Annotated in this window: 52 protein-coding genes, 4 tRNA genes and 2 pseudogenes (2 of these 58 cut by a window edge); 41 read left to right on the plus strand and 17 right to left on the minus strand. The window is 70.5% G+C overall.

Annotated elements, in window-relative coordinates:
* The 3 genes from ACLQ2N_RS24130 to ACLQ2N_RS24140 form a co-directional block, all read left to right on the plus strand.
* Nucleotides 1-596, plus strand: the 3' portion of a protein-coding gene (locus ACLQ2N_RS24130) for a sigma-70 family RNA polymerase sigma factor (protein ID WP_425816217.1). 256 nt of this gene lie to the left of the window's left edge; 596 of the gene's 852 nt are visible here — the last part of the coding sequence; the start codon falls outside the window, past its left edge; its stop codon occupies nt 594-596.
* Between the two features lie 78 nt (nt 597-674).
* Nucleotides 675-1304, plus strand: a complete 630-nt coding sequence (locus ACLQ2N_RS24135; protein WP_425816218.1) for a hypothetical protein — start codon at nt 675-677, stop codon at nt 1302-1304.
* A gap of 242 nt (nt 1305-1546) precedes the next feature.
* On the plus strand, nt 1547-2116 hold the full coding sequence (locus tag ACLQ2N_RS24140) for a hypothetical protein (protein WP_425816219.1): 570 nt from the start codon (nt 1547-1549) through the stop codon (nt 2114-2116).
* Between the two features lie 68 nt (nt 2117-2184).
* Here ACLQ2N_RS24140 and ACLQ2N_RS24145 read toward each other — a convergent pair whose 3' ends face one another.
* Complete coding sequence (locus tag ACLQ2N_RS24145) at nt 2185-2580, minus strand: hypothetical protein (RefSeq protein ID WP_425816220.1); 396 nt, start codon at nt 2578-2580, stop codon at nt 2185-2187.
* Nucleotides 2581-2811: 231 nt separating this feature from the next.
* On the opposite strand from ACLQ2N_RS24145, the gene ACLQ2N_RS24150 reads away from it, so the two are divergent.
* Nucleotides 2812-6825 (plus strand): SGNH/GDSL hydrolase family protein, encoded by a 4014-nt coding sequence (locus ACLQ2N_RS24150; protein ID WP_425816221.1) that lies wholly within the window; start codon nt 2812-2814, stop codon nt 6823-6825.
* Between the two features lie 127 nt (nt 6826-6952).
* Here ACLQ2N_RS24150 and ACLQ2N_RS24155 read toward each other — a convergent pair whose 3' ends face one another.
* From ACLQ2N_RS24155 to ACLQ2N_RS24190, 8 genes are all read right to left on the minus strand, one after another.
* Nucleotides 6953-7411, minus strand: a complete 459-nt coding sequence (locus ACLQ2N_RS24155; RefSeq protein ID WP_164404723.1) for a VOC family protein — start codon at nt 7409-7411, stop codon at nt 6953-6955.
* Nucleotides 7399-8403 (minus strand): EamA family transporter RarD, encoded by a 1005-nt coding sequence (gene rarD, locus ACLQ2N_RS24160; RefSeq protein ID WP_425816222.1) that lies wholly within the window; start codon nt 8401-8403, stop codon nt 7399-7401. The genes ACLQ2N_RS24155 and rarD overlap by 13 nt, the downstream gene beginning before the upstream one ends.
* A gap of 116 nt (nt 8404-8519) precedes the next feature.
* Nucleotides 8520-9380, minus strand: coding sequence for an SDR family oxidoreductase (locus ACLQ2N_RS24165; protein ID WP_425816223.1), 861 nt, complete (start codon nt 9378-9380; stop codon nt 8520-8522).
* A gap of 153 nt (nt 9381-9533) precedes the next feature.
* Nucleotides 9534-10592 (minus strand): 2-oxoacid:ferredoxin oxidoreductase subunit beta, encoded by a 1059-nt coding sequence (locus tag ACLQ2N_RS24170; RefSeq protein WP_425816224.1) that lies wholly within the window; start codon nt 10590-10592, stop codon nt 9534-9536.
* Complete coding sequence (locus tag ACLQ2N_RS24175; RefSeq protein ID WP_425816225.1) at nt 10585-12540, minus strand: 2-oxoacid:acceptor oxidoreductase subunit alpha; 1956 nt, start codon at nt 12538-12540, stop codon at nt 10585-10587. The genes ACLQ2N_RS24170 and ACLQ2N_RS24175 overlap by 8 nt, the downstream gene beginning before the upstream one ends.
* Before the next feature lie 288 nt (nt 12541-12828).
* Nucleotides 12829-13488: a response regulator transcription factor gene (locus ACLQ2N_RS24180; protein ID WP_306061034.1), complete on the minus strand. Its 660-nt coding sequence runs from the start codon at nt 13486-13488 to the stop codon at nt 12829-12831.
* Nucleotides 13489-13626: 138 nt separating this feature from the next.
* A complete protein-coding gene (locus ACLQ2N_RS24185; protein WP_425816226.1) occupies nt 13627-14982 on the minus strand; it encodes a sensor histidine kinase in 1356 nt (451 codons plus the stop codon).
* Between the two features lie 121 nt (nt 14983-15103).
* Nucleotides 15104-16300: a sensor histidine kinase gene (locus ACLQ2N_RS24190; RefSeq protein WP_425816227.1), complete on the minus strand. Its 1197-nt coding sequence runs from the start codon at nt 16298-16300 to the stop codon at nt 15104-15106.
* A gap of 225 nt (nt 16301-16525) precedes the next feature.
* On the opposite strand from ACLQ2N_RS24190, the gene ACLQ2N_RS24195 reads away from it, so the two are divergent.
* From ACLQ2N_RS24195 to ACLQ2N_RS24265, 15 genes are all read left to right on the plus strand, one after another.
* Nucleotides 16526-16948, plus strand: coding sequence for an NADH-quinone oxidoreductase subunit A (locus tag ACLQ2N_RS24195; protein ID WP_376455720.1), 423 nt, complete (start codon nt 16526-16528; stop codon nt 16946-16948).
* Nucleotides 16939-17559: an NADH-quinone oxidoreductase subunit B gene (locus tag ACLQ2N_RS24200; protein WP_425816228.1), complete on the plus strand. Its 621-nt coding sequence runs from the start codon at nt 16939-16941 to the stop codon at nt 17557-17559. Before ACLQ2N_RS24195 ends, ACLQ2N_RS24200 begins: the two co-directional genes overlap by 10 nt.
* Nucleotides 17556-18380, plus strand: coding sequence for an NADH-quinone oxidoreductase subunit C (locus ACLQ2N_RS24205; RefSeq protein WP_425816229.1), 825 nt, complete (start codon nt 17556-17558; stop codon nt 18378-18380). Before ACLQ2N_RS24200 ends, ACLQ2N_RS24205 begins: the two co-directional genes overlap by 4 nt.
* Entirely contained in the window at nt 18377-19345 is a 969-nt protein-coding gene (locus ACLQ2N_RS24210) for a complex I subunit 1/NuoH family protein (protein ID WP_425816230.1), read from the plus strand. The genes ACLQ2N_RS24205 and ACLQ2N_RS24210 overlap by 4 nt, the downstream gene beginning before the upstream one ends.
* Nucleotides 19345-19926, plus strand: coding sequence for a NuoI/complex I 23 kDa subunit family protein (locus tag ACLQ2N_RS24215; RefSeq protein ID WP_425816231.1), 582 nt, complete (start codon nt 19345-19347; stop codon nt 19924-19926). The genes ACLQ2N_RS24210 and ACLQ2N_RS24215 overlap by 1 nt, the downstream gene beginning before the upstream one ends.
* On the plus strand, nt 19923-20519 hold the full coding sequence (locus ACLQ2N_RS24220; RefSeq protein WP_425816232.1) for an NADH-quinone oxidoreductase subunit J family protein: 597 nt from the start codon (nt 19923-19925) through the stop codon (nt 20517-20519). Before ACLQ2N_RS24215 ends, ACLQ2N_RS24220 begins: the two co-directional genes overlap by 4 nt.
* Nucleotides 20519-20950, plus strand: coding sequence for an NADH-quinone oxidoreductase subunit NuoK (nuoK, locus tag ACLQ2N_RS24225; protein WP_425816233.1), 432 nt, complete (start codon nt 20519-20521; stop codon nt 20948-20950). Before ACLQ2N_RS24220 ends, nuoK begins: the two co-directional genes overlap by 1 nt.
* On the plus strand, nt 20947-22947 hold the full coding sequence (locus tag ACLQ2N_RS24230) for an NADH-quinone oxidoreductase subunit L (RefSeq protein WP_425816234.1): 2001 nt from the start codon (nt 20947-20949) through the stop codon (nt 22945-22947). Before nuoK ends, ACLQ2N_RS24230 begins: the two co-directional genes overlap by 4 nt.
* Nucleotides 22948-22974: 27 nt before the next feature.
* The gene (locus tag ACLQ2N_RS24235; RefSeq protein WP_425816288.1) at nt 22975-24525 is read left to right on the plus strand and encodes a complex I subunit 4 family protein; all 1551 of its coding nucleotides are present in this window, start codon (nt 22975-22977) and stop codon (nt 24523-24525) included.
* Nucleotides 24522-26039, plus strand: a complete 1518-nt coding sequence (locus tag ACLQ2N_RS24240; protein ID WP_425816235.1) for an NADH-quinone oxidoreductase subunit N — start codon at nt 24522-24524, stop codon at nt 26037-26039. Before ACLQ2N_RS24235 ends, ACLQ2N_RS24240 begins: the two co-directional genes overlap by 4 nt.
* Nucleotides 26040-26155: 116 nt before the next feature.
* Nucleotides 26156-26620 carry an MscL family protein gene (locus ACLQ2N_RS24245; RefSeq protein ID WP_425816236.1) on the plus strand — a complete coding sequence of 155 codons (465 nt, stop codon included), beginning with the start codon at nt 26156-26158 and terminating at the stop codon, nt 26618-26620.
* A 196-nt stretch (nt 26621-26816) separates the two neighbouring features.
* On the plus strand, nt 26817-27680 hold the full coding sequence (gene htpX, locus ACLQ2N_RS24250; RefSeq protein WP_425816237.1) for a zinc metalloprotease HtpX: 864 nt from the start codon (nt 26817-26819) through the stop codon (nt 27678-27680).
* Nucleotides 27677-28069 carry a YccF domain-containing protein gene (locus ACLQ2N_RS24255; protein ID WP_425816238.1) on the plus strand — a complete coding sequence of 131 codons (393 nt, stop codon included), beginning with the start codon at nt 27677-27679 and terminating at the stop codon, nt 28067-28069. The genes htpX and ACLQ2N_RS24255 overlap by 4 nt, the downstream gene beginning before the upstream one ends.
* Before the next feature lie 98 nt (nt 28070-28167).
* On the plus strand, nt 28168-28440 hold the full coding sequence (locus ACLQ2N_RS24260) for a GlsB/YeaQ/YmgE family stress response membrane protein (protein ID WP_425816239.1): 273 nt from the start codon (nt 28168-28170) through the stop codon (nt 28438-28440).
* A 236-nt stretch (nt 28441-28676) separates the two neighbouring features.
* On the plus strand, nt 28677-29921 hold the full coding sequence (locus ACLQ2N_RS24265) for a sensor domain-containing protein (RefSeq protein WP_425816240.1): 1245 nt from the start codon (nt 28677-28679) through the stop codon (nt 29919-29921).
* 572 nt (nt 29922-30493) lie between these two features.
* Here the strand turns inward: ACLQ2N_RS24265 and ACLQ2N_RS24270 are convergent.
* Nucleotides 30494-31141 carry a response regulator gene (locus ACLQ2N_RS24270; RefSeq protein ID WP_425816241.1) on the minus strand — a complete coding sequence of 216 codons (648 nt, stop codon included), beginning with the start codon at nt 31139-31141 and terminating at the stop codon, nt 30494-30496.
* Between the two features lie 341 nt (nt 31142-31482).
* Between ACLQ2N_RS24270 and ACLQ2N_RS24275 the strand changes: the two are divergent.
* Nucleotides 31483-31728: pseudogene (locus ACLQ2N_RS24275) on the plus strand (pyridoxal-phosphate dependent enzyme); the annotation flags it as partial.
* A gap of 135 nt (nt 31729-31863) precedes the next feature.
* A pseudogene (locus tag ACLQ2N_RS24280) lies at nt 31864-33329 on the plus strand (GH3 family domain-containing protein); the annotation flags it as partial.
* Between the two features lie 150 nt (nt 33330-33479).
* Here ACLQ2N_RS24280 and ACLQ2N_RS24285 read toward each other — a convergent pair.
* On the minus strand, nt 33480-33986 hold the full coding sequence (locus ACLQ2N_RS24285) for a methylated-DNA--[protein]-cysteine S-methyltransferase (RefSeq protein WP_425816289.1): 507 nt from the start codon (nt 33984-33986) through the stop codon (nt 33480-33482).
* Nucleotides 33987-34132: 146 nt separating this feature from the next.
* Complete coding sequence (locus tag ACLQ2N_RS24290; protein WP_018519335.1) at nt 34133-34621, minus strand: YajQ family cyclic di-GMP-binding protein; 489 nt, start codon at nt 34619-34621, stop codon at nt 34133-34135.
* 355 nt (nt 34622-34976) lie between these two features.
* Between ACLQ2N_RS24290 and ACLQ2N_RS24295 the strand changes: the two genes are divergently transcribed.
* Nucleotides 34977-35058 (plus strand) — tRNA-Tyr (locus ACLQ2N_RS24295).
* 48 nt (nt 35059-35106) lie between these two features.
* Here the strand turns inward: ACLQ2N_RS24295 and ACLQ2N_RS24300 are convergent.
* Entirely contained in the window at nt 35107-35763 is a 657-nt protein-coding gene (locus ACLQ2N_RS24300; protein WP_425816242.1) for an SDR family oxidoreductase, read from the minus strand.
* Between the two features lie 34 nt (nt 35764-35797).
* The gene (locus ACLQ2N_RS24305; RefSeq protein ID WP_425816243.1) at nt 35798-37054 is read right to left on the minus strand and encodes an amidohydrolase family protein; all 1257 of its coding nucleotides are present in this window, start codon (nt 37052-37054) and stop codon (nt 35798-35800) included.
* Between the two features lie 214 nt (nt 37055-37268).
* Here ACLQ2N_RS24305 and ACLQ2N_RS24310 point away from each other — a divergent pair.
* The 8 genes from ACLQ2N_RS24310 (at nt 37269) to ACLQ2N_RS24345 (ending at nt 42066) form a co-directional block, all read left to right on the plus strand.
* Nucleotides 37269-37341, plus strand: a tRNA-Thr gene (locus tag ACLQ2N_RS24310).
* Nucleotides 37342-37385: 44 nt separating this feature from the next.
* Nucleotides 37386-37458, plus strand: a tRNA-Met gene (locus ACLQ2N_RS24315).
* A gap of 88 nt (nt 37459-37546) precedes the next feature.
* Complete coding sequence (rpmG, locus tag ACLQ2N_RS24320; RefSeq protein ID WP_003956487.1) at nt 37547-37711, plus strand: 50S ribosomal protein L33; 165 nt, start codon at nt 37547-37549, stop codon at nt 37709-37711.
* Between the two features lie 133 nt (nt 37712-37844).
* A complete protein-coding gene (locus ACLQ2N_RS24325) occupies nt 37845-38297 on the plus strand; it encodes an FAS1-like dehydratase domain-containing protein (RefSeq protein ID WP_383297943.1) in 453 nt (150 codons plus the stop codon).
* A complete protein-coding gene (locus ACLQ2N_RS24330) occupies nt 38297-38725 on the plus strand; it encodes a MaoC family dehydratase (RefSeq protein ID WP_425816244.1) in 429 nt (142 codons plus the stop codon). The genes ACLQ2N_RS24325 and ACLQ2N_RS24330 overlap by 1 nt, the downstream gene beginning before the upstream one ends.
* 132 nt (nt 38726-38857) lie before the next feature.
* Complete coding sequence (locus ACLQ2N_RS24335; protein ID WP_425816245.1) at nt 38858-39406, plus strand: TetR/AcrR family transcriptional regulator; 549 nt, start codon at nt 38858-38860, stop codon at nt 39404-39406.
* Nucleotides 39407-39483: 77 nt separating this feature from the next.
* Complete coding sequence (locus ACLQ2N_RS24340) at nt 39484-40938, plus strand: MFS transporter (RefSeq protein ID WP_425816246.1); 1455 nt, start codon at nt 39484-39486, stop codon at nt 40936-40938.
* A 72-nt stretch (nt 40939-41010) separates the two neighbouring features.
* Entirely contained in the window at nt 41011-42066 is a 1056-nt protein-coding gene (locus ACLQ2N_RS24345; protein WP_425816247.1) for a UDP-N-acetylmuramate dehydrogenase, read from the plus strand.
* A gap of 45 nt (nt 42067-42111) precedes the next feature.
* On the opposite strand, the gene ACLQ2N_RS24350 is transcribed toward ACLQ2N_RS24345, so the two are convergent.
* Nucleotides 42112-42747 carry an NAD(P)-dependent oxidoreductase gene (locus ACLQ2N_RS24350; protein ID WP_425816248.1) on the minus strand — a complete coding sequence of 212 codons (636 nt, stop codon included), beginning with the start codon at nt 42745-42747 and terminating at the stop codon, nt 42112-42114.
* 87 nt (nt 42748-42834) lie between these two features.
* On the opposite strand from ACLQ2N_RS24350, the gene ACLQ2N_RS24355 reads away from it, so the two are divergent.
* Complete coding sequence (locus ACLQ2N_RS24355) at nt 42835-43434, plus strand: TetR/AcrR family transcriptional regulator (RefSeq protein ID WP_425816249.1); 600 nt, start codon at nt 42835-42837, stop codon at nt 43432-43434.
* Between the two features lie 3 nt (nt 43435-43437).
* Here the strand turns inward: ACLQ2N_RS24355 and ACLQ2N_RS24360 are convergent, their stop codons facing one another.
* Nucleotides 43438-44460, minus strand: a complete 1023-nt coding sequence (locus tag ACLQ2N_RS24360) for an adenosine deaminase (RefSeq protein ID WP_425816250.1) — start codon at nt 44458-44460, stop codon at nt 43438-43440.
* A 126-nt stretch (nt 44461-44586) separates the two neighbouring features.
* On the minus strand, nt 44587-45813 hold the full coding sequence (locus ACLQ2N_RS24365) for a pyridoxal phosphate-dependent aminotransferase (protein ID WP_425816251.1): 1227 nt from the start codon (nt 45811-45813) through the stop codon (nt 44587-44589).
* A gap of 225 nt (nt 45814-46038) precedes the next feature.
* Here ACLQ2N_RS24365 and ACLQ2N_RS24370 point away from each other — a divergent pair.
* The 10 genes from ACLQ2N_RS24370 to ACLQ2N_RS24415 all read left to right on the plus strand — a co-directional run.
* Nucleotides 46039-46111 (plus strand) — tRNA-Trp (locus tag ACLQ2N_RS24370).
* 106 nt (nt 46112-46217) lie between these two features.
* Entirely contained in the window at nt 46218-46502 is a 285-nt protein-coding gene (gene secE, locus ACLQ2N_RS24375) for a preprotein translocase subunit SecE (protein ID WP_164398884.1), read from the plus strand.
* Between the two features lie 71 nt (nt 46503-46573).
* On the plus strand, nt 46574-47413 hold the full coding sequence (nusG, locus tag ACLQ2N_RS24380) for a transcription termination/antitermination protein NusG (RefSeq protein WP_425816252.1): 840 nt from the start codon (nt 46574-46576) through the stop codon (nt 47411-47413).
* A 175-nt stretch (nt 47414-47588) separates the two neighbouring features.
* Nucleotides 47589-48023: a 50S ribosomal protein L11 gene (rplK, locus tag ACLQ2N_RS24385; protein ID WP_018101261.1), complete on the plus strand. Its 435-nt coding sequence runs from the start codon at nt 47589-47591 to the stop codon at nt 48021-48023.
* A gap of 79 nt (nt 48024-48102) precedes the next feature.
* On the plus strand, nt 48103-48825 hold the full coding sequence (gene rplA, locus ACLQ2N_RS24390; protein ID WP_425816253.1) for a 50S ribosomal protein L1: 723 nt from the start codon (nt 48103-48105) through the stop codon (nt 48823-48825).
* Nucleotides 48826-48983: 158 nt separating this feature from the next.
* Complete coding sequence (locus ACLQ2N_RS24395; protein WP_425816254.1) at nt 48984-49898, plus strand: hypothetical protein; 915 nt, start codon at nt 48984-48986, stop codon at nt 49896-49898.
* A 291-nt stretch (nt 49899-50189) separates the two neighbouring features.
* Entirely contained in the window at nt 50190-50747 is a 558-nt protein-coding gene (gene rplJ / locus ACLQ2N_RS24400) for a 50S ribosomal protein L10 (protein ID WP_018101258.1), read from the plus strand.
* 84 nt (nt 50748-50831) lie between these two features.
* Nucleotides 50832-51215 (plus strand): 50S ribosomal protein L7/L12, encoded by a 384-nt coding sequence (rplL, locus tag ACLQ2N_RS24405; protein WP_073964461.1) that lies wholly within the window; start codon nt 50832-50834, stop codon nt 51213-51215.
* Nucleotides 51216-51798: 583 nt separating this feature from the next.
* On the plus strand, nt 51799-55284 hold the full coding sequence (rpoB, locus tag ACLQ2N_RS24410) for a DNA-directed RNA polymerase subunit beta (protein WP_425816255.1): 3486 nt from the start codon (nt 51799-51801) through the stop codon (nt 55282-55284).
* A 130-nt stretch (nt 55285-55414) separates the two neighbouring features.
* Nucleotides 55415-56647, plus strand: partial view of a DNA-directed RNA polymerase subunit beta' gene (locus ACLQ2N_RS24415; protein WP_164398880.1) — the beginning only. 2667 nt of this gene lie beyond the right edge of the window; only the first 1233 of its 3900 coding nucleotides appear in the window; it begins with the start codon at nt 55415-55417; its stop codon lies off the right edge, out of view.

Consider the following 56647-nt stretch of genomic DNA (forward strand, 5'->3'; position numbering starts at 1 on the left):
CACTGGACGACGCCCCCGCGCCGGAGGACCTGGCCGCGATGGGCGACTCCGTGGGCCTCGCGCTGCTCACGGTGCTGGACTCGCTGCGGCCGGACGAACGCCTCGCCTTCGTGCTGCACGACGTGTTCGCGGTGCCGTTCGCGGAGGTCGGCCCGATCCTGGGCAAGTCGGCCGACGCGACGAAGATGCTGGCGAGCCGGGCGCGGCGGAAGGTCCAGGGGGCCGAGCAGCCGGCGAGGCCGGGCCGGAGGGAGCGCGAGGTGGTCCAGGCGTTCCTGGCGGCGGCCCGGGACGGCCACTTCGAGCGGCTGCTGGAGGTCCTGCACCCCGAGGTGAAGCTCACCGCGCACACCCCGGACGGCACGTTCATCACCCTCGGCGCCACGGAGGTGGCCACCCGGGCCCGCGTGGGCGCCGCCGCAGCCCACGGCCACCCGGCAATCGCCAACGGCCTCCCCGCGATCCTCGCCCGGACCCCGGATGGCGCCCCCCTCTCCCTCCTCGTCTTCACGGTCACCGACGACCGCATCACGGAGATCACGGCGCGGGTGGACCCGGCGGAGCTGGCGCGGATGAACCTGCCGGAGCGGGTGTGACAGGCCACCGAGGCGCCACTGTGTGTGAACGCCGTTCCCGGGTAGGCGAGTTGGGTGACGTCTGGGACGGGGGCGGGGATGGCTGCCGAGGTGGTTGAGCGGGTGCGGGGGGCGTTCAGGGCACCTCGGTGGCCCCGGGGGGTGGGGGCGCTGCTCGGGCTGGGGGCGGGGGTCGCGGCGGCGGGGTCCGGGGTCGCGTACGAGGTGGCGCACAGCGCGCCCGCGTACTACCAGCTCGGCTGCCTGGTGGTCAGCATCGGCGCCGTGGTGGGCCTGGCTGCGCTCGGCCTCCACTCGATGGCGCGCTTCATGGCGTTGCTCGTGCTCGGGGCCCTCCTGGCCATCGGGGTCCCGTACGCGTTCCGGAGCGCGGTTCTGGACGCGCGGGGCGAGTGGGTGACGGCCACGGTCATCGAGGTGCGCCATCCGCATGCCACGTACACCAGCTCCGACAACCACAACTGCGAGCTCGAAGCGCGGGGGGACACCTTCTGGGTCCAGAACCTCGGGGGGTGCGGCCCGGCCACCCGCCCCGGCGACCGCTTCGAGGTCCTGCGCGACCCCGAGGACCTGGTCGGCGTGGCCGGCGGGCACGCGCCGATCACGTTTCCGGTCCTCATCCCGAGCGTAGGCGTCGTGCTGCTCCTGCTCACCGCCCTCGGCGCCCGGGGCATGCGCCTGCGCGTGGCCCGACACCGGGCGGCCTGAGCCCTCCGGTGCCCCGCCGCCGCTCCGTCCGCCGTAGCCCCGGCCGGACCGAGGGCACCTGCTCCGCCGCGCTGCCCACCACCCACTGACCCGGCCATTTTCCGACCCGATTTCTCCGCCCGGCTGATATCGCCGGGAATTCCGGCATGCCCTTCTCTTGTGTGCGGCCTTGCACCGGGGGTAAATTCTCGCTCGCGAGATCGGCTTTCGGTCCGTGAATCCAGGAAGAGGGGCGGGGAATCATGTCCAGAATCAGGTCAACCGTTGTGACATCGCTGGCGGGGGCGCTGCTCGCTGTCACCGGACTGGCGGCATCGCCCGCTTCGGCAACCGTGAGCGAGGGATATATCGCGGGCACGGGGACGATCCGCAACGACTGGAACGACGAGGGGAAGCTGTCCCTCACCAACCATGCGCGCAGCAAGGCGGTGGGGCTGTGGCAGTGGGTTCTCTGGGCCGAGCATGCCATGATCTACGGCAACATGGGGTCGGCCAGGGAATTCAAGCTCTCGGACATCGACTGCGTTTTCGGTGAGAATACGAAATGGGCGACCGAGTACGTTCAGATGGATGGCGGAATGTCGAGCCTGGAAACTGATGGGGTCGTGGGTCCGGCCACCTTCGATTATTTCGCTTCCCACTTGAGGGACGGTGGGAGTTACAACGACAGATATCAGCTGATCAATTACATGGGGGACGGGCGCACGGTCCGATTCCTCCGGAGCAAGACGTCGGGGGCGTACATGTTCCAGGCGATCAATGGCTACAACGGCCTTTGGACCACCGCTTCCTACACCGGGACCGGGTGCTGACCCGTTGCCCCGTGGACACGGGCCCCGGTTCCCGCGAGGGAGCCGGGGCCTCGGCGCGTACGGGAGCGTCAGCAGGTCGAGGACGAACTGATCCGGATGCCGGTGGCGCGGGCGTCGGTGCTGCCGAACGAGGTGCCGGGGGGCATGCACCTCACCTTGGTCTGGCCGTTGAAGACGTAGCGGACGTAAGCCACGTCGTCGTTGCGGGTGTTGACCACCGTCAGGTAGCCGCTCCTGGCGGGCACGCTCTGGTAGGTGCTCGTGACGTCCTGGTACCGCTGAAAGTACGTCCCGTAGTAGTCCAGCGAGTTGTAGAAGCAGACGTACGGGTACGGGCAGGTGCTGCCCTGGGTGTCCGCGGCGGCGGGCTGGGCGCCGGTCATGGAGAGCACGGCGGCCGCGGCCACTCCGAGCGGGGCGAGGCGGGTCTTCCAGCGGGGCCGGGTGTTCTCGGGCGATGCCATCTCTTACCTCACAGGGGCGCACGGGACTGACGGGCCGGGATGCGGACCGCCGTCGCAATGTAGCGGCGGCGGCCGGGCGGCCGGTGGGCGCGAAGTGGCAGCTTCCTGCACTCCGTTGGCAGCAGGTCCACCCTCGTACCCCTTGAGGGGCCCATGCGGCTGCTGGACGGTCTTGAGGACCGTTCCACCGCCGTCCGGGCCCGCACGGGCCCCGTTGCCGAGGAAGTGACCTTGCGTTACAGACACAGAAGGCGTGCACGCTTCGCGACCGCGGCCGGTGTCGCCCTTGCCGTGGCCGGTGCCCTCCTGCCGGCGGCGCAGGTGTCCGCCGCGCCGGTGGCGCCCGCCCCCGAGCAGGCCCCCGCCGACACCGCCCCCGCCGGCGACACCGCCCCGACCGCCGTCCCCGCCGCCCAGCGGGCCGGCACCCTCGGCACGGAGTACCGGGCGTCCGACGACCGGGCGGTGACCACGTCCGGCGACGCCGACGGGTTCCACGTGCTGGTCGCCGACAAGAAGGAGGGGTACGCCTGGAAGACGGCCGCCACCCTCTTCGAGGCCGGGTTCGAGGCGGACGCCTGGATCGGCAACCTCTGCACGACGGAGTCCGGGCGGTACGCGGCCGTGGCCTACGCGCCGCGCACCTTCACCAACAAGCCGGAACTCATGAGCCGGGGGGCGTTCACCGCCGTCGTCGACCTGGAGCGCGGCACGGTCCGCAAGCTGCCGGTGCAGGCGACGCTCGGCTACTTCTCGCCCGGCTGCGGGAACGGGGACCGGGCGGTCTTCTCCCAGTTCACCGACGAGGTGACCAGCGAGCGTTCGGAGACCCGGCTCATCACGGCTGACGCGCCCACCGGCAAGCTGGCCAAGAACACGGTCGCCGGCCAGGTCACCTCCGCCGTACCGGTGGACGGCGGCGTCGTCGCCGCGCGCGGCCACCAGCTCGTACGGATCACCGGCTCCCGGGTGCGGACCCTGGCCCGCACCCACGCGGTGCCGTTCCAGCTGAAGGCGGACAAGAGCGGCGGCGTCACCTTCATCGACCGGCTGCCGGGCGGTGCGAAGAAGTCGTCCGGGGACGACCGCGCGGGCGTATTCCGGGTCGCCGACGCCACCACGGCGAGCGCGAGGCCGGCGGACCTCCTCGCCGAAGGCGCGCTCACCGGCTTCGACCTCGCCCGCTCCGCCGAGGGCGAGGTCTTCGTCACGGGGCACGCCGCCACGAAGCGCGGTGTGCGGCTGCCGACCGCCGTCCGGAACCCGGGAGGCATCGAGAAGGACGCGGCGGTCTCCACCGGCGGCGAGGCGGTGATCGCCACGGCGAAGTCCGCCGAGGACGTGCGGGCCGCTGCGGCGGACGAGGGCCGGAAACGGCAGGCGAGCGTGGACCTCACGGTGCTCGGCACCGGCAGGACGGTGGCCATGAACGCGATCTCGGAACGCCGGGTCGGGGCCCCCGACGCAGCCGCCCGAGCCGCGGTCACGCCCAGCCCGGCCCTCGCCACCGCCCGGCCCGCCGGGGCCGCGGCCCGTACCGCCACCCTGGCGAGCTCGTCGACCCCGGTGGAGGAGGACCGCGCCTGCTCCGTACCCCGCAACGACCCGAAGAAGCAGGCGTTCCAGCCGACGCCGCGCCAGATCGAGTGGGCGGTGAGCCAGGTCATCGTCAACGGCCTGAACGCCCTCGCGAGCCGGCCCGCCGACTGGAAGCACATGGGCATGCCCGCGTACGCACCGCAGACGCTCTTCCCGCTGAGCCCGCTCGCCGGCGGCAGCGGCACCGAGTGGCGCATCCCACCGCAGATCCTGCTCGGCATCACCGCGCAGGAGTCCAACATGTGGCAGGCCACCCGCTACGCGGTGCCCGGGGTCACCGCCAATCCGCTGATCGGCAACTACTACGGAGTCTCGTACTCGGCCGACGGCACCCAGGGCGACCCGTGGTCCATCGACTGGTCCGAAGCCGACTGCGGCTACGGCGTCACGCAGGTCACCGACGGAATGCGCCGGGCGGGCACCGGCTACGCCACTCTGACGCAGACCCAGCAGGAGGCCGTCGCACTCGACTACGTGGCCAACATCGCCGCAGGCGCCGACATCCTGGCCGACAAGTGGAACCAGACCCGCGCCGACGGGCTCATCGTGAACAACGGTGAGCCGAAGTGGATCGAGAACTGGTTCTACGCCCTGTGGGCGTACAACGCGGGTTACCACTCGAAGGCGGAGTCCGGTGCGAACTCCGGCAAGTGGGGCGTCGGCTGGACGAACAACCCGGCCAACCCGCTGTGGAAGGAGAACCGCACCCCCTTCCTGGAGGGGCCGGACCGGAACGACGACTACGAGCACGCCTCGCACCCCCAGGACTGGCCGTACCAGGAGAAGGTGATCGGCTGGGCGGCCCGGCCGATCTCGGCCCTCTTCGCACCCGGTGACGTCCAGCCCGGCTACCGGCAGGCCACCTGGCTGCAGACCGACTACCGCACGCAGGCCAAGCCGCCCATCGACCTCTTCTGCGACGACACCAACAACTGCGACCCGTCGAAGATCGGCACCGGCGCGACCAACGACACCGGCGGCGGCCCCTGCATGCTGCCCGGCACCTCCACCGACCCGCTGTACCTCAAGTGCTGGTACCACCAGCCGGCGAAGTGGAAGGAGTGCGGGCCCGCGCTGCGAGCCTGCGGCTTTCCGCTGCGCCGGTTCGACTCGACGTACGGGGAACAGGCGGACGGCACCGCGTATCCGCCCGAGTGCTGGGGCAACCTGCCCTCCAACGCCAAGGTCGTGGACGACCTGCCCGATCTGACGCAACCGGCCGGAGCGGGCCGCTCCGGCTCACCCTGCTCCACCGTCGGGTCGGAGGGCAGCTTCTCGTTCGACTTCGACCGGCCCTCCGGCCACATGGACCTGCACCAGATCGGGGCCGGGTTCCAGAACCACTTCTGGTTCTCGCACACCTATCAGCAGCACGGCACCGAGATGCCGCCGACCAAGGTCACCGGCACCTGGTCGCTCGACACCGGCGACCGGGGCTGGATGCGGGTCTGGGTGCTGATGCCCGACCACGGCGCCCACACACGCCAGCCCATGTACACCATCCACAACTCCGACACCACAAGCCCCTACCGGACCAAACCGCAGCGCAACGGCTACAACGCCTGGCTCTCGCTCGGCGCGTTCAACTTCACCGGCACACCCAAGGTGTCGCTGTCGAACATCACGCAGGACGGCAGCAACGGGGAGGACATCGCCTGGGACGCACTCGCCTTCGAGCCACTTCCCGGGAAGCCCGCCAACCAGGTGGTGGCCATGGGCGACTCGTACGCCTCGGGCGAGGGCGTGACCGAAGGGCCCGGCGGCCTGGAGTACTACCCCGAGTCGGACTACTACGACGGCAACGACTTCACGAAGAACTCGTGCCACCGTTCGAGGATGGCGTGGAGCCGCCAGGCGAAACTGCCGGGATACACCCAGTCCGTCGGAGCCATGGCCGATCTCCGTTCCCCCGACATGGACTTCCAGTTCGTCGCCTGCTCGGGAGCCCGCCACTTCCACGTCCTCGGTACCCCGCTGAACCATGAACTCGGGCAGATCGACCAGGGATACCTGGACCAGCACACCACCCTGGTGACGATTGCGATCGGCGGCAACGACATGCGCTTCTCCGACGTCGTGGCCACCTGTGTCAAACCCGGCGTGGACTGCGAGGAGGCCACGCTCCCCGAGAAGGACCCGGACACGGGGGTGGAGGTCGAGGGGCGCCAGACCACCCCGCTGAAGATCTGGGCCCCCGCCTACGCCCGCAGCGAGGTACGCCCACGCCTCGTCACCACCCTCAGGCAGATCCAGGAGCACGCGCCGAACGCCCGCATCGTGCTGATGGGCTATCCGCACCTGCTCACCTACGGCCCTGATGCGACGGACGACATCTGCGCGACCGGTATCTCGGGCCACGAGGCGGACTGGCTCAACGAACTCGCGGACATGCTCGCCGGTGAGATGGCCGGAGCCGTGGCGGACGCCAACGAGCAGTACGGCACCGACGCGGTCTTCTCCGACCCACGCGACGAGTTCATGGGCAAGGGCATCTGCGGTGACCCGGACGGCATCCACGGCATCATCCTCACGGGCCACGCGGAGGCCGACAGCTACCCGAACTCCATGAAGTCCTTCCACCCGAACATCCTGGGAGGACGGCTCTACGCCGACAGCCTGGAGTCCACTCTGAACAGCCTGTCCTGACCAACGGACCGACCGCCCCGTCCGCACCCCTCACGGTGCGGGCGGGGCGGTGGCGTGTCCTGGGCCGTGTCCGCGAGGTCCCGTCCGGCCCGCCGTTCCGCGCGCGGCTGCGACACCCCTGCCGGGCCTACTGCACGCAGAACTCGTTGCCCTCCGGGTCCGTGAGCACCGTCCACCGGCCGCCCGGCTCCTCCACCTCGCGCTCGACCTTCGCGCCGAGCCCGACCACCCGCGCCACCTCGGCCTCGCGGCGCTCCGGGCCCGCGTGCAGGTCGAGGTGGAGGCGGTTCTTCACGGTCTTCGGCTCGGGGACGCGCTGGAAGAGCAGCCGGCGGCCGTGTCCGGCGCCGCTGTCCTCGTCGTACGGGTCGTCCGGGTGCCGGACCGCCGCCAGGTCGAGCCAGGCGCGCCGGCCGTGTGCCGTGGTGGTGAGCGCTTCCGGTACGGCCCCGATCCCCAGGAGCCGTTCGATCAGGGGGCTGTTGTCCTCGATCTCGTATCCGAGGGCCCGGGCCCAGAAGCCGGCCTGGGCGTGCGGGTCGGCGGCGTCGATGACGACTTTCCACTCAAGGGTCATGACCGGCATTCTGTCCCGGCGCCGGGGCTTTTGCCGGGTGAGACCGAGGGCCTTTCCGCGCCCGCCGGCGCGGCCGTCGCCGTCGCGGCGAGCCGGGCCGCCTGCGCCTGGGCCCGGTTGCGGCGCGCGGTCCGCAGCGCGTCCCAGGTCAGGACGATCAGCGCCGCCCACACCAGGGCGAACCCGGCCCACCGCTCCGGCGGCATCTCCTCGTGGAAGTAGGCGACGCCCAGCAGGAACTGGGCGATCGGGGTCATGTACTGGAGCAGCCCGATGGTCGAGAGGGGGATGCGGATCGCGGCGGCCCCGAACAGGATCAGCGGCACCGCCGTGACGACCCCGGTCGAGGCGAGGAGCGCGGTGTGTCCGGCGCCCTCGGAGGTCAGGGTCGAGGTGCCCTGCGCGCCCAGCCAGATCAGATAGCCGAGCGCGGGCAGGAAGAGCACGGCGGTCTCGACAGTGAGCGATTCCAGGCCGCCCATGTCGACCTTCTTCTTGACCAGGCCGTACGTCGCGAAGGAGAACGCCAGGATCAGCGAGATCCACGGCGGCTTCCCGTAGCCGACGGCCAGCACGAGCACCGCCACGGCGCCGGTGGCGACCGCCGCCCACTGTGCCGGGCGCAGCCGCTCGCCCAGGAGCAGGACGCCCATGGCGATGGTGACCAGCGGATTGATGAAGTAGCCGAGGGACGCCTCGACCACGTGGCCGCTGTTCACCGCCCAGATGTACAGGCCCCAGTTGACCGTGATCGTGGACGCCGCGATGCCGAGCATCCCCAGTTTGCGCGGCTGCCGCAGCAGCGGGCCGATCCAGGACCAGCGCCGCAGGACCAGCAGCAGGACCGCCACCACGCCGAGCGACCACACCATCCGGTGGGCCAGGATCTCGACCGCCCCGGCCGGCTTCAGCAGCGGCCAGTACAGCGGGACGATGCCCCACATCCCGTACGCGGCGAAGCCGGAGAGGAGTCCGGCCCGCTGGTCATTCGTCCCCTGCACGGGCCCCTCCTGGTGGGTGGCTGTCGTACGACCGTCAACCCCATGAAGGTAGCGCCGCCGGGACCCGGTGTCATACCCGTATCGTCAGACGGTCATGACACCGGGTGGGGTGCGGGTCAGAGCGCGGCGACCGCGGCGGCGACGGTGTCGGACACCGGAGTCGTCGGGCGGCCGATCAGGCGGGCCAGGTCGCCGCTGGTGCCGGCCAGGCGCCCGCGCCGGACGGCCTGGTCCACGTCGACCAGGATGGCCGCGAAGCCCTCGGGCAGCCCGGCGCCGGTCAGGATCTCCTGGTGGACGGCGGCCGGGACGTCGTTGTGGGCGATCTCCTTGCCGGTGGCCTTCGCGACCTCCGCCGCGTAGTCGGCGTAGGACAGGGCGGTGTCGCCGCTCAGCTCGTACGCGCGGTTCAGGTGGCCCTCGCCGGTCAGGACGGCGGCCGCGGCGGCCGCGTAGTCGTCGCGGGTGGCGTAGGCGATGCGGCCGTCGCCCGCGCTGGCGACGACCGCGCCGTGCGCGAGGACCGGGGCGAGGTTCTCGGTCTGGTTCTCCGTGTACCAGCCGTTGCGCAGGAAGGTGTACGGCAGGCCGGAGTCCAGGATCAGCTGCTCGGTCGCCCGGTGCTCGTCGGCCAGGGTGAAGTCGGCGTCGGGCCCGCCGAGTATCCCGGTGTACGCGAGCTGGGCGACGCCCGCCGCCCTGGCCGCGTCGATGACCGCGGCGTGCTGGGCGACGCGGCTGCCGACCTGGTTGCCGGAGATGAGGAGGACCCGGTCGCCGGGGCGGAAGGCGTCGGCCAGGGTCTCGGGGCGGTCGTAGTCGGCGATGCGCAGCTCGACGCCCCGGGCGGCGAGGCCGGCGGCCTTCTCCTTGTCGCGGACCACGGCGACGACCTCGGCGGCGGGGACGGCGGTCAGCAGGTGGTCCACGACGAGCCGGCCGAGTGCTCCGGTGGCTCCGGTGACGACGATGCTCATGGGGTTTTCTCCTCGTTCGGTCGCTTCGTTCTCACACCACCTTACGGAATGCGCTAACTAAAAGAAAGCGTATGGGCCCGGACATGCGAGAGCGCGCCGGTCCCGCCCGAGAGGGGCAGGTCCGGCGCGCTCGCGCGTATCGGGGGACCGGCGTCAGCCGACCACCGTCCAGTTGTCGTTCCCGGCGAGCAGTGCGGCCAGGTCGCCCTTGCCGTGCCGCTCCACGGCCGTGTCCAGTTGCTCGGCCATCGCCGTGTCGTACACCGGCCGCTCCACGCTGCGCAGCACCCCGATCGGGGTGTGGTGCAGGGTGTCCGCGTCGGCGAGCCGGGACAGCGCGAACGCCGTCGTCGGGCTCGGGGCGTGCGCGTCGTGGACGAGGATCCGCGACGCGTTCTCCTCGGTGACCGCGACGACCTGGAGGTCGCCGGTCAGCGGGTCCCGTACGACGCCCTTCGAGCCATCCGCGCCGAAGACGATCGGCTGCCCGTGCTCCAGGCGGATCACCGCCTCCTGCGCCTGGTCCTTGTCCTTCAGGACCTCGAACGCGCCGTCGTTGAAGATGTTGCAGTTCTGGTAGATCTCCACCAGCGCCGTGCCGGGGTGGTCGGCGGCGGCCCGCAGCACGCTCGTGAGGTGCTTGCGGTCCGAGTCGACGGTCCGGGCGACGAACGACGCCTCCGCACCGATCGCCAGCGACACCGGGTTGAACGGGGCGTCCAGCGAGCCCATCGGCGTCGACTTGGTGATCTTGCCCAGCTCGGAGGTGGGGGAGTACTGGCCCTTGGTCAGCCCGTAGATCCGGTTGTTGAACAGCAGGATCTTGAGGTTCACGTTGCGGCGCAGCGCGTGGATCAGGTGGTTGCCGCCGATGGACAGCGCGTCGCCGTCCCCGGTGACGACCCACACCGACAGGTCCCGCCGCGAGGTGGCCAGACCGGTCGCGATCGACGGGGCGCGGCCGTGGATCGAGTGCATCCCGTACGTGTTCATGTAGTACGGGAAACGCGAGGAGCAGCCGATGCCGGAGATGAAGACGATGTTCTCCTTCGCCAGACCGAGGTCGGGCATGAAGCCCTGCACGGCGGCGAGGACCGCGTAGTCACCGCAGCCGGGGCACCAGCGCACTTCCTGGTCCGACTTGAAGTCCTTCATGGACTGCTTCGCCTCGGCCTTGGGCACGAGCTGGAGCAGTTCGTTCGTCTCAGGCATCGATGGCCTCCTCAAGAGCTGCCGCGAGCTGCTCGGCCTTGAACGGCATGCCGTTGACCTGGTTGTAACTGTGCGCGTCCACCAGGTACTTGGCGCGGATGAGCGTGGCCAGCTGACCGAGGTTCATCTCGGGCACGACCACCTTGTCGTAACGCTTCAGGACCTCGCCCAGATTCCGCGGGAACGGGTTGATGTGGCGCAGATGGGCCTGGGCGATGGAGCGCCCCGAGGCGCGCAGCCGGCGCACGGCCGCGGTGATGGGGCCGTACGTCGAGCCCCAGCCCAGCACCAGCGTGCGGGCCTCCGCGGGATCGTCCACCTCCACGTCCGGGACCTCGATGCCGTCCACCTTGGCCTGCCGGGTGCGGACCATGAAGTCGTGGTTGGCCGGGTCGTACGAGATGTTGCCGGTGCCGTCCTGCTTCTCGATGCCGCCGATGCGGTGTTCGAGGCCGGGCGTGCCCGGGACCGCCCACGGGCGCGCCAGCGTCTGCGGGTCGCGCTTGTACGGCCAGAACACCTCGGTGCCGTCGGCCAGTTCGTGGTTCGGGCCGCCCGCGAACCGGACGCGCAGGTCCGGGAGCTGGTCGAGCTCCGGGACGCGCCAGGGCTCGGAGCCGTTGGCCAGGTAGCCGTCGGAGAGCAGGAAGACCGGGGTGCGGTAGGTCAGGGCGATGCGGGCCGCGTCCAGCGCGGCGTCGAAGCAGTCGGCCGGGGTGCGCGGGGCCACGATCGGCACCGGGGCCTCGCCGTTGCGCCCGTACATCGCCTGGAGCAGGTCCGCCTGCTCGGTCTTGGTGGGCAGCCCGGTCGACGGGCCGCCGCGCTGGATGTCCACGATGAGCAGCGGCAGTTCGAGCGAGACGGCCAGCCCGATGGTCTCCGACTTCAACGCCACACCGGGCCCGGACGTCGTCGTCACGGCGAGCGAACCGCCGAACGCGGCGCCCAGCGCGGCACCGATGCCCGCGATCTCGTCCTCGGCCTGGAAGGTGCGCACGCCGAAGTTCTTGTGCCGGCTCAGCTCGTGCAGGATGTCCGAGGCCGGGGTGATCGGGTAGGAGCCGAGATAGACCGGCAGATCGGCCTGGCGGCCCGCGGCGATCAGCCCGTAGGCGAGGGCGAGGTTCCCCGAGATGTTCCGGTACGTGCCGGCGGGGAACGCCTGCGAGGCGGGCGCCACCTCGTAGCTGACGGCGAAGTCCTCCGTCGTCTCGCCGAAGTTCCACCCGGCCCGGTACGCGACCACGTTCGCCTCGGCGATCTGCGGCTTCTTGGCGAACTTCGCCCGCAGGAACGCCTCGGTGCCCTCGGTCGGCCGGTGGTACATCCAGGACAGCAGCCCGAGCGCGAACATGTTCTTCGAGCGCTCGGCCTCCTTGCGGGAGAGCCCGAACTCCTTCAGCGCCTCGATCGTGAGCGTGGTCAGCGGCACCGGATGGACGTTGTACGCCTCCAGCGAGCCGTCCTCCAGCGGATTGGTCTCGTACCCGACCTTCGCCATCGGCCGCTTCGTGAACTCATCGGTGTTCACGATGATCTCGGCCCCGCGCGGCACATCGGCGATGTTCGCCTTCAGCGCCGCCGGGTTCATCGCGACCAGCACGTTCGGCGCGTCACCCGGGGTCAGGATGTCGTGGTCGGCGAAGTGCAGCTGGAACGACGAGACCCCCGGCAGGGTGCCCGCGGGGGCGCGGATCTCGGCGGGGAAGTTCGGCAGCGTGGAGAGGTCGTTCCCGAAGGACGCCGTCTCCGAGGTGAACCGGTCACCCGTGAGCTGCATGCCGTCGCCCGAGTCACCCGCGAAGCGGATGATCACCCGGTCCAGACGGCGGACTTCCTTCTCACCGTTTCCCGCGGCTGCGGACTGGGGGGCACGCTGTCCCCCTACGAGCGCCTCACTGGCCTCGTCGGCCTGCTCGGCTGGGCTACTGACCTGGCTGGTCACTTACTGGACCTCCCTCGGCACGGCGGCTCGGAACCGTCCGGCCCGCCGGAGGTCCCCCGCCCACCCTACGTCCGTAAGGGTCGCCTTCCTCCGGCAGATCACATGATGGACGGCAATATGAGACGCATTTCGGCACGTTGGCGTAAGGGGGGACGCCGAGACGTTTCCGGGCGTTGCCGGTCATGATCCAGCAGCCGCCCGGCTCGCGCGGGCACGCGCGCGGGCCGGGCGCGCCGCGTCGGGGTCCGGAAGCGTCAGGAGTTCGGGTACGTCAGGAGCTTGGACACGTCAGGAGTTCAGATACGTCAGTACCGCCAGCACCCGGCGGTGGTCGCCCTCGCTCGGGGCCAGGCCCAGCTTCTGGAAGATGTTGCTGACGTGCTTCTCGACCGCCCCGTCGCTCACCACCAGCTGCTTGGCCACCGCGGAGTTCGTACGCCCCTCCGCCATCAGGCCCAGCACCTCACGCTCACGCGGCGTCAGCCCGGCCAGCACGTCCTGCTTGCGGCTGCGGCCCAGCAGCTGTGCCACCACCTCGGGGTCCAGCGCGGTACCGCCCTGCGCCACCCGGACCACCGCGTCCACGAACTCCCGGACCTCGGCGACCCGGTCCTTCAGCAGATACCCGACGCCCCGGCTGGACCCGGCCAGCAGCTCGGTGGCGTACTGCTCCTCCACGTACTGCGACAGGACGAGCACCCCGATCCCCGGGTAGTCCCGGCGCAGCCGCACCGCCGCCCGGACGCCCTCGTCGGTGTGGGTCGGCGGCATCCGCACGTCCGCGACCACCACGTCCGGCAGCGCGCCCTGCCCGGCGAGGTCCCCGATCGTCTTGATCAGCGCCTCCGCGTCCCCGACGCCCGCGACGACGTCATGCCCCAGATCGGTCAGCAATCGGGTCAGTCCCTCCCGGAGCAGTACCGAATCCTCGGCGATGACCACGCGCACCCTGTCCTCCACGACGCTGTTTCCCCCACTGCTCGCTCGCCGGCACGGCCTGTACGCCGTCCAGCATCCCAGTAACGGCATGGACGTCGCGAGCGTGCGGGGGGTTGACCTCGAAGGTGCCGTGCCGTGGATCCGCGGTCAGCCGCGCCAGGGCAGCTCCGCGGTGACCTTCGTCGGGCCGCCCACCGGGGAGTCGACCACCAGGACGCCGTCGACGGCGTCCAGCCGCTCGGTGAGCCCGGCGAGCCCGCTGCCCGAGGCCGGGTCGGCGCCGCCGCGCCCGTCGTCGGTCACCTGGAGCAGGAGCCGGTCCTCGGTGCGCCACACGTCGACGGACGCGGTCCGGGCCCCGCTGTGCTTGCTGACGTTCTGGAGGAGTTCGGAGACGGTGAAGTACGCGATGCCCTCGATGGCCTGCGCGGGCCGGGACGGCAGGTCCACCTCCACGGTGACGGGGACGGTGCAGCGCGAGGCGATCGCGGAGAGGGCGGCGTCGAGGCCGCGGTCGGTGAGGACGGCGGGGTGGATGCCCCGGGCGAGGTCGCGGAGCTCCTGGAGGGCGACCTTCACCTCGCCGTGCGCCTCGTCCACCATGCGGGCGGCGGCCTCCGGGTCGTCGGTCAGCTTCTCCTTGGCGAGGCCGAGGTCCATGGCGAGGGCGACGAGGCGGGCCTGTGCCCCGTCGTGGAGGTCGCGCTCGATGCGGCGCAGGTCCGCGGCGGCCGTGTCCACGACGACACCGCGGTCGGACTCCAGCTCCGTGACGCGCTCCGCCAGCCGGGACGGGCTCAGCAGCCCCGCCACCAGCAGCCGGTCCACGGTCGCCAGGCCCCGGATCACCCAGGGGGTCAGGAGGACGACGCCCAGGCCGAGGCCGGCGGTCAGCGCGAGATCGAAGCCCGAGTCGAGGTAGACCTCGTGTTGGGCGTCCCCGTACAGCTGGATGCCCGAGACGCCGGTGTGCGAGGGCACGAACCAGTGCCACAGCGGGTAGGTGAGCGCCGCCCAGCCCCACGCCTGGAACGTCAGCGCCACGCAGAACGCGAAGACCGCCCACGGGAAGTGCAGCAGCGCGTACAGCAGGTGGCGCCAGGACACCCCGCTCTTCAGGACCGCGCCGACCCAGGACATCAGCCCGCCCTTGCGGCCGCGCACCGGCGCCGGATCGGCCACGTCCAGCCGCAGCAGCGCCCGCGCCCGGGTCCGCTCCAGCATCCCGAAGCCCCGGCACATGACCAGGCCCGCGGCCAGCACCGGAATGCCCAGGAAGGTGACGAGCAGGCCCGCGCCCAGCGAGACCATGGTGATCGCGAAGACGAACAGCACGATGCTGATCGGCAGGCTCAGCATGAGATAGAGGAACTCGCGCCAGGTCCTGCCCTCCAGCGGCGCCCGCAGCGCGGCCGGCAGGACGTGCCGCCGCGCGGGACGGTTCCCGAGGCCGCTTCCCGACCGCTGAGGGTCCCGTGTGTCCGGTCCGTATGCCGTGGCCATGGGGTTCCGTCCGTTTCTTGTGGCGCGTGGGTGAAGGTGCGTGCGTTCTGTACTTCAAGGGTGCTGGGTGGTGGGCCGCCGCACCATGAGGACGGTCGCCGTCTCGGAGCGGGGGTTTTCCCTACCCCTTGACGCGCTGTGCGCTTTTCTCGGCTCCCCGGTCGCGCCACGGCAGCTCCGCCGTGACGGTCGTCGGGCCGCCGGCGGGCGATTCGAGTACGAAGACCCCGTCCACGGCGTCCAGCCGCTCGGCCAGCCCCGCCATGCCCGTGCCGCCGTCCATGGAGGCCCCGCCCCGCCCGTCGTCGCCGACCTGGATGAGCAGCCGGTCGCCGGAGCGCCACACGTCGACGGACGCGGTCCGGGCCCCGCTGTGCTTGCTGACGTTCTGGAGGAGTTCGGAGACGGTGAAGTACGCGATGCCCTCGATGGCCTGCGCCGGGCGCCCCGGAAGCTCCACCCGCACGGTGACGGGCACGGTGCAGCGCGAGGCGATCGCGGAGAGGGCGGCGTCGAGGCCGCGGTCGGTGAGGACGGCGGGGTGGATGCCCCGGGCGAGGTCGCGCAGTTCCTGGAGGGCGACCTTCACCTCGCCGTGCGCCTCGTCCACCATGCGGGCGGCGGCCTCCGGGTCGTCCGTCAGCTTCTCCTTGGCCAGGCCGAGCCCCATCGCGAGGGCGACGAGCCGGGCCTGCGCCCCGTCGTGGAGGTCGCGCTCGATGCGGCGCAGGTCCGCGGCGGCCGTGTCGACCACCACGCCCCGGTCCGACTCCAGCTCCGCGATACGGCGCTCCAGGTCGTCGGAGGGGGAGAGCAGCCCGCGCACCATGGCCCGGTCCGCGTTGCCCATCAGGCGGGCCGTATAGGGGAGCGCCGGCCACACGACGAGGCAGACGAGCGTCACGACGAAGGTGAGGATGCCCCACGGGAGCCGTATGAACGAGTACAGCGCCGCCCGCCAGGCGACCGGGTCGCGCAGGCCGGTCCACAGCCACGCGAAGAACCCGTCGTCCTCGCGGCCCCGGGCAAGCGGGCTCGGCTCCTCGATCCGGACGCCCAGCAGCCGGCGGGCGCGGGCGCGCTCGGCGCGCCCGATCAGCCGGGAGCCCTGGAGCCCGGCGGCCAGCAGCGGCAGACCGACGACGGTGACCGCGAGGCCCACGCCGATCGCGATCATCAACACCGTGTAAACGAATCCGATGATCGCCATCGGCAGGTTGGCGAGGAGGTGCGCGACCTCCTTCCACGTCCACCGGCCGAAGGCGAAGCGGACGGGAGGCGGCCCGTCGTGGGCGGGCACCTGGGGGCTCATGGTCATATCCCCAGCCTGCCGGGCGCGTGAGGCGGATGCCATGGGGCTCGTGGGTGAGGTGAAGTAGGGATATCCCTACCCGTGCGCCCCACCCGTACCTCTCCCGGTCCTCGACCGTAGCCGGACGCAACTGCTTACCCGTCCTTTACAGGGCCTAGACTCCCGTGCGTACAGATCGTGGACGGGGCTTCGGACGGGGCTTCGGACGGGGCCAGGGAGCGAGGGGCGGACGTGACGGGTCTTCCCGGTGCGGCATCGACACCGGCGCGGACGGTGCTCGCGTCGTCGGACTACTTCCACAGCTACTCGGTGGTCGGACTGCTCGCCCTGGTCGGCGTCCTGTTCGTCGCCGTCGCGTTCGGCGCGGGCCGGCTGCTGCGGCCCGTGGTCCCGACGCCGGAGAAGCTGCTGACGTACGAGTGCGGCGTGGACCCGGTGGGGGAGGGCTGGGCGCACACCCAGGTCCGCTACTACGTGTACGCCTTCCTGTACGTGATCTTCGCCGTCGACTCGATCTTCCTCTTCCCCTGGGCGACGGTCTTCGCGGCGCCGGGCTACGGCGCGACCACGCTGGTGGAAATGTTCATCTTCCTCGGTTTCCTGGCCGTGGGACTGCTCTACGCATGGAAGAAGGGCGTCCTCGAATGGACGTGACGAGCCCGTCGTCGGCCGGGGCGGCGGACGAACCCGCCGCCGTACCCACGTTCCTCCCGGAACCCAAGCGCCTGGGCGTCCTGTCCCGGCTCGCACCGGAACCGATGAAGGTGGTCCTCAACTGGGGCCGCCGCTACAGCCTCTGGGTCTTCAACTTCGGACTCGCCTGCTGCGCCATCGAATTCATCGCCGCCTCCATGGCGCGTCACGACTTCATCCGGCTCGGCGTGATCCCCTTCGCGCCGGGCCCGCGCCAGGCCGACCTCATGATCGTCTCCGGCACGGTGACGGACAAGATGGCCCCGGCGGTCAAACGCCTGTACGAGCAGATGCCCGAGCCCAAGTACGTCATCTCCTTCGGCGCCTGCTCCAACTGCGGCGGCCCGTACTGGGACTCGTACTCCGTGACCAAGGGCGTCGACCAGATCATCCCCGTCGACGTCTACGTCCCCGGCTGCCCGCCCCGGCCCGAGGCGCTGCTCCAGGGCATCCTGAAGCTCCAGGAGAAGATCGCGCGCGAGTCGCTGGGCGAGCGTTACGCGGATGCCGTCGGCGGCCGCCCGTCGACGGAGGCGCTGCGCAGCGGCCTGGTGAAGGGGGACGGGAAGTGACCCTCTTCGACCGCCTCCCGGACGCGGTGACCGAGGTCTTCGGCGAGGACGCCACCGCCGAACAGGCGTACGACCTGCTGACGGTCGACGTCCCGCCCGCCGCGTGGATCACCGCACTCGAAACCGCCCGGTCCACCCTCGGCTGCACGTACTTCGACTGGCTGAGCGCGGTGGACGAACCGGGCACGGGCTTCCGGGTGTGCGCGCACGTGGCGGCGCTGCCGTCCGCCGGGTGCGGTGTACGGCGGTTGCTGCTCAGGACCACGGTGCCGCACGAGGCCCCGGTCCTGCCGACGGCGATCGGTGTGTACGCGGGGGCCGCCTGGCACGAACGCGAGACGCACGAGATGTTCGGCGTCGTCTTCGAGGACCACCCCAACCTGGTCCCCCTCCTCCTCCCCGAGAACTTCGAGGGCCACCCCCTCCGCAAGGACTTCGTCCTGGCCGCCCGCGTCGCGAAGGCATGGCCGGGCGCGAAGGAACCGGGCGAGTCGGACCACGGCGGCCCGAAGCGCCGCACCATGCTCCCGCCGGGCGTCCCGGACCCGAACGAGTGGGGCCCCCTCAAGGGCCAGCTCCCGCCGGCCCCGTCCCGCCCGGCGAGGCGCACCCGCACGGCGGGCGACGCGACGCCCGGCTCCGCGCCGGAGGCACCCGCCCCCCGCCCGCGCCGCAGCCGCAGCGCGTCCCAGGGCTCGGCGAGCCAGCGTGAGCCGGGGGCGCGGGAGACGCGGGACGCCCCGTGGCACAACGCGCAGGAGACCCGGCCCCCGGCCCGACCCGACAACCCCACCCCCGACAACGGAGGCGATCAAGAGTGACCGACGCCCTGGACGTCGCCCTCCGCATCGTCATCGTCTTCGCCGTCTTCATGGTCCTCCCCCTCGTCGTGGGCCAGACCGAACACAAGGTCATGGCCCACATGCAGGGGCGCCTGGGCCCCATGTACGCGGGCGGCTTCCACGGCTGGGCCCAGCTCGTCGCCGACGGCGTCAAGTTCGCCCAGAAGGAGGACATCGTCCCCGCCGGCGCCGACCGCAGGGTCTTCCGCCTGGCGCCGGCCGTAGCCCTCCTCCCGTACCTGCTCGTCCTGGTCGCGATCCCGATCGGCCCCGGCGAGGGCGCGGTCGGCCAGGCCGTCGACGCGGGCATCTTCTTCGTGCTCGCCGTCATGGGTGTGGGCGTACTCGGTTCGCTGATGGCCGGCTGGGCGTCGGCCAACAAGTTCTCCCTGCTCGGCGGCCTCCGCACCGCCGCGCAACTCCTCGCGTACGAGCTGCCGATGCTGCTCGCCGCCGCCTCGGTGGCGATGGCGGCGGGTACGGTCTCGCTGCCCGGCATCCTCGACGCGTTCGCGTGGTGGTGGCTGCCGTGGCAGATCATCGGCGCCCTGGTCTTCTTCGTGGCCGGACTCGCCGAACTCCAGCGCCCCCCGTTCGACATGCCGGTCGCCGACTCGGAGATCATCTTCGGCGCGTACACCGAGTACACCGGCCTCCGCTTCGCGCTGTTCCTGCTCGCGGAGTACGCCGGCATCGTCGTGCTGTGCGGGCTGACCACGGTCCTGTTCCTCGGCGGCTGGCACGGCCCGCTGGGCGCCGACGGACTCGGCTGGGTCTGGACCCTGCTGAAGACCGGCATCCTCGCGTTCGTCGTGATCTGGCTGCGCGTGAGCTACCCGCGCCTGCGCGAGGACCAGCTGCAGAAGCTCGCCTGGACGACCCTCATCCCGCTCGCTCTCGCGCAGATCGCGCTCACCGGCATCGTGAAGGTGGCGATCAACTAGTGCCCCCGATCCCCGGCTCAGGTCTGGCCAAGGGCCTCGCCGTCACCCTGCGGACGATGACGAGGAAGACCGTCACCGCCCAGTACCCCGACGTGCAGCCCGAACTGCCGCCCCGCTCGCGCGGCGTGATCGCGCTGTTCGAGGAGAACTGCACGGTCTGCATGCTGTGCGCCCGCGAGTGCCCCGACTGGTGCATCTACATCGACTCCCACAAGGAGACGGTGCCGGCCGCGGCCCCGGGCGGCCGCGAACGCAGCCGCAACGTGCTCGACCGCTTCGCGATCGACTTCTCGCTCTGCATGTACTGCGGCATCTGCATCGAGGTGTGCCCGTTCGACGCGCTGTTCTGGTCGCCGGAGTTCGAGTACGCGGAGACGGACATCCTGGACCTCACCCATGAGCGCGACAAGCTGCGCGACTGGATGTGGACGGTCCCGGAACCGCCCGCGCTCGACCCGCGCGCCGAGGAACCGAAGGAGCTCGCAGCGGCCCGCAAGACGGCCGACAAGCTCCGGGCCCAGCAGGAGGCGGAAGCGGCGCAGCAGGCACAGGACGACACGACGCGGGAGGGCAACGAGTGATCACCGCCCTCGCGGCCGCCTCGGCGGCCCCCGGCTTCCTCTCCCCGACCGGCGTGGAGATCGCCTTCGTCCTCGTCGGCATCGCCACCCTCGGCGCCGCCCTGGTGACCGTCACGACCAGGCAGCTGGTGCACGCCGCCCTCTGGCTGATCGTGGCGCTCGGCGGCCTCGCCGTCGAGTACCTCCTGCTCACGGCGGAGTTCATCGCCTGGGTGCAGGTACTGATCTACGTGGGTTCCGTCGTCGTCCTCCTCCTGTTCGGCCTGATGCTCACCAGGGCCCCCATCGGCCGCTCCCCGGACGCCGACTCGGAGAACCGCTGGGCCGCGCTCACGGTGGCCGCCGCCTCCGCCGGCACCCTGGTCTGGGTCGTCGTGGACGCCTTCCGGACGACCTGGATCGAGCTGGACGGGCCCGCCCAGGGCTCCACGAAGGCCACCGGCTCCTTCCTCTTCCGCAACTGGGTGCTGCCCTTCGAAGCGCTCTCCGTCCTGCTGCTCGCCGCCCTGGTCGGCGCGATCGTCCTCTCCCGCAAGGGCGGCCGGGCAGCGGACCGGGCCGGCGCCACCCCGCCCCGAGAGGACGCGCGCTGATGCACCTCGCCTATCCCGCGGTGCTCGCCGCCCTCCTCTTCTGCACCGGGCTGTACGGAGTCCTCGCCCGTCGCAACGCGATCCTCGTCCTGATGTCCGTCGAGCTGATGCTCAACGCCGTCAACCTCAACCTGGTCGCGTTCGACGTCTGGCTCCGCGACCGCCTCCACTCCGGCCAGGCCCTCACGCTGTTCACCATCGCCATCGCGGCGGCGGAGATCGGCATCGGCCTGGCGATCGTCCTCGCCGTGTACCGCAACCGGGGCAGCTCCGAGGTCGACCGCCTCCGCGACACCGCGGAGACCGACGAGGCCGAGACCGTCCCGGCAGGCGACGACGAGGGCGACGCCCCCGCCGACGCCCTCACCGACCCCGAAGACCAGGCCACTGCTGCGGCAGGGAAGGCAAAGAAGGCTGAGGCCACCCCGTGACCACCACGACCCTCGCCGTCCTCGTCCCCCTCCTCCCGTTCCTGGGCGCCGCCGCCGGTCTGCTCATCGGCCGCACCGCGCCCGAGTACGTGCGCCCGCTCGCCGTACTGCCCTCCCTCGTCTCGCTCGTCCTCGCCGCCACCGTCGCCGCGCGCCAGGGCGGCGGCCGGGCCATCGACGCGGCGACCCAGCTCACCCCCACCGGCTCCGTCCCCATCGACCTCGCGCTGCACCTCGACGGCTTCGCCGTCCTCGTCGCCGTGCTGGTCGCCCTCGTCGCGAGCTGCGTGCAGATCTACTCGACCGCGTACCTCCGCGACGACCCGCGCTACCCCTCGTACGCGGCGCTGGTCTCCCTCTTCACCTCCGCGATGCTGCTCGTCGTCTACTCCGGCGACCTGATGGTGCTGCTGGTCGGCTGGGAGGTCATGGGCATCTGCTCGTACTTCCTGGTCGGCCACTACTGGGAGACGCCCGAGGCGCGCGCCGCGTCCCTGAAGGCGTTCCTGGTCACCAAGCTGGGCGACGTCCCCTTCCTCATCGGCCTGTTCGCGCTCGCCGCCGACACCGGCTCCTTCCGTATCACCCGCGTCCTGGGGGCCGTCGCCCACGGCGGCCTCGATCACCCGACGCTCATCGCGCTCCTCCTCCTGGCCGGGGTCGCGGGCAAGTCCGCGCAGTTCCCCCTGCACACCTGGCTGCCCGACGCCATGGCCGGCCCCACCCCCGTCTCGGCGCTGATCCACGCGGCGACGATGGTCGCCGCCGGCGTCTACTTCGTCGCCCGCCTCCTCCCCGTCTTCGCCGAATCCGGCGCGGCCCTGGTGGTCCTCGCCGTGATGGCGGCCGTCACGATGATCGGGTCCGGGCTCGCCGCGCTCGCCCAGGACGACATCAAGCGCGTCCTCGCCTACTCGACCATCGGGCAGCTCGGCTACATGTCGGGCGCCCTGGCCGTCGGCGACCGGGGGGCCGCCGTCTTCCACCTCGTCTCGCACGGTGCCTTCAAGGCGGTCCTCTTCCTCGCGGCCGGCGTCGTCATCCACGCCGCCGGCACCAACTCACTGGCCGCCATGTCCCGGATGGGCGGCCTCGCCCGCCGCGTCCCGGACGCCTACTGGACGATGACCGTCGCGCTGCTCGCGCTCGCCGCCATCCCCCCGTTCGCCGGCTTCTTCTCCAAGGAAGCCGTCCTCGTCGCCGCCGAGCACACCGCGCTCGGCGACCGGCACGTCGCCCCGGCCGCCGCCGGCTGGACGGTCCTCGTCGCCGGGCTGCTGGCCGCCCTGCTCACCGCCGCCTACGCCACCCGGCTCTGGCTCCTCGCCTTCCGGGGCCGGGGTGCCGAGGCCCCCGACCACGGCAGGCAGCCCGCCGCCATGACGGCCGTCCTCTGGGTGCTGGCCGTCCCGACCATCGCCCTCGGGCTGAGCGTCGGCGTCATCGGCGACTGGTTCGACGGACACCGCCTCGTCCCCTCGCTGACCACCGCCGTCCTGTCCACCGGCGTCGGCCTCGTCGGCGGACTGGTCACCTACGGGGCCTGGCGCCACACCACCGCGCTCGCCGCCCGCGTCCCCATGGGCTCGGTCGTCGCCCACCCGGACGCGGAGCCGGCCCTCGTGGAGATCGAGGCCATCGAGGCCCGCACCGCCGCCTACGGCCCGGCCGGGGACGCCCCCGACCCCGCCGACCCCGGACGCCTGCTGCTCGGCCCCCTCCACCGCCACGCGGCCACCGGCTTCCACCTCGACGCCCTGTACGCGGCGCTGTTCGTCCGCCCCGTCCAGGCCGCGGCCCGCCTCGTCCGCTTCCTGGACCGCGAGGTCGTCGAGACCTACGTACGCGGCTCCGCCACCGGCGCACGCTGGCTCGGCACGGCCGTCCGCCGCGCCCAGACCGGCAACGTGCAGACCTACCTCAGCGCGACTCTGGCCGGTTCCCTGGTTCTGGCGGTCGCCGCCGTCGTCTTCGCCAACGTCAACGCGGGGTCCTGAGCCGTGATCGATATCAGCCCATCCGTGATGCAGTTCCTTCTGGCGTTCGTCGTCGCCGGCCCGCTCATCGGCGCCGTCGCCGCCCTGCTCCCGGCCCCGCCCGGACTGAAGGGCCGCAGCCCCGACCAGGCCGTGCTCCGCCACGGCGTGACCGTCACCGGGGTCATCCTCCTGGCGACCCTGGTGCTGGCCGCCGGCTTCGACCACGACCACCCGTCGAAGATGCAGGCCACCACCGACATCAGCTGGATCCCGGCGCTGGACGTGCGCATCCACCTCGGCATCGACGGCATCTCGCTCCCCCTGCTCGTACTGACCGCGCTGCTGACCTTCCTCTGCGCGCTCTACAGCTACTTCAAGCTGCCCGAAGGCCCCTCCCCGAAGGCGTTCGTCGCGCTGGTCCTCCTCCTGGAGTCCGGCACCCTCGCCACCTTCGCCGTCCTCGACCTGCTCCTGTTCTTCCTGGCGTTCGAGATGGTGCTCATCCCGATGTACTTCCTGATCGCCCGATGGGGCGGTGCGGGGAGGCAGGCGGCCGCCTGGAAATTCATCCTCTACACACTGCTCGGCTCGGTCGTCATGCTGCTGGGCCTGCTCCTCATCGGACTGAAGAGCGGCACCTTCGACATGGTGGCACTCGCCACTGACAACGGCCGCGGGCTCACCTCGTCCGTGCAGGTCACCGCCGTTCTGGCGATCGGGATCGGGCTCGCCGTGAAGACCCCGATGTGGCCGCTGCACAGCTGGCTGCCCGACGCCCACACCGCCGCCCCGACCGTCGGCTCCGTGCTCCTCGCGGGCGTCCTGCTGAAGATGGGCACGTACGGCTTCGTCCGCATCCTGCTCCCGGTCGCCCCGGACGGGATGCACACCTTCGCCCCGTACCTCGCGGCCTTCGCCGTCGCCGGGATCGTCTACGGATCGCTCGCCTGCCTGGCCCTCGCCCGGCCCGGCGCCAAGGGCGACCTGAAGCGGCTCATCGCGTACTCCTCCGTCGGCCACATGGGCTTCGTGCTCCTCGGCATCGCGAGCATGACCCCCACCGGCGTCAACGGCGCGCTCTTCGCCAACATCGCCCACGGCCTCATCACCGGCCTGCTGTTCTTCCTGGTCGGCGCCGTCAAGGACCGGTACGGCACCGCCGACCTGGACACCCTCGCCGGAGCCACCGGCGCCGCACTCTACGGCCGCGCGCCCCGCCTCGGCGGCCTCCTCGCGTTCGCCGCGGTCGCCTCGCTCGGGCTGCCGGGGCTCGCCGGGTTCTGGGGCGAGATGCTCGCCCTGTTCGGCGCGTTCGACCCGGCGGAGGGGCTGAGCCGGCCCGCCTTCCTGACGTTCATGTCGATCGCCGCGTTCGGCACCCTGCTCACCGCCGCGTACCTCCTGATCGTCGTCCGCCGCGTCTGCATGGGCGCCACCGGCGACGAACCCCGGGCCATCGCCGACGTGCGGAGCTACGAATTCGCCGCCTGGACCCCTCTCGCGGCCCTCACCGTCCTCGCCGGCCTGTGGCCCGCCGTCCTCCTCGGCCTCACCGACCCGGCCGTGCAGAAGCTCCTCGCAGGAGGCAAGTCGTGACCACAGCGGCCGAGAGCGCCACCAGCCTCGTCCAGTCCGTCGACTGGCTCGCCATCGCGCCTCCGCTCACCGCCGCGGCCGTCGCCCTCGTCGTCCTGGTCGCCGACCTCTTCGTCACCGAGGCCCGCAGACCGCTCCTCGGCTACGGGGCCGTCGCCGGACTCGTCGCCGCGCTCGCCCTGATCATCCCGCTCCACGACGGCGACCGCTCCACCTTCTGCCTCACCACGGGCAGCCGCGCGTGCAGCTACACCGCCGACCACTTCACCCTCGTCATCCAGGCCCTGGTGCTCGGCGGCGCGCTGCTCACCGCGCTGCTCTCGATCGGCGACACCCGCAAGCTCCCGGCCGGCGAGTTCTGGTTCCTGCTGCTGTCGTCCGCCGCCGGCGCCGCGCTCCTGCCCGCCGCCCGGGACCTCGCCACGCTGGTCGTCGCCCTCGAAGTCGCCTCGCTGCCCGCGTTCGCCCTCGTCGGCATCAAGCGCGGTGACCGGCGCTCCTCCGAGGCCGCGCTGAAGTTCTTCCTGTCCTCCGTGACCGCCACCGCCGTGATGCTCCTCGGCGTCAGCTTCGTGTACGCGGCCACCGGCACGCTCCACCTCACGGACCTGGCCGGCCGCCTCGGCCACGTCGACCCCCGGCTCTCCACCCTCGCCGGGGCGGGCGTCGCGCTGACCCTCGTCGGCTTCGCCTTCAAGACGGCCGCCGCGCCCTTCCACTTCTGGGTGCCCGACACCTACGTCGGCGCGCCCCTGCCCATCGCCGCCTACCTGTCGGTCGTCGGCAAGGCGGTCGGCTTCACCGGCCTCATCCTCGTCACCGTGATCGCCTTCCCGGCGTACGCGGAGGTGTGGGGCCCCGCCCTCGCCGTCCTCGCCGCGCTCACGATGACCGTCGGCAACGTCGCCGCGCTGCGCCAGAGCGCTTCCCGCCCGCGCAGCGCCGTACGCCTGCTCGCCTGGTCCTCCGTCGCCCAGGCCGGGTACCTGCTCGTCCCCGTAGCCGCCGCCGCGTACGCCGGGGAGCGCAGGATCGGCTCCACCGTCGCCTACGCCCTGATGTACGCCGTGGTGAACCTCGGCGCGTTCGCGGTGGCCGCCCTGGTCGCCCGTACCCGCCCCGGCAACCGTCTCGACGACTACCGCGGCCTGTACGCCACCCGGCCCCTGGCCGCCCTCGCGCTGGCGTTCTTCCTGCTTTGCCTGGCCGGGCTGCCGCCGGGCATCATCGGGCTCTTCGCCAAGGTCACGGTGTTCTCCGCCGCCGTCGACGCGGGCCTGGGCTGGCTCGCCGTCGTGATGGCCGTCAACGTCGTCGTCGCGCTGTACTACTACCTCCAGTGGACGGCCGCCCTGTTCCGCGCGCCCGCGGACGGGGAAGAGGCCGCGCCCGCCGTACGGCACCGCGTCCCGGCGCCCCTCACCGCCGCGATCGTCCTCACCGCCGCCGCCGGAGTCGTCCTGTCGGGCGCTCCGCAGACCGTGCTGAGATTCGCCGCCGTCAACCTTTTCTGACGACGTTCACCTGTTCGACGGATGGCAAGATCGGTTTGCCCCCGGCCACCCGCACAGGGCAGGGTCGGTGCCTCGGAACGCGTACGACGTTCACCTCATCTGAAGGAGTCAGAGCAGTGCTGAGCGGGTTCAAGGACTTCATCCTGCGCGGGAACGTCATCTCCATGGCGGTCGGTCTCGCCGTCGGAGCCGCGTTCACCGCGGTCGTCACCGGGTTCAGCAACGCCTTCATCGTGCCGCTGATCGGCATCATCACGCGCGGCACCGGCGACTTCAGCCACGCCCACTTCACGGTCGACGGCGTGAAATTCCCGTACGGCCTCTTCATCGCCGCCGCGATCGCCTTCCTCATCACCGCCGCGGTCCTCTACTTCGGCGTCGTGATGCCGATGGCCAAGGTCCAGGACCGCTTCACCGCCAAGAAGGGCGACGAGCCGGTGGACATCAAGGCCGCCCTGCGCGACTGCCCCCGCTGCTACACCCAGATCCCGGCCATCGCCTCCCGCTGCGCCCACTGCACCAGCGAGGTCGAGCCCGACCCCGAGGCCCTGGAACTCGCGAAGCTTCCCGCCCAGCGCTGAGCCCCGCCGCACACCTCCACCCGGACGGCCCAGAGCCGGGCCCCACGCGTACAGCGGGGCCCGCCTGGGCCGTCGGGCCGTCCGCACCGGGGAACTCGCTCCCGTCGCCTGGCGTTGACCAGTACAGGAGGCTCCACTGAGCGGTGGGGCCCCACTCGCCAAGGGCTCCCCTGCCGCACGATTTGGAGGGCGTACCGTGCACCGTCGGCACAACGGGCTGAGAACCGCCGTACTCCTCGGGGGCCTGTCCGCACTCATCATCGTCATCGGCAGCTTCTTCGGACGTACGGGCCTGATCGTCGCCCTCCTGGTGGCGATCGGCACCAACGCGTACGCGTACTGGAACAGCGACAAGCTGGCGCTACGGGCCATGCGGGCCCGCCCCGTCAGCGAATTCGAGGCGCCCCAGCTCTACCGCATGGTCCGCGAGCTCTCCACATCGGCGCGCCAGCCCATGCCCCGGCTCTACATCTCCCCGACCCAGGCCCCCAACGCCTTCGCGACCGGCCGCAACCCGCGCAACGCGGCGGTCTGCTGCACCGAGGGCATCCTGCGCCTCCTGGACGAGCGGGAACTGCGCGGCGTCCTCGGCCACGAGCTGAGCCACGTCTACAACCGGGACATCCTCATCTCGTCCGTCGCCGGAGCGCTGGCCTCCGTCGTGATGTTCCTGGTCAACTTCGCCTGGCTGATACCGGTCGGCCGCTCCAACGACGACGAGGGCCCGGGCCTCCTCGGCATGCTGCTGATCATGATCCTGGGTCCGCTCGCCGCGTCCGTGATCCAGCTGGCCGTCAGCCGTTCCCGGGAGTACGAGGCGGACGCCTCGGGCGCCCGGCTCACCGGCGACCCGCTGGCCCTCGCCGGCGCCCTGCGGAAGCTGGAGGCCGGGACGCAGCAGCTCCCGCTGCCCCCGGAGCCCAGGATCGAGACCGCGAGCCACATGATGATCGCCAACCCCTTCCGCGCGGGGCAGGGGATGTCCAAGATGTTCTCGACCCACCCGCCGATGGCAGAGCGCATCGCCCGACTCGAGCAGATGGCAGGTCCTCGCCCGTGAAAACCATTCTGAATGTCATTTGGCTGGTCCTCTGCGGATTCTGGATGTTCCTCGGCTACCTGCTCGCGGGACTCCTGCTCTGCATCACGATCATCGGCATCCCCTTCGGCCTGGCCGCCTTCCGGATCGGCGTCTACGCCCTGTGGCCCTTCGGGCACCGGGTGGTCGACCGCCGGGACGCGGGCGGCCCGTCCTGCGTGGGCAACGTGCTCTGGCTGATCCTCGCCGGCTGGTGGCTGGCGCTCGGTCACATCACCACGGGCATCGCCCTGTGCATCACGATCATCGGAATCCCGCTGGGCATCGCCAACTTCAAGCTCATCCCGGTCTCGCTCATGCCCTTCGGCAAGGAGATCGTGCGCACCGACGAGCAGTTCGCCGGCTGGTAGGCCCGCAGGCCCGCAGGCCCGCAGGCCCGCGCACGCAACCACCCGCCCGTCCCCGGCGTCTTGGGTTCCAGGACAGAGGGACGGGTAGGTTCGCACGCATGACCATTATCGGCTGGATCATTCTCGGGCTCATCGCGGGCGTCATCGCCAAGATCCTGCTGCCGGGGCGGGACCCCGGCGGCCTGGTGGGCACGACGCTCATAGGGATCGTGGGCGCGTTCCTCGGTGGCTGGATATCGTCGCGCTTCCTGGACCGCGAGATCACCAAGGACTTCTTCGACCCGGCGACCTGGGTCGCGGCCATCGGCGGCTCCCTGGTCCTGCTGATCGCCTACAGGCTGCTCTTCGGCAACTCCCGCGAACGCCGCTGACCCCGGTCACGTCCGGAAATCGACGAGGGTCGGCCGACGTCCAACTGGCCGCCGGCCGACCTCCATGCTCCAGATTTCGGCGGGGCAAGACAGGTACTACCACCCCTCTCGGAGGGGCCTCCCTGGTGCCATGCTGAGCGCAGACATCGCAGCGACTACTGGGGGCTGGCGTGAGCGCAGGACGTGCCGACACGACTCGGGTGAAGAAGTAAGGGCTGGGGGCGGTCGGCGGAGGCATGGCCCTGACCGGCCTCGCGGTGACCGAGGCGTTACTCGCCCTGTGGGTGGCGCTCGTGGTGCTGCTCACCGTTGTGGGCATCGGCATCCTCCTGCTGCCCGGAGCCCTCAACGCGGTCCGGGCCGACGCCCGCAGGCAGCGCAGGCTGGCGCTGCGCTGGTCGGGCATCGAGGTCGACGACCCCTACCTCACCACTGCGGGGGGAGGCTCTCGGGCCACCGGCTGGCGGCACGCCCTCCGGCTGCTCGGTGACAGTGCGACCTGGCGAGACCTGTTGTGGCTGCTGGTCAACCCGTTCGTCGGCCCGATCACGTTCCTGCCGGCTCTGGCCGTCGTTCACGGACTCGCGGGGCTGTCCCTTCCCTTCCTGTGGAAGACGATCACCGAGTCCTGGGAGAACACCTGGTACGAGTTCATCCCGATCGAGGGACAGTTCACCGCGAACCTCGCGGCGGGCCTCGGCCTGGTGGAGATCCTTTTCGGCCTGCTCGTGCTTCCCCGGCTCGTCCTGCCGCTGCACGGCAAGTGGGTGCGTTTCATGCTGGGCCGCTCCAGCAGGGCCGTGCTGACCAGCAGGGTCGACCACCTCACCCACACCCGCTCGGACACGATGGACATGCAGGCGAGCGAGCTGCGCCGGATCGAGCGCGACCTGCACGACGGTGCCCAGGTCCGGCTCGTCGCACTGGGCATGACCCTGTCCGCGGCGGAGTCGCTGATCAAGCACAACCCCGAGGCCGTCGCCGCCCTGCTGGCCGAGGCGAAGGACAACTCGGTGAAGGCCCTCAACGAACTTCGCGACCTGGTGCACGGGGTGCACCCCCCGCTGCTCGCCGACCGCGGCCTCGTCGACGCCGTCAAGACGCTGGCGCTCGAACTGCCGCTGCGGACCGAGGTCACGGGCTCGCTCCCGGGCCGGCTGCCCGCCCCGGTCGAGTCGGCCGCGTACTTCGCCATCGCCGAACTGCTCAACAACGCCGCCAAGCACGGTAAGGCCACCGAGGTCGGGATCGACATCCACTACACCGACGGGGTCCTCCGCGTGGTCGTCCACGACAACGGCGTGGGCGGCGCGGACAGCGCGGCCAAGAGCAGCAGCGGACTGCGGGGGATCGAACGCCGGCTGGCCGCCTTCGACGGGGTACTGGCCCTGACCAGCCCTGCCGGCGGGCCCACCACCGCGGCCTTCGACATCAGGTGCAGGCTCGACCGGCGAGCCTCGAAGGACTTCGCCGGCCGCTGAGACGCCGTCCGGGCCGACGACCTCACCGGAGTCCGGCGGCCCGGCGTGCCCACCACGGGCACCTCGACATACAGCCCTTCCACCCGTCGGCGACGCCGGCACCCGGTACTCCGGCGCCGTCGACGGGTTTGGCATGCCCCGGGACGGACGCACGAGCATCTCCGCGTGCGCGCCCGCCACTTCCTCCAGCGACAGAGAGATATGGGATCACAGTGAAAAAGACGCATGTCGCGGCCCGTGTGGGCAGGTGGAGCGCCCTTCATCTCGCCGGACCGGTCCGCCTGTACTCCGCCAGCGTGCCGAGCAACGCGGTGCAGGGCAGTCCGGCCGGGGCCCGGCGGGTGCGGTCCGCGGGAGCGGGAAGCGGCCACGCCTCGTCGATCCCCGCACCGGCCGGCGCGCGATCCTCATCTGGCTGACCCTGATACGAACCCGCCCTCGGCGATCTCTCGGTGTGCTGGTTCGGGCAGCCGTCGGCGGTGTGAGGCCCCGGTGTGCGGGAAGGGCGATCCCCCCGCAGCGACCCGGCACACCGGACCGGCCTGACGCCGCGCCCCGAACCCGGCGCGGTGTCAGGCCGAATTGAGGTAGGCCAGCACGGCCAGCACCCGTCGGTTTCCGTCCTTCGACGGCGGCAGGTCCAACTTGGCGAGAATATTGTTGATGTGATTGGCCACCGCCTTCTCGGTAATGACGAGATGGGTGGCGATGGCGGCATTCGAATGGCCCTCGGCCATGCGGCCCAGTACCTGGTGCTCCCTTTCGGTCAGCCGGGCCAATTGCTCGTTGTGCGCGTTGTGGCTGAGCATTCGGGAGACGACGTCCGGATCCATGACGGTGCCGCCCCCCGCGACCGTGTGCAGCGCCGTGACGAACTGTTCCGTGTTGAACACCCGGTCCTTCAGCAAATACCCGACTCCGCCGGCGCCGTCCGCGAGCAGTTCCTGTGCGTAGAGCTGATCCACGTACTGCGACAGCATGAGCGCGGGCCTGCCCGGTTTCCTGCGCCGGGCGTGCAGCACCGCACGCAGACCCTCGTCGGTGTGCGTAGGCGGCATTCTGATGTCGACGAGCGCCACGTCGGGCTCGTGCTCCGTGAGGGCCTCGATCAGTTCGGGACCCGTTCCGACTGCTGCGACGACCTCGAACCCGTAGGCGGCGAGCAGTCGCGTGATTCCCTCGCGGAGCAGGAACTGGTCTTCCGCGAGCACCAACCGCATCTGTAACTCCCCCTGAGCACCGCTCCGTCGGCGCCGGCCCGCCGTCAGCGGGGGCCGGCCTGCGGCCCGATCTAACAGTCTCCCGACACGTCCGGCAAGCCGTGCCGATCGGTCAGCGTTCCGTCAACTGAATGTCAGCGCGGCTTGGCAGAATGAGTTGCGGGGCCGACGGAAAGCAGTCAGTGACTTTGTGCGGCCGGGAACCCGGGCACGGGGGTCGGCACAAGCAAAAGAAGCGGACGCCTGGCTCACCGGGCTCTGCTCTTCTCACGTCGGACGTGCCTGTGCGCTTTGGGATGCCGGGCGTCATCAACTCCGGACCAACTAGGGGGACGGGCGCCATTCACGTCATCTCCGCTCCCTACGAATTCAATACCGATGACGTCTTCGTCGATCTCGAGCCGGCCATCGGTCAACGGCTGATGCTCAAATGCGAGGGATTCAATTTCGCGGGCTCGATCAAACTCAAGGCCGCCCGCGCGATGGTGGAGGACGCCGAGCGGGAGGGCCGTCTGCGCCCCGGCTCCATGATCGTGGAGAGCTCGTCGGGAAACCTCGGCGTAGCCCTCAGTCTGGTGGCGGCCGCGCCCGCGGCCCCGTCCGGCCCCGTGCCGGAACACGACGACGAAGCCTTCCGACGCGATGCCGTCGCCGCGAAGAACCGTCTCGCGCGAACGCTCGGCGATCCGGTGGGACACCGGGACAGAATCCTCGCCGAACTGGTGCGGGAGACGGCGGGCACCGCGTTCGGCACGGGCCACGCCATGTCCCGCGTCCGCACGATCGACGACTACCGTGCCGCTGTGCCCCTGCGCACCTACCAGGAGTACGAACCCTGGATCGCACGGTCGGCCGCGGGCGAGAGCAGGGTCCTCACCCAGGAGGACCCCGGCTCTTCTTCACCACCAGCGGCAGCACCGGAGCCCGCAAACGGATCCCGGTCACCCGGAACTTCCTCGACCAGGTGTATCTGCCGTTCTTCCGGGCGGCCATGGGCGTGCCCGCTCAGTACTTCCCCGACGCCTTCTCCCTCGGTGCGGCGACCCTGAATCTCCGTCACGACCGGCTCGCCCGCCCCGCCACCACCGGGTCCGGCCGCCCGAGCCTCGGCCCGAGTCAGGCCGATCTCAGCGGCGGCTTCGGCGTCAGCCTCAAGGAACCGGGCAGCGAGGCACCGTGGGCGAGCCTTCCCGTGGACATCGACGAGCAGAACTACCTCGACAAGCTCTACATACGCGTCCGCATGGCCGCCCAGCACGACGTCCGCTGCGTGATCGGGCACAATCCCGCGATGCTCGCGATGCTCCCCGAGCTGCTCACCCTGTGGTGGCCGACGCTCCTGCGCGACCTGCACGACGGCACCTACCTTGGCCGGCCCGGTGCGGTACCCGACCCGGGCCGGGCCGTGGAGCTGGAACGCCGGGCAGCGGCACAGAACGGGGTCCGGCCCTCCGTCCTGTGGCCCCGCATCCAGCTCCTCTACTGCTGGACCAGCGGGATCGCCTCGCTCTACCTGCCCCGGCTGAAGGAGCTGTACGGCACAGGGGTCACCGTGCTGCCCACGCCTCCCGCGGCCTCGGAGGGGCCGGTCGGTGTCCCCGTGGACCCGCACCCGAGCGCGGGCCCGCCGGCCCTCTCCACGGTCCTGTACGCATTCGTGGAGGCGGACAAGGACATCCGCTCCGACAGCCCGACCCTGCTCTGCGAGGACCTCGAACCGGGGCGCCGCTACCACGTGGTCCTCTCCCACGTGGGCCGTCTGTACCGCTATGTGCTGGGCGACGTGGCACACGTGGTCGACAGGATCGGTGCCGTCCCCCGGGTCGAGTACGCGGGCAGGTCCGCACCCTGCGACGTGGCGGGTGAACGCCTCCGCGAGTTCCATGTGGTCGACGCGGTACGCGAGGCGGCGCGGCGGACCGGCGTGGCGGTGGACCGGATGACCTGCCGCCCGGACGGTGACGGCGGAACACCGCGGTACCGCATGGTGGTCGCCCCGCACGGCCCCGCCGGGGACGGGCACGCCGACGACCTGGGCGGGGAGGTGGAGCGCGCCCTGTGCGCCGGCGCCCCCGGCTACCGCCGCGCCCGTGCGGCCGGGCGGCTCGGTCCGGTCGAGGTCCGGACGGTTCCGCGCGCCGCCTTCACCGCGCACTGGCACCGCCGGGTGACCGACGGCATGCGGCCCCCTGAGGTGAAGGACCAGGTGTTCCTGCACGACGGGACCGCCTGGGCCCGGCTGACGGGGAGCTGGCGGCCGCGCCCCGGGCGGGTTCTGCACGACGGGACCGCCCGGGCCCGCCCGGCAGGCAGAAGCCCGTCCATCAGCGGTCGCCCGTCAACGCTCCGCCAGGGCCCCTTCGAGCCCCAGCAGCCGTTCCTTGCGCTCCAGCCCGCCCGCGTACCCGCGCAGCGCGCCGTCCGCGCCGATCACGCGGTGGCACGGCCGCACGACCAGCAGCGGATTGCGCCCGATCGCCGTGCCCACGGCCCGCACCCCGGCGCCGCTCGCGCCGACGCGCGCGGCGATCTGCCCGTACGAGACCGTCTCGCCGTACGGAACGGCGTCCAGCGCGGCCCAGACCCGCCGCTGGAACTCGGTGCCCCGTCCCTCCGCGTACACCAGGTCGAAGCGCGTCCGGCGCCCCTCGAAGTACTCGCGCAGCTGGGCGGCGGCCCCCGCGAACGCCTCCGGCGCGTACACCCAGCCGTCCTGGACGACGGTGCCGCCCTTCTGACCCGGTACGGAGAGCGAGACGAGCGCGGTACCCGCCGCTCCGGGGGCCTCTTCCCCGACCAGCAGCAGTTCGCCCAGCGGGCTGTCGACCGTCGCGTACATGGTCATGACCGGTCCCTCTCCTCGTCCGCACGGCCAGCCGGAACGCCGGCCGCCACGGACCAGTCTGCTGCGCCCGAACCGCCGGGACCGGCGGTATTCGGACATGCAGTCCGGGCGCGGAGCGAGAGGTTCCGCGCCCGGGCCGCTACGTTCTAGCGGTAGTTCGCGAACTGCACGTCGAAGTCGAAGTCCTGGGCCTTCAGCAGCGCCTGCACGGCCTGAAGGTCGTCCCGGCTCTTCGAGGTGACCCGCAGCTCCTCGCCCTGGACCTGGGCCTTGACCCCCTTGGGGCCCTCGTCGCGGATGATCTTCGCGACCTTCTTGGCGTTCTCCTGGGAGATGCCCTCCTGGATCGAGGCGAACAGCTTGTACTCCTTGCCGGACAGCTGCGGCTCACCGGCGTCCAGCGACTTCAGCGAGATCCCGCGCTTGATCAGCTTGGACTGGAAGATGTCGAGGATGGCCTTGACCCGCTCCTCGCCGTTCGCCTGCATCAGGATCTTCTCGCCGGACCACGCGATCGACGCGTCCGTGCCCTTGAAGTCGTAACGGGTGGAGATCTCCTTGGCGGCCTGGTTGAGGGCGTTGTCGACCTCCTGCCGCTCGACCTTCGAGACGATGTCGAAACTGGAGTCGGCCATGACGTGTGGCTCCTTGGATCGGGGGTGCTGGAAAGTGCGTACCTGGCGCAGCGGCCGCGTAAAGCCTAAGGGCTGTCCCGTGATCCCTGGCGGGCGCACGACGACAGCCACGGCGCCTCGCCGCGTTGTCGGAACGCCCGAATACGTCCAGTATGCGGGCGCCCCTCCGCCTTGCGGTGCACCGCATCCGACGCCGCGCGCTGATCCACCAGGGATGACGGGACGGCCCTTGGCCACCCGAGACCCCACGGACCTCCGGACAATCCGGTGGCGTAGCACCCTCGGTCATCAGGTATTGTTTACGTCGTTGCCAGAGAGCGCCGCGGGAAACCGGGACTCGACGGCGGCATCCCTTGGCGGTGTGCCCGAGTGGCCAAAGGGAGCAGACTGTAAATCTGCCGGCTCAGCCTACCCAGGTTCGAACCCTGGCGCCGCCACAAGCAAGGCCCCCGTTCTTCGAACGGGGGCCTTCTTCGTCGTCCGGGTCAGTTGCCCGCGATGTCCTTCACCGCGACCGCCAACGGCACGTTGCCCGAGATCAGCTCCAGGGTCAGGCCCGCCGTGGCCGGGGTGTCCAGCAGCTCCACGAGCGCCGCCGCCACGTCGTCGCGGGGGACCGGGCCCCGGCCCGTGGACGCGGCGAGGAGGACCTGGCCGGTGCCGGCGTCGTTGGTGAGCATCCCGGGGCGCAGGATCGTCCAGTCCAGGGCGGAGCGGGAGCGTACGTCGGCGTCCGCCGCGCCCTTGGCCCGCAGGTACACGTCGAACACCTCGTCCCCGGCGTGGTCCGGGTCGGCGCCCATGGACGAGACCACGACGTAACGCCGCACCCCCGCCCGTTCCGCCGCGTCCGCGAAGAGCACGGCCGCGCCCCGGTCCACGGTGTCCTTGCGGGCCGTGCCGCTGTCGGGGCCCGCGCCGGCGGCGAAGACCGCCGCGTCGGCGCCGCGCAGCACCTCGGCGACCTCGTCGACCGTGGCCGATTCCAGGTCCAGCACCACGGGCTCGGCGCCCACCGCCCTGAGGTCGTCGCTCTGTCCGGGGTTGCGGATGATGCCGGCCGCCTCATCCCCGCGCGCGGCGAGCAGGCGCTCCAGCCGCAGCGCGATCTGACCATGTCCACCTGCGATGACAATGCGCATACGACCGACGGTACGCCGGAGCGCGCCGCGACGCTCACGGCCCGCCGGTGGATTCCGGCCGTCCCTGGCGGGGAAGCCCGGGCCCGCCGCCGGCCTCCGGGTCGCCGTACTCGCGCACCGCGCTGGTCCGGGCCACCACCCGCCCTTGGTGGATCACGATCCGGCTGTAGGCCATCGACAGCGCCCCGGCCAGCCCTTCCCCGCGTACGGCGAGCAGCTCGGCCGGGAATCCCGCCTCGACGCGGAGTCCGGGGAGCCCCATGACGTGCCGGGCCTCGGCGGACACCGCCGCGTAGGCGTGCTCGGCGCTCAGGCCGCCCTGCGAGGACAGCAGGAACGCCGCCTCCAGCGGGTCGCCGCGCCCCACCGGATTCGCCGGATCACGCAGGGCCCCGCTGCCCGCCGCGACCCGGACCCCGGCCTCGCGCAGCAGCCGAACGGGGGCGGCGCCCCGGTGTTCCGTACCGCAGCAGCCGCCCTGGGGGAGGCAGGTGACGCCCACCCCGGCGTCCGCCAGCCGGCCGGCCGCCCGGGCGGCGACGTCGGCGGAGAGGCGGGCGAGCCCGGCGCACGGGCCGATGGTGACCTCCTGGCGCATTCCGCCCGCCAACGCGGCGAACCGGGCCAGCCGGGCGGGGTCGTCGCCGTCCGTGTGCAGGTCCACGGGGCAGCCGTGCTCGGCGGCGACCTCCAGGACGGCCTCGACGTATCCGGACGGGTCCGGGTCGAGGTCGGGGCGGCCGCCGACCGCCCCGGCGCCCATCTTCACGGCGTCGCGCAGCATCGCCAGGTTGCCCGCCCCGGCGACGCCGGTGAGCAGCCGGGGGACGGCGACCGGGGTCAGGTCGGCCAGGCCGCGCAGCGAGCGCCGGGCCTGGAGGACGGCTTCGAGCGCCGCCAGGCCCCGTGGGCCGCCGATCCGCACGTGTGAGCGCAGGGCCGTCGCGCCGTGGCCGAGCTGGATCAGCGCGGCCTCCGTGGCGCGCCGCCGGATGTCCTCGGGCCGTTCGGACGCGGGCCCGGCACCGTCCGCGGTGAGGGCGGTGTCGCTGTGGGCGTGCGGTTCGGCGGGTGCGGGGAGGAGGAGGTGGCCGCGCAGGTCGAGGCGGGGGCCGGGGGCGGTGAGGCTGCCCGCGGTGCCGACGGCCTCGATGCGGCCGCCGCAGACGCGGACGTCCACGACGCGGCCGTCGGTGAGGCGGGCGCCGCAGAGCGTCAGGGCGGAGGGCTCCGGGCCGCCGGTGGTGTCGGCCGCGTGGTCGTCGGGCCGCCGCGGCTGGCTGTCGGGCATCGCGCTCCTGGGAAGGGGTCAAGATCACGCAGAGTGAGTAGAGCCTAGGGGCGGGCGCGGCCCGGCCGGAGAAGGAGCGCAATAGTCATACCGGTGCGGCCTTGCTGATCAGCGGTGTGAGGACGCCCGGAGCGGGGTACAGGCCCGGGTTGGCCGGGCGCCGGGAAACGGATTTGGGCGATCGGCGACCGAGCGTGTAATGTCTTCATCGCTCGCCCCAATAGCTCAGTCGGTAGAGCGTCTCCATGGTAAGGAGAAGGTCTGCGGTTCGATTCCGCATTGGGGCTCTGGTGATCGGAAACCCCGCTTCGGCGGGGGGCCCAGTCATCAAAGCGGTGTAGCTCAGTCGGTAGAGCAAGCGGCTCATAATCGCTGTGTCACCGGTTCAAGTCCGGTCACCGCTACTAAAAGTAGCCGATTGTGGGGTCGGTCCTTCGATCGGCTACTCTTTTTTGCGTTCATCCGTTCATCGTCCGTCCAAGGAGCACTCACGTGGCTGCCACCGACGTCCGCCCGAAGATCACGCTGGCCTGCGTGGAGTGCAAGGAGCGGAACTACATCACCAAGAAGAACCGGCGTAACAACCCGGACCGTCTTGAGATGAAGAAGCACTGCCCGCGCTGCAACTCGCACACCGCGCACCGCGAAACGCGCTGAATCAGGCTCGTACACGAGGCCGTTCCCTTCGGGGGGCGGCCTCGTGTCGTTGTGCGGCGGGTGTGGCGTTGAATGGTGCCGGACGCCGCTGCAGGCCGGCCCAGACGATCTTTCATCAGGAGGTTGCGAGTTCATGGCGCTCGACCAGTCCTTCGTGGGACGGACCTATCCGCCCACCGCGCCGTACGAGGTCGGACGGGAGAAGATCCGCGAGTTCGCCGAGGCCGTGGGCGACGCCCACCCCGCGTACACCGATCCCGAGGCCGCCGCGGCGCTCGGCCACGCCGATGTGATCGCGCCGCCGACCTTCGTGTTCTCGATCACCTTCAAGGCCGCCGGCCAGGTCATCGAGGACCCGCAGCTCGGTCTGGACTACAGCCGGGTCGTGCACGGCGACCAGAAATTCGTCTACGTCCGCCCCGTGCGGGCCGGCGACCGGTTGTCGGTCGTCTCGACCATCGAGGCCGTGAAGTCGATGGCGGGCAACGACATCCTGGACGTCCGCGGTGACGTGCACGACGAGTCCGGTGAGCTGGTCGTGACCGCCTGGACGAAGCTGGTGGCGCGCGCCGCCGAGGAGGCGTGATGACGGCGAAGGTGAGTTACGAGTCGGTCGAGGTCGGTACGGAGCTGCCGGCGCGGTCCTTCGCCGTCACCCGGGCGACGCTCGTGCGGTACGCGGGTGCCTCGGGCGACTTCAACCCGATCCACTGGAACGAGCGCTTCGCGCGCGAGGTCGGGCTGCCCGACGTGATCGCGCACGGCATGTTCACCATGGCCGAGGCGATCCGCGTGGTCACGGACTGGACCGGCGACCCGGGCGCGGTGGTCGAGTACGGGGTGCGCTTCACCAAGCCCGTCGTGGTCCCGGACGACGACAAGGGTGCCCGGATCGAGGTCAGCGGCAAGGTGGGCGCGCTGCTGGACGACCGGCGGGTGCGGGTCGACCTGACGGTCATGAGCGACGGCAAGAAGGTCCTGGGCATGTCCCGGGCCGTGGTGCGGCTCGCCTAGAGGTGACGCGACGTGAGGTAAGGGGCACGGTCCATGGGCCGTGCCCCTTACGCGTACGTCGCCCGCGACTCCGTCCGATGCCCGCCCTTGACGAAGTTAGTGATTGAGTACTAACTTAAGAGCATGGCAAGGATGAGTGCAGATGAGCGACGCGAGAGCGTCATCCGTGCGGCGATCACCGAGTTCGCCCGTGGTGGATACAGAGCCACCTCGACGGAGGCGATCGCCAAGCGGGTCGGTGTCTCGCAGCCGTACCTCTTCCGGCTCTTCCCCAATAAGCAGGCGATGTTCCTCGCGGCCTCCGGGCGCTGCTTCGCGGAGATCCGGCGGGTCTTCGTGGAGGCGGCCGAAGGGCTGGAAGGCGAGGAGGCGCTCCACGCCATGGCCAGGGCCTATCAGCTGCTGGTCGCCGACGACCCCGACAAGGTGCTCATGCAGATGCAGACATACGCCGCCGTCGCCGCGGCCGAAGCCGCCGGTGATCGCGAGTTCGGCGAATCGGCGCGGGCCGACTGGGTGGAGCTCTTCGACTCCGTCCACCTCGCGCTCGGTGCCGAGGTGGACGACACCACCACGTTCCTCGCGTACGGCATGCTCGCCAACACGCTGACCTCGCTCGGCTTTCCGGCCGGACACCGGCTCTGGTCCGGTTTCTACGCCTCCGCCCAGCCGGTCTCCTGAGCGCGTCCCACCCCGGGTTCCGCCCGGTTTTCTGCCCGGAAAAGTTAGTAATCAATAACTAACCCTCAGGGGGAGCAGTGAACCAGCAATCGAAAGGCCGCGCGGGAGCGGCCTGGGCCCTCGTCATCACCAGCGTCGCCGGCTTCATGGCGGCCCTCGACAACCTCGTCGTCACCACCGCCCTGCCGTCCATTCGCGAAAGCCTCGGCGGGGAGATGGAGGAGTTGGAGTGGACGGTCAACGCCTACACGCTCACCTTCGCCGTCCTGCTGATGTTCGGCGCCGCCCTCGGTGACCGCTTCGGCCGCCGACGGCTCTTCCTCACCGGCCTCACCGTCTTCACCGGCGCGTCCGCCGCGGCAGCCCTCTCGCCCGGCATCAGCGAACTCATCGCCTTCCGCGCCGTCCAGGGCGTCGGCGCCGCGATCATGATGCCGCTCACGCTCACCCTGCTCACGGCCGCCGTGGCGCCCGCCCGCCGGGGCATGGCGCTCGGCATCTTCAGCGCCGTGACCGGCCTCGCCGTGGCCAGCGGACCCCTGATCGGCGGCAGCCTCACCGAGCACATCTCCTGGCAGTGGATCTTCTGGCTCAACGTCCCGATCGGCCTGCTCCTGCTGCCGCTCGCCCGCTTCCGCCTCGCGGAGTCGCACGCCCCCGGCGCCCGCCTCGACGTCCCCGGCACCCTCCTCGTCAGCGGCGGCCTCTTCGGCATCGTCTACGGCCTCGTCAACGCCAACGCCGACGGCTGGACCAGCCCGACCGTCCTGACCTCCCTCATCGCAGGCACCGCGCTCATCGGCGCCTTCGTCCGCCACGGCTTCCGGGGCCGCAAGCCCATGCTCCCCATGCGGCTCTTCCGGGACCGCGGCTTCTTCGGCATCAACGTCGCCAGCATGCTGATGTACCTGGGGATGTTCGGCGCGATCTTCCTGCTCAGCCAGTACTTCCAGGGCGTCCTGGGCTACTCGCCCGCCGAGGCCGGGCTGCGGATGCTGCCCTGGACCGGCATGCCGATGCTCGTCGCCCCCATCGCCGGAATGCTCTCCGACCGGTTCGGCGGACGCCCGGTGGTCGTGACCGGACTCGCCCTCCAAGCGCTCGGCCTCGCACTGTTCGCCCTGGTCATCGCCCCGGACGCCTCCTACGTCTCGCAGCTGCCCGGCCTGATCATCGGCGGCATCGGGATGGCCCTGTACTTCGCGCCGGCCGCCGGCCTGGTGATGTCCAGCGTCCGCCCCGGTGAGCAGGGCATCGCGTCCGGCGCCAACAACGCCCTGCGCGAGGTCGGCGGCGCCCTCGGGGTCGCCGTGCTCACCACCGTCTTCACGGCGCAGGGCGGCCTCGGCTCCGCGCAGTCCTTCACCGACGGGACCGTGCCGGCCGTCTGGATCGGCGCCGGAGTCGTCGCCCTGGCCGCGCTCGTCGCCCTGATGATCCCCGGCCGCCGCGTCACCGGTGCGCAGGAGCCCGCCGTCGGGACGGCCGGGACCGAGACCCGCACCGAGGAACCGGTCTCCGTACCCGCCTGACGCATCCCGCACACGCCACGCGGTCCGTGGCCCCGCCCGGACGGCGGGGCCACGGACCGTACCCTTGTCCCCGTGCAGGAACTCCACGACGCCCCCCTCGCCCCCCTGACCACCTTCCGGCTCGGCGGCCCCGCCACCCGGCTCCTCACGGCCACCACGGACACCGAGGTGATCGACGCCGTGCGCGAGGCCGACGACAGCGGCACCCCGCTCCTGATCATCGGCGGCGGCAGCAACCTGGTCATCGGCGACAAGGGCTTCGAGGGCACCGCCCTGCGCATCGCCACCAAGGGCTTCGTCCTCGACGGCGGCTCCCTGGAACTGGCCGCCGGCGAGGTCTGGACCGACGCCGTGACCCGGACCGTGGAGGCCGGCCTCGCGGGCCTCGAATGCCTGGCCGGCATCCCCGGCTCGGCCGGTGCAACGCCGATCCAGAACGTCGGGGCGTACGGACAGGAGGTGTCCTCCACCATCACGGAGGTCGTCGCCTACGACCGGCGCACCCGGGAAACCGTCGTCCTGCCCAACTCCGAGTGCGCCTTCTCCTACCGGCACAGCCGCTTCAAGGCCGAGCCCGACCGGTATGTGGTGCTGCGCGTCCGCTTCGGTCTGGAGGAGGCCGGCGGGCTCTCGGCGCCCCTGAAGTACCCGGAGACCGCGCGGACCATGGGCGTCCAGGAAGGGGACCGCGTTCCCGCCGCCGAGGCCCGCGAAACCGTGCTCCGCCTGCGCGCCGGCAAGGGCATGGTGCTGGACCCCGAGGACCACGACACCTGGTCGGCCGGGTCCTTCTTCACCAACCCGGTCCTGGAACAGGCCGACTTCGACGCGTTCCTGGCCCGGGTCGCCGACCGGCTCGGCCCCGATGTGACGCCCCCCGCCTTCCCCGCCGGTGAGGGGCGCACCAAGACCTCCGCCGCCTGGCTCATCGACCGGGCCGGCTTCACCAAGGGCTACGGCACCGGACCCGCCCGCATCTCCACCAAGCACACGCTCGCCCTCACCAACCGGGGCGCGGCGACCACGGAGGACCTGCTCGCCCTGGCGCGCGAGGTCGTGGCCGGGGTGCACGCGGCCTTCGGCGTCACCCTGGTCAACGAACCGGTGACGGTGGGCGTCAGCCTGTAGCGCGACCCGGGGCCCCGGGCCGCCCGGCCCTCGGGCCACCGGGCCTCAGTACGCCACGCCCACGCCCTGCTTCACCGACGCCGGGTCGTCGGTCAGCGCCAGCATCGCGTGGGCCACGTCGGCCCGGGAGATGGACCGGCCGCTGCGCGGGTTGCCGCCGACCACCGTCCGGTAGGTGCCCGTCAGGGGCCCGTTCGTCAGCTTGGGGGGCCGCACCGACGTCCAGTCCGTGAACGAGGCCGCCAGGGCGGCCTCCATCGCGGTGAGATCCGCGTACACCTCCTTGAGGACCGTGCCGATCAGCGAGAGCATCATCCGGTCGAGCAGCGGCTCGCCGGCGGGCGTGGGGGCGACCGGGGCGGCGCTGACCACCAGCAGCCGCCGGGTGCCCTCCGCCTCCATGGCCGTCAGCACGGCACGGGTCAGCCGCTCGGCGATCCCGTCGGCCTTGCGGCCCCTGGACTCGAGGCCGGAGAGGACCGCGTCCCGGCCCGCCACCGCCTCCCGCAGCGCCTCCGGGTCGTCCACCCGGGCGGCGGTGTGCACCGTGACGTCCGAGAGCGGGACCGGGAGCCGGGCGGGGTCGCGGACCACCGCCGTCACCTCGTGCCCCGCCGCCACCGCCTGGCGGACGATCTCCTGCCCGATACCGCCGGTCGCACCGAAAACCGTGAGCTTCATGGCACACCCCTTCGAGGTGGGTAAGTGTTCACTCACCTCTAGAGTGGGTGGGTAATCACTCACCCGTCAAGCCTTATCGGAGTGCCCATGGAGCAGAAGCCGGCCCGCGTCCGCCTCGTCGACGCCGCCCACCAGCTCATGCTCACCAAGGGCCTGGCCCGGACCACCACCAAGGAGATCGCCAAGGCCGCCGGCTGCTCGGAGGCCGCGCTCTACAAGCACTTCCTCAGCAAGGAGGAGCTGTTCGTGACGGTCCTCCAGGAACGGCTGCCCAAGGTCGACCTGCGTGACCTCATCGCGGACCCCGGCGCGGGGGAGCGGTCGGTCGAGGAGAACCTCACCGGCATCGCCCGCCAGGCCGCCCTGTTCTACGAGCAGAGCTTCCCGATCGCCGCCTCCCTGTACGCCGAACCGAGGCTCAAGGAGCGCCACGACGCGGCCATGCGCGAGCTGGGCACCGGCCCCCACCTGCCCATACGCGGCGTCGCCACGTATCTGCGGGCCGAACAGGCCGCCGGCCGCGTCCGGCCCGACGCCGACACCTACGCGGCCGCCTCGCTGCTCCTCGGCGCCTGCGCCCAGCGCGCGTTCGCCTACGACGCCACGGACACCGGCGAACCGCCCCAGCCGCTGGACGACTTCGCGGCGTCCCTGGCCCGCACCCTGCTCAACGGCCTCGCCGGCTGAGACTCAGTCCACCGGCCCCGCCAGCCACGCGTCGACCCCCGCCAGCAACTCCGCCCGCACCGGCTCCGGCGCCGTGGAACCGCGCACCGACTGGCGGGCCAGCTCGGCCAGCTCCTCGTCGCTGAACGCGTGGTGGCGGCGTACCAGGTCGTACTGCGCGGCCAGCCGGGAGCCGAACAGCAGCGGGTCGTCCGCGCCGAGGGCCAGCGGCACCCCGGCGTCGAACAGCGTGCGCAGGGGGACGTCCGCGGGCTTCTCGTAGACGCCGAGCGCCACATTGGACGCGGGGCACACCTCGCAGGTGACCCCCGCCTCCGCGAGCCGGCGCAGCAGCCGGGGGTCCTCGGCGGCGCGCACGCCGTGCCCCACGCGGGCCGCGTCGAGGTCGTCCAGGCAGTCGCGGACACTGGACGGGCCCGACAGCTCACCGCCGTGCGGGGCGGCCAGCAGACCGCCCTCCCGGGCGATGGCGAACGCCCGGTCGAAGTCACGGGCCATGCCGCGCCGTTCGTCGTTGGAGAGGCCGAAGCCGACGACGCCCCGGTCCGCGTACCGCACGGCGAGGCGCGCGAGGGTCCTGGCGTCCAGCGGGTGCTTCATCCGGTTCGCCGCGATGACCACGCGGATCGGCAGCCCGGTCTCGCGCGAGGCGGCGTCCACCGCGTCCAGGATGATCTCGATCGCCGGGATCAGCCCGCCGAGCAGGGGCGCGTACGAGGTGGGGTCGACCTGGATCTCCAGCCAGCCGGAGCCGTCCGCTACGTCCTCCTGGGCGGCCTCGCGCACCAGGCGCTGGATGTCCTCGGGGGCCCGCAGGCACGACCGGGCGATGTCGTACAGCCGCTGGAAGCGGAACCAGCCGCGTTCGTCCGTGGCGCGCAGCTTGGGCGGCTCGCCGCCGGTCAGGGCCTCGGGCAGCCGCACCCCGTACTTGTCGGCGAGCTCCAGCAGCGTCGTGGGCCGCATCGACCCGGTGAAGTGCAGGTGCAGGTGGGCCTTGGGCAGCAGCCGTACATCACGTTCCATTGCAAGATCCTGCCGCACAGAGGGGGCGGCGCGGTAGCCGCTTTCCCCATCGGGTGCCCCCTCGAACGCGAAAGCGACCCCCGGTCCGGGAACCGGGGGTCGCTTTCCGCAGGAGGAGGGCGGTGGTTACGCCTTCGCCTCGCCCAGCAGCTTCTGGAGCCGCGAGACGCCCTCGACCAGGTCGTCGTCGCCCAGCGCGTACGACAGGCGGAGGTAGCCCGGCGTGCCGAACGCCTCGCCCGGGACGACCGCCACCTCGGCCTCGTCCAGGATCAGCGCGGCCAGCTCCACCGAGGTCTGCGGGCGCTTGCCGCGGATCTCCCTGCCGAGCAGCTCCTTGACCGACGGGTACGCGTAGAAGGCGCCCTCGGGCTCCGGGCAGAACACGCCGTCGATGTCGTTGAGCATCCGCACGATGGTCTTGCGGCGCCGGTCGAAGGCGGTGCGCATCTCGGCGACCGCGTCCAGGTTGCCCGAGATGGCGGCGAGGGCGGCGGCCTGCGAGACGTTGGCGACGTTGGAGGTGGCGTGCGACTGGAGGTTGGTCGCGGCCTTCACGACGTCCTTGGGGCCGACGATCCACCCGACGCGCCAGCCGGTCATCGCGTACGTCTTGGCGACGCCGTTGACCACGATGCACTTGTCGCGCAGCTCGGGCACGACGGCCGGCATCGAGGTGAACTTGGCGTCCCCGTAGACCAGGTGCTCGTAGATCTCGTCGGTCAGCACCCACAGGCCGTGCTCGACGGCCCAGCGGCCGATCGCCTCGGTGTCCGCCTCGCTGTACACCGCGCCGGTCGGGTTGGACGGGGAGACGAACAGGACGACCTTCGTACGCTCCGTACGGGCCGCCTCCAGCTGCTCCACGGAGACCCGGTAACCGGTGGTCTCGTCGGCCACGACCTCCACCGGGACACCGCCGGCCAGCCGGATCGACTCGGGGTAGGTGGTCCAGTACGGGGCCGGGACGATGACCTCGTCGCCCGGGTCGAGGATCGCGGCGAACGCCTCGTAGATCGCCTGCTTGCCGCCGTTGGTCACCAAGACCTGGGAGGCGTCGACCTCGTAACCGGAGTCGCGCAGCGTCTTCTCCGCGATGGCGGCCTTGAGCTCGGGGAGCCCGCCCGCCGGGGTGTAGCGGTGGTACTTCGGGGTGCGGCACGCCTCGACGGCGGCGTCCACGATGTAGCCGGGCGTCGGGAAGTCGGGCTCGCCGGCACCGAAGCCGATCACCGGGCGGCCGGCGGCCTTGAGGGCCTTGGCCTTGGCGTCGACGGCGAGGGTGGCGGACTCGGAGATGGCACCGATGCGGGCGGAGACCCGGCTCTCGGACGGAGAAGTAGCAGCGCTCATGGCCCCCATGCTCGCAGACCGTTTTCCGCGTCGGCACAGGGGTTTCAGGGACCGGACAGCACTCGGACAGCATGCGGACACGAAGCGACCAGGAGCGATCAGCAGCTTTCTGTTCGACGCGGGGCCGCTGAGCACGTACACTCTCCTGTCGTTGGCCTTCATCAGCCGCACCGTTCCTGCACTCGGGTCATCCGGGAACATGCGGTAGGTTGGTGGAATCCACAAAGGGTCGTAGCTCAATTGGTAGAGCACTGGTCTCCAAAACCAGCGGTTGGGGGTTCAAGTCCCTCCGGCCCTGCTACACACTCCTTCGCCAGGATGTGTGCGCATGTACGTACTTCAATGCACCGCCGTGCGGCTCCACCGGGCGCGGCACGGCCATGACCCGGAATCAGGTGAGAAGCGTGACGGACGCCGTGGGCTCCATCGACAAGCCTGATGCCGAGGACGAGGCCCCCGAGTCCAAGAAGACCCGGAAGGGCGGCAAGCGCGGCAAGAAGGGCCCTCTGGGCCGTCTCGCGCTCTTCTACCGCCAGATCGTCGCGGAGCTCCGCAAGGTCGTCTGGCCGACGCGCAACCAGCTGACGACGTACACCAGTGTGGTGATTGCGTTCGTCGTCGTCATGATCGGCCTCGTAACCGTGATTGACTTCGGTTTCGCGCGGGTCGTCAAGTACGTCTTCGGCTGATCCACGCGAAGGGCGCCTGATGGGCGCCCCTTTCGCATGTTCCACCCATATGTATCCAGGAAGAAGCCACCGTGTCTGACCCGAACCTGAACGACGCCGTCGAGCCGACGGCGGGCGCCTTCGAGTCCGCCGAGGACGAGCTCGACATCGTCGAGGCGGCGGACGCCGAGGAGTCGGACCAGGCCGAGGCCGGCGCCGACGAGGCCCCCGAGGCCGGCGACGACGCGTCCGAGGACACCGCCGAGGAGACCGCGGACGCGGCCGACGAGGAGGAGGCCGAGCCGGCCGAGCCCGTCGACCCCGTCACGGCCCTGCGCGAGGAGCTCCGCGGGCTGCCGGGCGAGTGGTACGTCATCCACACGTACGCCGGTTACGAGAAGCGTGTGAAGGCCAACCTGGAGCAGCGCGCCGTCTCGCTGAACGTGGAGGAGTTCATCTATCAGGCCGAGGTGCCTGAGGAGGAAATCGTCCAGATCAAGAACGGTGAGCGCAAGAACGTCCGCCAGAACAAGCTCCCGGGCTACGTCCTGGTGCGCATGGACCTGACGAACGAGTCCTGGGGCGTCGTCCGCAACACCCCCGGCGTCACCGGCTTCGTGGGCAACGCCTACGACCCGTACCCGCTGACGCTGGACGAGATCGTCAAGATGCTCGCCCCCGAGGCCGAGGAGAAGGCCGCCCGCGAGGCCGCAGAGGCCGAGGGCAAGCCGGCTCCGGCCCGCAAGGTCACCGTCGAGGTCCTCGACTTCGAGGTCGGCGACTCGGTCACCGTCACCGACGGCCCGTTCGCGACGCTGCAGGCGACGATCAACGAGATCAACGCCGACTCGAAGAAGGTCAAGGGCCTTGTCGAGATCTTCGGTCGCGAGACCCCGGTCGAGCTGAGCTTCGACCAGATCCAGAAGAACTGAGCTTTCCGCCCGCTTCTGGACACATGCCTACCGAGCAGGTCAGACAGGCTCTCGCAGCCGGTCTGACCTGCTCGGTTTTTGGTCGCGCAGCTATACCCGTTATCGTTGTGCGGTATGCCTGCATCCGGATGACCGGATGACGGCGAAAACTCTCACTAGGACCCGGAGAGAGCACATGCCTCCCAAGAAGAAGAAGGTCACGGGGCTTATCAAGCTCCAGATCAACGCCGGTGCGGCCAACCCGGCCCCGCCGGTCGGCCCCGCGCTGGGTCAGCACGGCGTCAACATCATGGAGTTCTGCAAGGCCTACAACGCCGCGACCGAGTCGCAGCGTGGCATGGTCGTGCCGGTGGAGATCACGGTCTACGAGGACCGCTCCTTCACCTTCATCACCAAGACTCCGCCGGCCGCCAAGCTGATCCTCAAGGCCGCGGGTGTGGAGAAGGGCTCCGGCGAGCCGCACAAGACCAAGGTCGCCAAGCTGACGGCCGCCCAGGTCCGCGAGATCGCCACGACGAAGCTCCCCGACCTGAACGCCAACGACCTCGACGCCGCGTCGAAGATCATCGCTGGCACCGCCCGTTCCATGGGCATCACGGTCGAAGGCTGATTCAGCCCCACTCCCTCAGTGGTAGGACCGGCGCTGGTCCGCACCACGACTCCACACTCTGAAAACCACAGGAGTAGAAGTGAAGCGCAGCAAGAACCTCCGCGCTGCGGACGCCAAGATCGACCGGGAGCGCCTGTACGCCCCGCTCGAGGCCGTCCGTCTCGCCAAGGAGACCGCCACCACGAAGTTCGACGGCACCGTCGAGGTCGCCTTCCGCCTGGGTGTTGACCCGCGCAAGGCCGACCAGATGGTCCGCGGCACCGTGAACCTCCCGCACGGCACCGGCAAGACCGCCCGGGTCCTGGTCTTCGCGACCGGTGACCGTGCTGCGGCCGCGGAAGCCGCCGGCGCCGACATCGTCGGCTCCGACGAGCTCATCGACGAGGTGGCGAAGGGCCGTCTGGACTTCGACGCCGTCGTCGCGACCCCGGACCTCATGGGCAAGGTCGGCCGCCTCGGCCGAGTGCTCGGTCCGCGTGGTCTGATGCCGAACCCGAAGACCGGTACGGTCACCCCCGATGTCGCGAAGGCTGTCAACGACATCAAGGGCGGCAAGATCGAGTTCCGCGTCGACAAGCACTCGAACCTGCACTTCATCATCGGCAAGGTCTCCTTCGACGAGACCAAGCTGGTGGAGAACTACGCAGCGGCGCTGGAAGAGGTCCTCCGCCTCAAGCCGTCCGCGGCGAAGGGCCGTTACATCAAGAAGGCCGCCCTGGCGACCACGATGGGCCCCGGCATCCCGCTGGACTCCAACCGCACCCGTAACCTCCTCGTCGAGGAGGACCCGGCCGCCGTCTGAGCCTCCGCGCTCGTACGACCGTCGCGTCACGTGTGACATGGGACGGGCCCCGCAACCTTTCGAGGTGCGGGGCTCGTCCTCATTCGTACGTGGACATGACTGTCGGAGCCCTGCGTTGGCGTGGGTGCCCGAGAGTCGGACGAGGGGTGGAGTCGAAGATGTTGACCAATACCGTACGGCGCGTGGGTCTGTCCGTCGCTGTAGTGGCGGCGCTGACCTCGGTGGCGGCCTGTGGCGGATCGGACGACGGGGGTACGAGCAAGGGCTCCGGCAAGAGCGGGAGCCGCGGCGGTTCCGTGGTGAAGGTCGATCCGATCGCCGCGCTGGTCGCCGTACAGAAGAAGACCGGCCAGGCGCACTCCGCGCGGATCGACGGCACGACGACCATGGGCAGCGCGATGTCCGCCAAGCAGCAGGGCGCCATCGACTGGTCCGACGGCATCACCGGCACGCTGAAGATCACCTCCACCGGCGGCGCCATGGCCGACAGCATGAAGCAGCTCGGCAGCGACGGCTCGATGGAGGCCCGTTACCTCAAGGACGGGTACGTGGTGGACATGGGCGACGCCATGGCCCGGCAGACCGGCGGCAAGCGCTGGATCAGCTACAGCTACGACGACATGGCCAAGCTCTCCGGCGCAGCGGGCGCCGCGATGAAGGACCAGATGCAGAACAGCACCCCGGAGCAGGGGGTGAAGTCCCTGCTGGCCTCCGGAGACGTGAAGAAGGTCGGCCAGGAGGACGTGCGCGGCGTCCGCGCCACGCACTACTCGGGCACGGTCGACGTCGCCGAGCTGACCGCCAAGAACAGCAGCCTGGACGCCGACGAGATCGCGCAGCTCAAGGAGCAGCTGGCCACGTCCGGGATCACCACCGAGAAGATCGACATCTGGGTGGACGAGAACGATCTGCTGGTGAAGAAGACCGAGCGCGGCGAGATGCAGACCGGCGAGCTCAACTCCACGGTGTACTACAGCGACTACGGCGTGAAGGTGTCCGTCGAGGCCCCGCCGGCCGCCCAGACCGTCGACTTCACGGAGCTCATGAAGCAGCAGCAGGGAGCCGCTTCGTAACCCGGTGCTGGGAGTTCAAACCTCCCGGCACCCGTCGAAACGGGACGGATTTGTGTTGCGCGACTCAGGTCGCGTACTCTCCTTGAGAAGCCAAAGACCGCTGGTCGTTGTTCTGAATCCATCAGGGTTCGGGCAACCGAAGGCTCCGTTGATGCGGACGACCTGCGCAGGTGACTATGGAGAGCTCCCGGACTTCGTTCGGTCGAGCTACGCCCTGGCGCCTGCGCCGGGGCGTTTCGTCTTTCCGGTCCCTTTCGAGCGGTCCTCATCACCCGGAAGGAGGCCGACGCTATGGCTAGGCCCGACAAGGCTGCTGCGGTAGCCGAGCTCGCGGACCAGTTCCGCAGCTCGAACGCCGCCGTGCTGACCGAGTACCGGGGTCTCACCGTGGCACAGCTCAAGCAGCTGCGCCGTTCGCTCGGTGAGAACGCCCAGTACGCCGTGGTGAAGAACACGCTGACCAAGATTGCGGCCAACGAGGCCGGGATCGACACGCTGGACGACCTGTTCGCAGGTCCGACGGCGGTTGCCTTCGTCACCGGTGACCCGGTGGAGTCGGCGAAGGGTCTTCGTGACTTCGCCAAGGACAACCCGAACCTGATCATCAAGGGCGGTGTCCTTGACGGCAAGGCGCTGTCCGCCGATGACATCAAGCAGCTCGCGGACCTCGAGTCCCGCGAGGTTCTGCTCGCCAAGCTGGCCGGTGCCATGAAGGGCAAGCAGACTCAGGCTGCGCAGCTCTTCCAGGCGCTGCCGTCGAAGTTCGTCCGCACCGCGGAAGCGCTTCGCGTCAAGCTGGAGGAGCAGGGCGGTGCCGGTACGCCGGCTCCCGCCGAGGCCGCCGAGTAATCACGCTCAGCGGTCCAGCGGGCACCGTGTACGCCCGCCGACACATACATCCGGCACCTGCCGAATAGTGGAAGGACGCCTGTCATGGCGAAGCTGTCCCAGGAAGACCTGCTCGCTCAGTTCGAGGAGCTCACCCTCATCGAGCTCGCCGAGTTCGTGAAGGCCTTCGAGGAGAAGTTCGACGTCACCGCCGCCGCGGCCGTCGCCGTCGCGGGCCCGGCCCAGGGTGGCCCGGCTGCCCCGGCCGAGGAGGAGAAGGACGAGTTCGACGTCATCCTCACCGCCGCCGGTGACAAGAAGATCCAGGTCATCAAGGTCGTGCGTGAGCTGACCTCCCTCGGCCTGAAGGAGGCCAAGGACCTCGTCGACGGCGCCCCGAAGCCCGTCCTCGAGAAGGTCGCGAAGGACGCCGCGGACAAGGCTGCCGAGTCCCTCAAGGGCGCCGGCGCCTCCGTCGAGGTCAAGTGACCCAGGGAGTCGTCTGACTCCTCAGGACCCCCGTGCCGCGAGGCGCGGAGTCACATCGCGAAAGGCGATCACCCGTTCGGGTGGTCGCCTTTCGGCGTTCCGGAGGCGGGTGCCTTGCCCTTCCCGCGTCGACGAGTATGGTGATCTTCGCCGTGCGCCTCTCGCGGGTGTGCGGGCGGTGGTCCGCGGGCCCGAGGGCGAGCGAGACCGGGAGGGCCCTTGACGAACCGCACGCGGCGCGCAATTCTCAAGGCGCGGCGCCGAATCGATCCGAATCCGAGGCATGGATCGATGGCGGAGCGGGCAGTAAAGAAGAGCGCACCTCGCGCATGGCTGGACATAGGTGTTGAGAAGAGCTGTTGAGAGCAACGTGGGTCTCTGAAAACCCCGACTGGACATCAGTGTGGCACTTGGCTACACTGACCCTTTGCGCTGCCTGTTAGCTGCCTCCTGCCCGTCACCAGGGGCATACCCATCTTGAGCATCGTGGACCGAACATCCCTGATCTGGGATTTTCTGCCCTCATGTCCAGTTTGGGACCGGTACGCGCGTAGTGAGTCCGAGCCCTCGGAAGGACCCCCTCTTGGCCGCCTCGCGCAACGCCTCGACCGCGAATACGAACAACGGCGCCAGCACCGCCCCGCTGCGCATCTCTTTTGCAAAGATCAAGGAGCCCCTCGAGGTTCCGAACCTCCTCGCGCTGCAGACCGAGAGCTTTGACTGGCTCCTCGGCAACGCCGCCTGGAAGGCTCGCGTCGAGGCTGCTCTGGACAGTGGACAAGACGTCCCCACCAAGTCCGGCCTGGAGGAGATCTTCGAGGAGATCTCCCCGATCGAGGACTTCTCCGGGTCGATGTCGCTCACGTTCCGCGACCACCGCTTCGAGCCCCCGAAGAACTCGATCGACGAGTGCAAGGAGCGCGACTTCACGTACGCCGCCCCGCTCTTCGTCACGGCCGAGTTCACCAACAACGAGACCGGCGAGATCAAGTCCCAGACGGTCTTCATGGGCGACTTCCCGCTCATGACCAACAAGGGCACCTTCGTCATCAACGGCACCGAGCGTGTCGTGGTGTCGCAGCTGGTCCGCTCGCCGGGTGTCTACTTCGACTCGTCGATCGACAAGACGTCCGACAAGGACATCTTCTCCGCCAAGATCATCCCCTCCCGGGGTGCCTGGCTGGAGATGGAGATCGACAAGCGCGACATGGTCGGTGTCCGCATCGACCGCAAGCGCAAGCAGTCGGTCACCGTCCTCCTGAAGGCGCTCGGCTGGAGCACCGAGCAGATCCTCGAGGAGTTCGGCGAGTACGAGTCCATGCGCGCCACCCTGGAGAAGGACCACACCCAGGGCCAGGACGACGCGCTGCTCGACATCTACCGCAAGCTCCGCCCGGGCGAGCCGCCCACCCGCGAGGCCGCTCAGACGCTGCTCGAGAACCTCTACTTCAACCCGAAGCGCTACGACCTCGCGAAGGTCGGCCGCTACAAGGTGAACAAGAAGCTCGGCGCGGACGAGCCGCTGGACGCCGGCGTGCTCACTACCGACGACGTCATCGCGACCATCAAGTACCTGGTCAAGCTGCACGCCGGTGAGACCGAGACGGTCGGCGAGTCCGGCCGGACGATCGTCGTCGAGACCGACGACATCGACCACTTCGGCAACCGCCGCCTGCGCAACGTCGGCGAGCTCATCCAGAACCAGGTCCGTACGGGTCTCGCCCGTATGGAGCGCGTCGTGCGCGAGCGCATGACGACCCAGGACGTCGAGGCGATCACGCCGCAGACCCTGATCAACATCCGGCCGGTCGTCGCCTCCATCAAGGAGTTCTTCGGCACCAGCCAGCTGTCGCAGTTCATGGACCAGAACAACCCGCTGTCGGGGCTCACCCACAAGCGCCGTCTGTCGGCTCTTGGCCCGGGTGGTCTCTCCCGTGAGCGGGCGGGCTTCGAGGTCCGAGACGTGCACCCGTCCCACTACGGACGCATGTGCCCGATCGAGACCCCCGAAGGCCCGAACATCGGTCTGATCGGTTCGCTCGCCTCGTACGGCCGCGTCAACGCGTTCGGCTTCATCGAGACGCCGTACCGCAAGGTCGTCGACGGCCAGGTCACCGACGAGGTCGACTACGTCACCGCCGACGAGGAAGACCGTTTCGTCATCGCCCAGGCGAACGCGACGCTCTCCGATGACCTGCGCTTCACCGAGCCCCGCGTCCTGGTCCGCCGCCGTGGCGGCGAGGTCGACTACGTCCCCGGTGACGAGGTCGACTACATGGACGTCTCGCCGCGCCAGATGGTGTCCGTCGCGACCGCGATGATCCCCTTCCTGGAGCACGACGACGCCAACCGTGCCCTCATGGGCGCGAACATGATGCGCCAGGCCGTCCCGCTCATCAAGAGCGAGGCGCCGCTCGTCGGCACCGGCATGGAGTACCGCTGCGCCACCGACGCCGGTGACGTCCTGAAGGCCGAGAAGGACGGTGTGGTCCAGGAGGTCTCCGCGGACTACATCACCGTCACGAACGACGACGGCACGTACACCACGTACCGCATCGCCAAGTTCATGCGCTCCAACCAGGGCACCTCGGTCAACCAGAAGGTCGTCGTCTCCGAGGGCGACCGCGTCATCGAGGGCCAGGTCCTCGCCGACGGCCCGGCCACCGAGTTCGGTGAGATGGCGCTCGGCAAGAACCTGCTCGTGGCCTTCATGCCGTGGGAGGGTCACAACTACGAGGACGCGATCATCCTGTCGCAGCGCCTCGTGCAGGACGACGTCCTCTCCTCGATCCACATCGAGGAGCACGAGGTCGACGCCCGTGACACCAAGCTCGGCCCCGAGGAGATCACCCGGGACATCCCGAACGTCTCCGAGGAGGTCCTCGCCGACCTGGACGAGCGCGGCATCATCCGTATCGGTGCCGAGGTCGTCGCCGGCGACATCCTCGTCGGCAAGGTCACGCCCAAGGGTGAGACCGAGCTGACCCCCGAGGAGCGCCTGCTCCGCGCGATCTTCGGTGAGAAGGCGCGCGAGGTCCGCGACACCTCGCTGAAGGTGCCGCACGGTGAGATCGGCAAGGTCATCGGCGTCCGCGTCTTCGACCGCGAAGAGGGCGACGAGCTGCCGCCGGGCGTGAACCAGCTGGTCCGCGTCTACGTCGCGCAGAAGCGCAAGATCACCGACGGTGACAAGCTCGCCGGCCGTCACGGCAACAAGGGCGTCATCTCGAAGATCCTGCCGATCGAGGACATGCCGTTCCTGGAGGACGGCACCCCGGTCGACATCATCCTCAACCCGCTGGGTGTCCCGTCCCGAATGAACCCGGGACAGGTCCTGGAGATCCACCTCGGCTGGCTCGCCAGCCGCGGCTGGGACGTCTCCGGCCTCGGTGACGAGTGGGCCAAGCGCCTGCAGGCCATCGGCGCCGACCAGGTCGCCCCCGGCACCAACGTCGCCACGCCCGTCTTCGACGGTGCGCGCGAGGACGAGATCTCCGGCCTCTTCGAGGCCACGATCCCGAACCGCGACGGCATGCGTCTGGTGCAGCCCTCCGGCAAGGCCAAGCTGTTCGACGGCCGCTCCGGCGAGCCGTTCCCGGACCCGGTCTCGGTCGGCTACATGTACATCCTCAAGCTGCACCACCTGGTCGACGACAAGCTCCACGCCCGCTCGACCGGCCCGTACTCCATGATCACGCAGCAGCCGCTGGGTGGTAAGGCGCAGTTCGGTGGGCAGCGATTCGGTGAGATGGAGGTGTGGGCCCTTGAGGCTTACGGCGCCGCTTACGCCCTCCAGGAACTGCTGACGATCAAGTCCGACGACGTCACCGGCCGCGTGAAGGTCTACGAGGCGATCGTCAAGGGCGAGAACATCCCCGAGCCGGGCATTCCCGAGTCCTTCAAGGTGCTCATCAAGGAAATGCAGTCGCTCTGCCTCAACGTGGAGGTGCTGTCCTCGGACGGCATGTCCATCGAGATGCGCGACACGGACGAGGACGTCTTCCGCGCGGCGGAGGAGCTCGGTATCGACCTGTCCCGGCGCGAGCCGAGCAGCGTCGAAGAGGTCTGACGGGTTGGCCGGCCGGATCCCCGTGATCCGGCCGGCTCTCCCCGGACCCGTTCAGACCATTGCTGAAGTGCCCCGATTTTCTCGCGTGACGCGAGAGGGCTCGAACCCCCGAAAGAGGGATTGACGACAAGTGCTCGACGTCAACTTCTTCGACGAGCTGCGGATCGGCCTTGCCACCGCGGACGACATCCGTACCTGGTCCCACGGCGAGGTCAAGAAGCCGGAGACCATCAACTACCGCACCCTCAAGCCCGAAAAGGACGGACTCTTCTGCGAGAAGATCTTCGGTCCGACCCGGGACTGGGAGTGCTACTGCGGCAAGTACAAGCGTGTCCGCTTCAAGGGCATCATCTGTGAGCGCTGTGGCGTCGAGGTCACGCGCGCCAAGGTGCGCCGTGAGCGCATGGGCCACATCGAGCTCGCCGCTCCCGTCACCCACATCTGGTACTTCAAGGGCGTCCCGTCGCGCCTGGGCTACCTGCTGGACCTCGCGCCGAAGGACCTCGAGAAGGTCATCTACTTCGCCGCGTACATGATCACGTTCGTGGACGAGGAGCGCCGCACCCGCGACCTCCCCTCCCTGGAGGCCCACGTCTCCGTCGAGCGCCAGCAGATCGAGAACCGCCGCGACTCCGACCTGGAGAACCGCGCCAAGAAGCTCGAGACCGACCTGGCCGAGCTGGAGGCCGAGGGCGCCAAGGCCGACGTGCGCCGCAAGGTGCGCGAAGGTGCCGAGCGCGAGATGAAGCAGCTGCGCGACCGTGCGCAGCGCGAGATCGACCGCCTCGACGAGGTGTGGAGCCGCTTCAAGAACCTCAAGGTCCAGGACCTGGAGGGCGACGAGCTGCTCTACCGCGAGCTGCGTGACCGCTTCGGCACGTACTTCGACGGCTGCATGGGCGCCGCCGCGCTGCAGAAGCGCCTGGAGTCCTTCGACCTCGACGAGGAGGCCGAGCGCCTCCGCGAGATCATCCGTACCGGCAAGGGCCAGAAGAAGACCCGTGCGCTCAAGCGCCTCAAGGTCGTCTCCGCGTTCCTGCAGACCAGCAACAAGCCCAAGGGCATGGTGCTCGACTGCGTGCCGGTCATCCCGCCGGACCTGCGTCCGATGGTGCAGCTGGACGGTGGCCGCTTCGCGACCTCCGACCTGAACGACCTGTACCGCCGCGTGATCAACCGCAACAACCGCCTGAAGCGGCTTCTCGACCTCGGCGCGCCCGAGATCATCGTGAACAACGAGAAGCGCATGCTCCAGGAGGCCGTGGACGCCCTCTTCGACAACGGTCGTCGTGGCCGCCCGGTCACCGGACCCGGCAACCGCCCGCTGAAGTCCCTCAGCGACATGCTGAAGGGCAAGCAGGGC

The sequence above is a fragment of the Streptomyces sp. DT224 genome (assembly GCF_049844595.1).
GTDB lineage: Bacteria > Actinomycetota > Actinomycetes > Streptomycetales > Streptomycetaceae > Streptomyces.

Excerpts from the sequence above, each read along its gene's own strand:
- ACLQ2N_RS24260 (WP_425816239.1), top strand. The coding sequence starts at position 28,168 with ATGACCATTATCGGCTGGATCATTCTCGGGCTCATCGCGGGCGTCATC.
- ACLQ2N_RS24270 (WP_425816241.1), bottom strand. The coding sequence starts at position 31,141 with ATGCGGTTGGTGCTCGCGGAAGACCAGTTCCTGCTCCGCGAGGGAATC.
- ACLQ2N_RS24325 (WP_383297943.1), top strand. The coding sequence starts at position 37,845 with ATGGCGCTCGACCAGTCCTTCGTGGGACGGACCTATCCGCCCACCGCG.
- rplK (WP_018101261.1), top strand. The coding sequence starts at position 47,589 with ATGCCTCCCAAGAAGAAGAAGGTCACGGGGCTTATCAAGCTCCAGATC.
- rplL (WP_073964461.1), top strand. The coding sequence starts at position 50,832 with ATGGCGAAGCTGTCCCAGGAAGACCTGCTCGCTCAGTTCGAGGAGCTC.
- ACLQ2N_RS24285 (WP_425816289.1), bottom strand. The coding sequence starts at position 33,986 with ATGACCATGTACGCGACGGTCGACAGCCCGCTGGGCGAACTGCTGCTG.
- ACLQ2N_RS24140 (WP_425816219.1), top strand. The coding sequence starts at position 1,547 with ATGTCCAGAATCAGGTCAACCGTTGTGACATCGCTGGCGGGGGCGCTG.
- nuoK (WP_425816233.1), top strand. The coding sequence starts at position 20,519 with ATGCACCTCGCCTATCCCGCGGTGCTCGCCGCCCTCCTCTTCTGCACC.
- ACLQ2N_RS24235 (WP_425816288.1), top strand. The coding sequence starts at position 22,975 with ATGCAGTTCCTTCTGGCGTTCGTCGTCGCCGGCCCGCTCATCGGCGCC.
- ACLQ2N_RS24165 (WP_425816223.1), bottom strand. The coding sequence starts at position 9,380 with ATGAGCATCGTCGTCACCGGAGCCACCGGAGCACTCGGCCGGCTCGTC.
- ACLQ2N_RS24190 (WP_425816227.1), bottom strand. The coding sequence starts at position 16,300 with ATGACCATGAGCCCCCAGGTGCCCGCCCACGACGGGCCGCCTCCCGTC.
- ACLQ2N_RS24395 (WP_425816254.1), top strand. The coding sequence starts at position 48,984 with ATGTTGACCAATACCGTACGGCGCGTGGGTCTGTCCGTCGCTGTAGTG.
- ACLQ2N_RS24145 (WP_425816220.1), bottom strand. The coding sequence starts at position 2,580 with ATGGCATCGCCCGAGAACACCCGGCCCCGCTGGAAGACCCGCCTCGCC.
- ACLQ2N_RS24300 (WP_425816242.1), bottom strand. The coding sequence starts at position 35,763 with ATGCGCATTGTCATCGCAGGTGGACATGGTCAGATCGCGCTGCGGCTG.
- ACLQ2N_RS24170 (WP_425816224.1), bottom strand. The coding sequence starts at position 10,592 with ATGCCTGAGACGAACGAACTGCTCCAGCTCGTGCCCAAGGCCGAGGCG.
- ACLQ2N_RS24265 (WP_425816240.1), top strand. The coding sequence starts at position 28,677 with ATGGCCCTGACCGGCCTCGCGGTGACCGAGGCGTTACTCGCCCTGTGG.
- ACLQ2N_RS24200 (WP_425816228.1), top strand. The coding sequence starts at position 16,939 with ATGGACGTGACGAGCCCGTCGTCGGCCGGGGCGGCGGACGAACCCGCC.
- ACLQ2N_RS24350 (WP_425816248.1), bottom strand. The coding sequence starts at position 42,747 with ATGAAGCTCACGGTTTTCGGTGCGACCGGCGGTATCGGGCAGGAGATC.
- ACLQ2N_RS24135 (WP_425816218.1), top strand. The coding sequence starts at position 675 with ATGGCTGCCGAGGTGGTTGAGCGGGTGCGGGGGGCGTTCAGGGCACCT.
- ACLQ2N_RS24355 (WP_425816249.1), top strand. The coding sequence starts at position 42,835 with ATGGAGCAGAAGCCGGCCCGCGTCCGCCTCGTCGACGCCGCCCACCAG.
- ACLQ2N_RS24155 (WP_164404723.1), bottom strand. The coding sequence starts at position 7,411 with ATGCCGGTCATGACCCTTGAGTGGAAAGTCGTCATCGACGCCGCCGAC.
- ACLQ2N_RS24330 (WP_425816244.1), top strand. The coding sequence starts at position 38,297 with ATGACGGCGAAGGTGAGTTACGAGTCGGTCGAGGTCGGTACGGAGCTG.
- ACLQ2N_RS24360 (WP_425816250.1), bottom strand. The coding sequence starts at position 44,460 with ATGGAACGTGATGTACGGCTGCTGCCCAAGGCCCACCTGCACCTGCAC.
- ACLQ2N_RS24185 (WP_425816226.1), bottom strand. The coding sequence starts at position 14,982 with ATGGCCACGGCATACGGACCGGACACACGGGACCCTCAGCGGTCGGGA.
- ACLQ2N_RS24365 (WP_425816251.1), bottom strand. The coding sequence starts at position 45,813 with ATGAGCGCTGCTACTTCTCCGTCCGAGAGCCGGGTCTCCGCCCGCATC.
- ACLQ2N_RS24335 (WP_425816245.1), top strand. The coding sequence starts at position 38,858 with ATGAGTGCAGATGAGCGACGCGAGAGCGTCATCCGTGCGGCGATCACC.
- ACLQ2N_RS24290 (WP_018519335.1), bottom strand. The coding sequence starts at position 34,621 with ATGGCCGACTCCAGTTTCGACATCGTCTCGAAGGTCGAGCGGCAGGAG.
- rplJ (WP_018101258.1), top strand. The coding sequence starts at position 50,190 with ATGGCTAGGCCCGACAAGGCTGCTGCGGTAGCCGAGCTCGCGGACCAG.
- ACLQ2N_RS24305 (WP_425816243.1), bottom strand. The coding sequence starts at position 37,054 with ATGCCCGACAGCCAGCCGCGGCGGCCCGACGACCACGCGGCCGACACC.